We start from the raw sequence: 57671 nt of genomic DNA, 5'->3' as shown, positions 1-57671 counted from the left end.
GATTTGGTGTAAAGTAGCACGAGTGGTTTATTCAGCATTGATACTTATATTAATGGTCAGTATTTTACTGTGAACTTGAGAGTATCCCTCTTTAATCAAAATAAGGCCACTTTGCGGCCTTATTCTTTATGAATCAGTGTGTCAACAAATTAGTTAACGACAAGCTTAGTGATACTGGCAGCCTTTCTCGTAACATCCAGTCTGAGTATTCCAGCCACCACCTGCGATTTGGCGTGTCTCTTTAAGCAGCAGTTGCTCTTTTTTGTTCAGGTTTTTTAGGTTTTGCTTTTTTAGTGATAATTTCATTTTAACTTTCCTTTTAATTATTTAGTAAAACCGAGTTCAATAAAACACAAAAGATAAAAGTCTGTCAAATAAAAAATCAAAACAAAAAACAATTTAAAAAGCATATCCAATCAAAAAATGAATATCCTGCTTTTATTAATAGTAAAAGTAATCCATGAAAGCACATCACCGAGCCATTTTATATGTAACCACTCACATACTTAAAAAGCTTTTAACTATGATGAAGCAATGGCCTTTCAGAGCTCATTACCAATCATTTTAGATTGTCATAAATGAACCCAAATCAATCAAAAACAGCAATGAAAAAATTCATGAAAACAAAAAATAAACAAGCAGATACAACAAGGAAACAAAATAAACTTATAAAACACAAGTAATGGACACCTCCTCGCACTCCAATCCTTTCTTATTGCACACTAATTCATTTAACGCACCACCAAAACAAAAGTCCGCAACAATAAAGGCAAAAGCGTCAATCAACTTTATTTTGACATAAAGTTGAAAACATTATTTCACATCCTGTCTCTAAAATTGCGCCTTCCTCAACAGGATGAGGCTGCCCGTGCACCAAACTATGCTATCTGCAAAGAACATCTGGGTTGAATTAACAAAGGAAATACACACAGAACTTGCAAGCGCCACTTGTTTACTTCGCTTGCGTTAATACCAGGTAAAATAATGAAGACAATACGCTTACTGCTCAGCATCAGCACTGTATTTGGCAGTTTCCATGCACTGAGCGCTCCAGAAGTGCATTACGACCAGTGTCAGAACACATTTAGTTATTTGGGTGCCAGTTATCAGGGCACAACGGATAAAAATAACTCTGGTAGCCAGTGGTGCTATCTTAAACAGGCCACCGATGGTTCCAGCTGGGGTAATGTCCGGATTGAAACCATCCCTGCATTTACCACCGTTTCCGGAAAAAGCTGTAAAACGCCCTCCAGCTATCAGGGCGAACAGTTTTACGGCTGCTCGACACGTAATCACAGTGCCCCCTGGTGTTATGTTGATGAACAGGGAAGTTGGGAAGAATGTGCAACACAAACACCAGATCCCCTGATGAGCCACACACATCCGCAACCCGAGAAGCGCCTGGATCGTGTCGCGCTGGGCTCTTGCTTTAAAACAAAAGGCGACATGCCTGCTGCTCTGGCACGCCTGATAGGACATAAGCCTGACTTATTTTTCTGGCTAGGTGACAATATTTACGCAGACACCGAAGACATGAGTACTATGCGCCAAAAATATGATGATAAGAAGCGCAATTCAGACTACCAGAAGTTTCTGGCTGCTGAAATTCCGGTTATGGCAACCTGGGATGACCATGACTTTGGCCGTAACAACGACGGTAAACACTATCCTAAACGTGCCGAAAGCCAGCTGGAGTATTTACGTCACTTTGATGCCAAAGCGGACGACCCCAGACTAAACGGTCAGGCAGGTATCTATGAAGCGAAAATGCTGGGACAAAAAGGCGAACAAACCCATGTGATCACGCTAGATGCGCGTTATTTTCGCTCACCTACCTTTGCCAGCTATGGTGCCTGTGAAGGTGATGCGACTACGATTTTGGGTGAACAACAGTGGCAATGGCTGGAGAAAGAGCTCAGCAAGCCATCAGAAATTAAGTTAATTGCCAGTGGAATACAGGTCCTGCCCCCTTTATATCAGGGTCGTAATCGGAGTAACTATTGTGCCTATGGAGATGGTAAAAAGTTCGATCAGGCAATAAGTAACCTACAAGAATCCGACATGTCAGGTACCAGTTACGAATCCTGGGCTGAAGTTCCTCTGGAGCGTGAGCGCCTGCTCAGGTTGGTACAGAAGTCAATCAATGCAGGTAATGCAAAAGCAGTGATCTTCCTATCTGGTGACCAGCACTGGGGTGAGTTACTGCAAAAGGATATTCCTGCCAGTAATGAATATGGCGGCATGACCAGAGTTTATGAGGTGACGGCTTCCGGGTTTGGACAAAACTGGCCATATCACATCGAAAACCCGCTGCGTTTACCTGTCTATGCCGATACCAAAGGAGACGGTAACTACAACAAGCAGTGCAAATTCCCTGCTAAATATGCCGCGGTAACCTATCAGGGGTGTATTACCCGGGATCATGACAAACCCTGGTGTTACACCGAAGTCGATGAGAGTGGCAATGGTGTTAAAGGTGAATGGGGTAATTGTGCTGACAGTGGCGCGAAAATACCTACAGGTCAGGTTGGTGTTGTCAGTAAAGACATCGCAAACCTCACCACCAGTAACCGTCACTTAATCAATAAGTCTGGCAGTAACTATGGCATGCTGGATATAGACTGGCAAAAACGGACCATTAAGATGTCGATAGAAACAGCTGAAGAAGAAGCGGTATCGACTATCATTACATTTTAGGTCACACGAAAAAGTACGCTGATCTGCCACTGTAGGTCAGCTTCTTAACGCACTTACTTGACCACCTTCAGGCCCTGCCCTGTTGCTCTCGGCGCGTCAGGTATCGGTTGGTCCTTCGCCAGGGCCTTGAAAGCGCGTGCTCTATCATGAGCGCTTCGCACAGCATCACATTGTGCAATAATATCTTCTTCATCCAGCGCCTCACCCAAATCCATCACTATTCTGTATGCGGACTCATATAATTCTTGCCTGGTGTCTTCTTCAGCGCGAAAACGCGTAAAAAAATCCTGCACTTTTTGCTCTGCCCCATGTAATTGGGTGCCCTGAATACAGGCGCCTATAATAATACCGAGCATCAAAAAAATCGCCAAAGAGGTAAGAACGAGTAGCAACATGTTTAAGCCTCCTGCCGGATCCGGGTTTCCATAAATTTATAAAACGGATATTTGGCAACAATCAGCCACTCACACAGATTCGCAATCACAGTTGCGGGACCATATATAGAGTACAGCAGCTCATTCCCCAGATACCCTCTCAAGAGCAATTGGGCGGCATTTAATAACATCAGGAATAAAGTAATATACAGGCTATACCGTGCCACTCTGGTGAAATAACACCCTCTGATCACATGAAGCAGATACAAAGTGGCAGCATAAGCAGCGGTCGTGCACACGATCACAAAGTAATACAGCTTGATCACTAACTGATTATCCGCCTCTATGTCCAGCATGTATGTTGCTAGACTACCACTGATGGCATGAAAAACCAGTACAGCCAGCGCGGTTAAAAAACATGAATGCATTTTATGATCGGCAGGTGTTTTTAAACTCGACTTACCACCAAAAAATAAGCTAAAGCTATGTTTTCTGAAAGAAAAAATTACAAAAAGCACAACGATAAGTTCAAGAAAACGTATTCCCCACCCCGCCACGATGTAAAATTCATTCATGCTCAATCCTTTATATAAAAACTCTACTGACAACAATAAGGAGCAGAGTGGAGGGGCCGTGTAGGTTGGGCACCATCAGCTCCACCTCCACCGCCAAAGACTTCAGCTAGCTGTTCTTGTGATAAATTGATATCGGTTAACTGCTTAAGTTTTTTAGATTTCACACCTAAGCGATGACCATTTCGATTGATAGAAGCTTTCATGGGCTTTTCCTTACGTTTCTTTTTAAGATAGAACAGTCTTAGCCTCGTGCTGCTTTCATGTTAAACAAGCAAAACCAAACTTGCAAACCTAAATTAACACAAATGTAACCGAGAAACACTTTAGCCAGACCCTATTGACAAATACGTCAAAAAACTAAATTACCATGAAAATATTAATATTAAAGGTACTACTTTTAAATATCATGCGACAAAATGCAATTTAAAGCTGAAATGATCAATACTTAAGACGCTTACCTATGCAGTTCACCCACAGAGTGCTCTGCGAACCGGCTCAATCAGAACAGTGCCACTCGCAGTTCCTCTATTGTGGAATTAGCTCACACGCGCCATTGGCAAGAAAACCACCTTAAGCTTAAGGCCTTTTTGGATCGGCGCTACATTCGACTCTTCACCCGGTTGGTAGCCTGAGCGGTTGCGGGATCATCCGGCCAGAAGTGTTTTGGATAGCGCCCTTTCATTTCTTTTTGTACTTCACGATAGCTGGATTGCCAGAAATGGGCTAAGTCCTGAGTCAGTTGCAGCGGCCGCTGAGCGGGTGAGAGCAACTCCATCAGCACAGGTAAACGTCCTTCACATAACACCGGGCTGTGACTCATGCCGTATACTTCCTGCATCCTTACCGCCAGACGAGCGGGTCCATCAAGCTGATACTGAATACGTATATTTGATCCACTGGGCACCGTAATACGCTGAGGTAGCAACGCATTAAGACGCTGCTGCTGTGACCATTCCAGTGTACTTAACAAAGCAGCATAAAGATCGAGTTTTTTCAACTGAGGTAATTGCTTAATATTATCTAAATAGGGACCTAGCCAAGACTCAAGACGCATCAGCAAACTCTGTTCATCCTGAGCCCGAAACTCCTCAGGGTAGAGCCGCTGAGCCAGCGCCATTCGAGTTAGCAAGTCTTCACAATCTGCATAGGCATTAAAAATCAACAACCCTTGTTGACGCACCAGGGTTAACCAGGCTTGAGTGCGTAATGCCGTGTCGACCGGCCCCGCTGCGGGTTTTGCAAGATACACCCAATGACCGAGACAAATGCGGTGCTCGTGGACAAACTGCCCTGACTTTTGCTCAAACTCACACACATCCTGCTCAGTAAACAAATAGGGCAACGCAGCATATAACTGTTTAGGCTCAAATGCCGTTGCACTGAAGATTTGCAGCCCTTTGTGGCCGCCGAGATCGGCAATCGCCAGATAATTGGCATCCAGCCAGTATTCTTTGTGCGCATTCACCCCGGCACCATTGGCTAACACCCAGCCCTGCCCGCGACGTTTTGCCAGACGGTCGGGAAACGCAAGCGCAATTACGACTGGCAGATGTTCAATCGCCAGTTCCCCTTGTGCTTGCTGAAGTTGTGCCCGGCGCAACCAATATGACAGCTGCTGGCGAAAAGCCCCATGTGGTGTTGCCGCTTGTTGCTGCAATGCGATGCTCAACTCAGCCGATACTGACACCCGGCTCTCCAGCAGCGCGATAAAATAACAGCCCAGGCGGGTTATTCCCGGGTAATCGGCTTCAAGCATTTTTGACTTTAATAACATATGGCCGTATCTGGGGTCTGCGCCCAATGACTGAACTTGTTTACCCAGCACAGTGACGCGGTCACGGTCATCAATTAACTCCAAACTGCGTAACAGGGCTTGTGCTTTAGACAGCTGAGCCTCCGTTGGCGCATCCAGCAAAGCCAGTTCAGTAACCTCGCTGCCCCACACCTTGGCTTCCAACATCAGACCACTCAGATCACTACACAAAATATCCGCCCGGTCATGAGCATCGCGACGCTCAAACAAGGCCTTGCTACCCAAACGATATACCACCCCAGCCTCAATACGACCTGCACGCCCGGCACGCTGTACCGCTGAACTACGTGAAATGGACTGTGTCACCAGCTCACTGACACCCGTGCGCAAGTTGTAGTGAGCAGCCCGGCGCTTGCCGCTGTCCACAACAATGCGGATCCCCTCTATGGTCAGGGAAGTTTCGGCAACATTGGTCGTCAGCACCACTTTGCGCATGCCCGCCGGTGCAGGCTCAATGGCAGCCTGCTGAACTTGTTTGTCCTGATCACCTGATAGTGTGGCTAACATCAGCTCCGGCTGAGCACTGAAGGTATCTCGTAGTGCGTCTGAGACATAACGAATTTCTTTTTGTCCGGGTAAGAACACTAAGATGCTGCCGGTCTGCTCATTTAGGGCCTGGCGTACCATTGCCGGGATGTGTTCCAGCCAACGACTTTCATCTTTTAACGACACATATATTTCATCAATAGGAAAGCTGCGCCCATCAGAGCGTACCAGAGGACATGTCAGAAATTGTTGATACCGTTCACTATCCAGCGTCGCCGACATCACCAACACGTGCAGGTCATCGCGCAACGCCATCTGCGACTCCAGCGCAAACGCCAGCGCGGTATCTGCCGCTAAAGAACGCTCATGAAATTCATCAAAAATCAGCAGATCAACGCCATCCAGTTCAGGGTCAGCCTGCAGCAAACGCGTTAATGTACCTTCAGTGACAATTTCAAGCTGAGTGCGGGCAGAGACTTTGACCTCCTGACGGATCCGCAACCCCACACGCTCACCCACAGACTCGCCCAGCTGTGCGGCAAGAAAGCCCGCAATATTACGTGCTGCCAGACGCCTGGGCTCTAGCATAATGATACGCTTAAAATGCCCATCCAACATGAGCTGTAACGGCAGCCAGGTGGACTTACCAGCACCAGGAGGGGCCTGTAACAAAACACGGGGCTGCGTAGTTAATTGCGAGACAAGTTCATTGTAGACGGCCTGAATGGGTAGCGCTGAGCTCATTTTTACTGCTGTATTAAGTCCAATATAATGCTAGTTTATACTAATCCCACAAATTAAGTGACTCATTCTGACCTGCACATCACTCATACTCCAACTGCCCTACATCTTATCTGGCCTCATGTCTCTACATTGTTTTAGTTGCGTTTTCACAGTAAATGGGCGAGTTTACCCCATATAAGTAGATATCTAACGGAGTATGGTAAGATCATCCAAAAAGGGCGAACCGCTTCACTCAATGTGAACGGTCGCAAAATCAAAATCGGACAAGCATATTGCTCAAAGGACCTCATGACACCCAGTGCACACCTTATGATGAGCTGGCTATGCGGTGCCAGCACACAGACTACGAAACGTGAACGTATCCTCATTACTGTCGCTGGCTTAACCCCGGACCTGGACGGTGCAGGACTGCTTATTGACTGGCTCTCGGGGACAACCCGATACTATCAACAATGGCATCATATCTTTGGCCACAACCTGTTGTTTGCGATAGGTATTGCAACCTGTGCCGGATTGCTGGCACGTACCCGGCGAGGGTGCGTTTGGCTAATGTCGTTTATCGCCATCCATTTGCATTTATTCACCGACTTAATTGGTTCCAAAGGGCCTGATGGCTATCAATGGCCAATCCAGTACTTTTACCCATTCAACAACACCGGATTTACCTGGCAAGGACAGTGGGCACTGAATGCCTGGCAAAACCAGCTAATATGGTTGCTACTCTTACTGGTATGCATTGGCTATATAAAACGTAGCAACATCTCTTTCTTCGAGCTCTTCGGCGATAAATTGGATAGTGCAGCACGTGCACTGTGCACCAGATTATTGTCCAGATACACCAGACAGTGAGGCTCCGGCCCGGCGGAAATACGGGCAGAGACTTTGACCTCCTGACGGATCCGCAACCCCACACGCTCACCCACAGACTCGCCCAGCTGTGCGGCAAGAAAGCCCGCAATATTACGTGCTGCCAGACGCCTGGGCTCTAGCATAATGATACGCTTAAAATGCCCATCCAACATGAGCTGTAACGGCAGCCAGGTGGACTTACCAGCACCAGGAGGGGCCTGTAACAAAACACGGGGCTGCGTAGTTAATTGCGAGACAAGTTCATTGTAGACGGCCTGAATGGGTAGCGCTGAGCTCATTTTTACTGCTGTATTAAGTCCAATATAATGCTAGTTTATACTAATCCCACAAATTAAGTGACTCATTCTGACCTGCACATCACTCATACTCCAACTGCCCTACATCTTATCTGGCCTCATGTCTCTACATTGTTTTAGTTGCGTTTTCACAGTAAATGGGCGAGTTTACCCCATATAAGTAGATATCTAACGGAGTATGGTAAGATCATCCAAAAAGGGCGAACCGCTTCACTCAATGTGAACGGTCGCAAAATCAAAATCGGACAAGCATATTGCTCAAAGGACCTCATGACACCCAGTGCACACCTTATGATGAGCTGGCTATGCGGTGCCAGCACACAGACTACGAAACGTGAACGTATCCTCATTACTGTCGCTGGCTTAACCCCGGACCTGGACGGTGCAGGACTGCTTATTGACTGGCTCTCGGGGACAACCCGATACTATCAACAATGGCATCATATCTTTGGCCACAACCTGTTGTTTGCGATAGGTATTGCAACCTGTGCCGGATTGCTGGCACGTACCCGGCGAGGGTGCGTTTGGCTAATGTCGTTTATCGCCATCCATTTGCATTTATTCACCGACTTAATTGGTTCCAAAGGGCCTGATGGCTATCAATGGCCAATCCAGTACTTTTACCCATTCAACAACACCGGATTTACCTGGCAAGGACAGTGGGCACTGAATGCCTGGCAAAACCAGCTAATATGGTTGCTACTCTTACTGGTATGCATTGGCTATATAAAACGTAGCAACATCTCTTTCTTCGAGCTCTTCGGCGATAAATTGGATAGTGCAGCACGTGCACTGTGCACCAGATTATTGTCCAGATACACCAGACAGTGAGGCTCCGGCCCGGCGGAAATAATACCAATTTGCTTAATTAAGTGTTCTATTTTGAGGCGAGAAAATATAGTCGATAACAAGGCAAAAATTTTGCTATTTAGTTGTTCTAAATGAAAAATTTTTAACGCTGTTAGCGTCCTATTTACTCCTTCAAATAGACCAGGTATTAAGTGAAATTGGTATTAGTAAGAAAGAACAGCCATACTGGCTTGGTACTGATTTCGCCCAGATTCTTTGGCATTGTACAAAGCAGCATCAGCTTGCTCAATGAGCTTGGCCGGCGTAGTGGCCTTTGAACTGCCCGTGCAGGACAAGCCCACACTCACAGTGACAAAGTTATGGGGCGATGTTGGATGAGCAATGGCGAGCTTTGCCACACTTTGTACAACCTTAGAGGCAAATTCCTGCGCGCTATGTACTGATGTATCGGGCAACAACACCGCGATTTCTTCACCGCCATAACGACACACCAGATCGACCGGGCGCTGAGTGCACAACGACACTTGTCGGGTCACGTCTTTCAGCGCTTTATCTCCTTCAAGGTGCCCCTGACTGTCATTGAATTTTTTAAAGAAGTCGATATCAATAAGCAATAATGCCAGTGGCACTCGCCGACGCAGGCTATCCTTTAACAGGCGATCAATTTCAATATCGAAAAAACGGCGATTATATAGCTCTGTCAGACCATCGACGAAGGATTGGTTGGTGAGAATGTCCGCCTGTACTTTGTACTTCAGATGGGTGGAGATCCGTTTAACCAGCGTACTGGCAACTAATGGCTTCTCTATGAAATCGACGGCGCCTGCATCCCAGCACTTTTCCTGTACCTGGGGTTCCTGGCTTGCAGTAATAAAAATCACGGGGATATCAGCCAAGTCAGGGGTTGATTTGAGCTTTTTGCAAGCCTGTAGTCCGGACATGCCTTCCAGGTTGATGTCCATGATGATCAGGTCGGGTTTAATTTTGTGGCACACTTTTAAGGCAGTTTCAGCACTTTCAAAACTCACCGTGCGACAAACAGGCTTTAATATCGCACTCACCAACTTGCGGATCGCTTTCGCATCATCCACCACCAATACCGTACAACTCTCGATACTGTGCACAATTTCAAACATCGAATTCCATCCCGTTTACCCAGGGTTATGCCACTTAACACCCACACTAAGACAGGTCTGACAGCCTGAGTTAATTAACGAGGGTACTACTATCATAGCTCATTATAGGAATTTCAGCCGACCCGCCATCCTATTGGGTTGCGGTGCATGTGCTGAAATCACCTGCCAAAGCACTTTTTGTTCTATTGGTTTTGCGATATAGCCATCAAAACCTGCATGCTGATACTTTTGCCTGTCTTCGGTTAACACATTAGCAGTCAGGGCTATCACTGGCAATGCCGGGTGCTGCTGTTTTATAAGTTTACATGCCTCGACGCCATCCATCACTGGCATCTGGATATCCATTAACACAAACTCCGGGCACTGCTGCGCCACCTGCTCGACAGCCTCTTGACCGTTCCATACCATTGTGATGTCTGCATTACACTTATTCAGCAACGCGCGAACCACCAATTGGTTAATCTCATTGTCTTCTGCAACTAACACCCGTACGCCGGTTAGATCAGGAAGCGCGATCCCATCCTCGGACAACTCGGCCTGCGACTGTGCGCTTTTCTCAAGTGGCAGGTACACCGTAAAAACACTGCCCACGTTTTCCATACTTTGCACCTCAATGGTGCCCCCCATCAGTTCAACCAGAGAATGCGTAATGGATAGCCCCAGCCCGCTTCCCCCAAACTTGCGAGTCGTGGACTTGTCGGCCTGCTCAAAACGCTGAAACAGCCGGCCTAATGCTTCTTTACCGATACCCACGCCTGTATCGCGCACACTAAACACCACACCGGGTTCGCCCTGCACCTCCTCGATTTCAAGGTCCACTCCCCCTTTTTGAGTAAATTTAATCGCATTAGAGATTAAGTTGAGGAGTATTTGTCGAACCCTGACGGCATCCCCCTCCCAGCAGGCATGACCAGAATGCTCAACGACACTCAAATAAATCCCTTTCTGGGTGGCCACAGCCTGTAAGTCTGTCTGAATATGGCTGATCAATTCCGTCAAATTGAATGGCCGTACCTCTAATGAGAGTTTCCCTGCCTCAATCTTAGAAAAGTCCAGAATATCATTGATGATGGTGATTAATGCCTTGGCCGAATAAGTGGCTTTATCCAGATACTCCCTGGCTCTGCCAGACAGTGTCTCCTCACTCAACAGCTGTAAAGTACCGTACAAGCCATTCATGGGCGTGCGTATCTCATGGCTCATATTGGCCAAAAATTCTGATTTGGCCCGCGTTGCATGCTCGGCCACTTGCTTCGCTTCCGCCAGTGCCTGTTCATGCTCCAACTGTTCAGTCAGGTCGTAAGCAACCCCCAAAAAGCCAACCAACTTACCATGGTTGTCCTGAAGGCGCGATACACTCAGGCGCACCGGCGTCAATTGCATACTCTTTTTGACATAAGTCCAATTGTTTACATCGTTTTTGCCAAGACGTGCTTTTGCGACAAAAGCTTCAAAACCGGGCTCTACAGGGTAACCCAGCTCTGCCGTTAACTGTTCAGCGCGCTGTGCCACTTCCAGTTCCAGATGAAACACTGCGGGTGTACATTTACCTATCATCTCTTGCGCTTTATAACCCAAGAGCTTCTCCGCCGCAGGGTTAAAAACCGTGATCACTCCCTGAACATCGGTTGCTATCACTGAGTAGGTCGCACTGGCTAAAATGCTGCGCTGTAATACCCCCACTTGTTCTATTTCAGCTGTTCGTGCAAGCACTTTTTGTTCCAGCACCGCATTGGCCTCTGACAGGGCTTTTTCCCGTGTTTCAGATAAATCCAGCTGGTGTGCTTTAGACTGGTGCACGCGTAATATCAGCAGCTGTACGCAAAACACCACCAGCATTAATGCCAGTGTGACCATCACGGCTTCTCGCACCGCTCTGTATTGACTCGGTAACCCCAGTGCCTCAATGTAATTTGTGGTGGGGCTGAGCTCCAACCGCCAGGTTCTGCCATACAGCTGGCTGACACTGTGAACGCGATATTGACTCAGTTCTGCTTGCAGCTCTCCGTGACTAAAGAACAAAGTGCTATTCTGACGGTCGACATCCCTGACATTGAGGACCAGGTTACGCTTAATTCCTTTCAGCGAGTCCAGCACTTCATCAATGAGGATCGGGCTGTAACTCCAGCCTGCAAGGTGAGCCATACGCTCCGTGGAATTTTTAGGGATATCGTTTTGTGTATACACTGGCATAAGTATCAAAAAGCCATGCTGCGCTTTTTGATTTGCCTGTACTAAGGTGATTGGCGCAGTTAATGTAACTGCAGCGCGTCTGGCGGCTTCAGTCGCCGCAATCCGACGCATAGCTTCTGAGCCAATGTCCAGGCCTACTGCCTGCTTGTTACGCGATTCAGGCTCAATAAACTGGATCACATACAGGCTTTGTTCATGTGGTGTTATTTGTTTAATGCTAAACTGCTTATCAGGCCTTTGCTGTCGGGTGCTCTGAACAAACTCCGCTTTGCTTTCAGTGGGAACAAAGCGAATAAACCCAAACCCTCGCGCCCCCGGGAACTCTCGTTCGTGATAGCGACTGCTTGTGTATCGCTGCATACGATCGTAAGTAAAGTTCTGCGCCCCCACTGTCTGTATGGCACCGCGCATTCCCGCCAGTCCATAACGATACAAGGCCATTCGCTCTTCCATCGCCTGAGTAAGACGGGTCAGATCATCTGCCATAGCACCTTTTATTCGAGCATCAATACGTTGCAAATGAGATTGGTGACTATACCAACCACCCAGGGCGCCCAGCACAATGACAAGCAACAAAGGCCAAATAAGCTGCCAGAGAGGTCTGTTTTCTCTTAGTGCGCCATCTGGGGGTTTTATCACATCACTCATCTTAGTCTGGTCCGCCGTCTGGTTATTTGCATATGCAGATAACTCCCTGCTATCGCGTCATTGCGCATTAACTCTCGTTACTTCTCTTCGGCACGGCCGAGGCTTCAAATACCTCATTCTGGAGCGCCTGTTCAAGCGCCTGAAACTGATCAGATATGCGTTCCACCAAAGCAGGGTAATCCGTACCATCTTGCTGATCCGCCTTCTCTTCCAGCTTAGCCAGTAACTGGGTTAGCCTTTGAGCACCTATATCACCACTTTGTCCACGCAATGCATGGCTGATCTGTTTGACCTGAGCATGAGCAAGCGCATCGCAGTGTTCTTTCAGTGCTAATAGCTTCTCTGACGCAGCGTCATAAAACAGCCTGCAGATTTGCTGATACAACTCAATGTCACCCTGCAATCGTTCGATGGTGCCACTCACATCAAGTACTTGGCCCGATAAATCCGATACCATTTGTGCTTGATTTGATGCACTCTGACTCTCTGTTGCTTGTGAAATATCGCTGTCAGGCAAACTATGCGTTTGACGTTCATCCGATTTTTGATATGACATAAACTTAGACAATACATCAAACAGCAGCTTGGGCTGTATGGGCTTGGTCACGTAGTCATCCATACCAGCCGCCAGACAACGCTCCCGTTCCCCCGACATCGCATTGGCTGTCATTGCAATCACCGGAATATGGCGAAAAGATTCACCTCCCTTTCCTTCTCTGATCAAGCGCGTCGCCTGATACCCATCCATTGTTGGCATATTACAATCCATCAACACAGCAAATACCGGCTGGCTGTTTTTTTCAAAGTTAAGCAATGCACTCAAAGCTTCATGGCCTGATTGATATGTCACCACATCCGCATCGATGCCATGCAGGATCCCCCGGGCAACTTCTCGGTTAATTTGGTTATCATCCACAATCATCACTGTCGCACCGCTGAGGTCACTATGCGCATGATGTTGTATGTTAGGGACATGCACCTGGTGCTGATTTTTAAGCATCTTTTCAATCGCATTCTGATCAAATACCGACAGAAAATGACCCAAACGAATAGGCTTAACCAGTTTCGCCAAACACCCCGGAGCGATATTTTGTTGGGAAAATTCACTGTACAGCACGATAGTGCGAGCATATGCCGTGGTATCAGTCAGGTTTTCAATATGCGGATGATTATGATCCACAACCAGATACTCTCCGTTGCGCTCCACCAAAGTACCACCATATTTGGTAATGACATGTGAAAGGAAAGTACGCTCCCGCCCGTCATCCACATGCAGCTCAAACCGGTACCCATCCAACAGGTCATTGTGAGGTTTAGCCTTTGCTGTATCCAAAGCAAACGGTAAGGTAAATGAAAACTTGCTGCCAATGTTCTTTTGCGACTCAAAGCCAATTTGCCCACCCATCAACTCACAGAGGTTTTTACAAATTGACAAGCCAAGTCCTGTGCCACCAAACTCAGCGCTGATACCGCTGTCTTCCTGGGTAAAGGCAGAGAAAATCTTATGGTGGTTATTTTTATCAATCCCCACCCCGGTATCTTCCACGGCCACCGTCAAATATATCTTGCCTGCATCTTCTGTCGTCTCTGCCCGCACGCAAACACAGCCTTTGCTGGTAAATTTTATGGCATTGCTCACCAGGTTAAAGATGACCTGTTTGATCCGGCCTGCATCTCCTACCAGTTCAATAAAATCAATATCTGCAACATCAACCACCAAAGTAAGCTGCTTTTCATACGCTTTTAAAGAAATGGATGTCACAACATGCTCCACCACGGAAATGGGGTTAAGCGGCTCTTGCTCAAGCTCTAGTTTGCCCGCTTCGATTTTAGACAAATCTAGAATGTCGTTGATAAGAGAAGCCAGCGTTGAAGAACTGGTTTCTGTCATTTCCAGATACGATAATTGATTCTTGGTCAGCGGCTCTCGGCGGATCAGGTTGAGTGTACCCAGAATACCATTGAGCGGGGTGCGCATTTCATGGCTGATGGTAGAGATAAAGGCGCTTTTAACCGCAGACGCTTTGACCGCTTTGGCTTTTTCGGCCTCCAACTCCCCGGTGCGCTCTTTAACCTGCCGCTCCAAGCTTTCATTCGCACTTTTTACCTGCTGCTCACTGAGCTTTTCTTTTGTTGTATCACGACCAAACAAGGTAACCCCGACCAACTGGTTATCCGGACCTCGCACCGGCGAAACTTTGAAATTCACATGCCGAACTTCATCCTGTACGGTGTAGTGCTCGTACCAGTCAGTATCCTTGGGTGCTCCCTCGCTCTTAAAATAGCACACAGCGCCCTGCAAACGGTCCATAGGCAGCTCAATCAAATCGGTAATATTGTGCTGTCGCTCACTGGCCGCGAGACTGGGAAATATCAACAAAGACGCACTGTTATATGTCTGTACGTTAAGCTGTGTATCAAAGCTGATAATGGGCTCGTCCGCACCATCAATAATCGATTCATAGACGGCTTTATCTTCCTGATAGCGCTCACGATTACGATAGAAAACAACAATGCCGCCCATAAATAACAGTAATACTAAGGTCACCACGGCTAACAGCATATAACTCGACAAGCGTCGTTCATTTAGCAATGCCGAGGACTGTTGCGGGAGCGCAATTGCCGTGATAAACATCTCATGCCCCGGGCCCTGATAACCGCTATTCAGCTCTTGCTGTATCGCGACCTGAAGGGTATCTGTGCCGTGCTTATACACCCCATCAACACGACCCTTGGCAGTACTGTGTAATTTGAAATCATCGTCGAACATGCGCGGTCTGCCCAGATCCCGGGTGTAATGAAACACAGTATCAGGTCCGTAGATATAATGCCCCTGATGGTCAGTCAGGTAATACTCACCCGTGTCACTGTCCAGCAATTCGATTAACTGCTTCGCACTGGAGTTGAGCACCAACAAGCCAAACAGGTCGTTGTCGGCATCAAACAGAGGCATGGCAATACGCAAAACCGGGGTAAATGGTCGTTGCACTTTGTTATTTTCAAAATTCAGGGAAATACGCGATGCAAAGTGCATTTCTTCAGACAAGTCCAGAGTTTCCTGAACATAATCTTTATGCGATTTGTCCTGCAACTTGGCTTCGGGGATCCGCTCTACTTTGCCCCGGCGCCGATCAACCCGGACAAACTCACGACCGTCCGGCATGATGATACGCAACTGCAATAACTCAGCATTGTTATGGATCAGAGACCTAAAAATGGTCGCAATGCGAGATTTCCACAAATCAATGGGCTGGTTATCCTGTGGATCGACCCCATTATTTTTCAGTGCACGGGCAATGCCCGGAAAAGGTGGTGTATCTTTTAGAAAGTGCAAATAGCTTAAATCTGCCCGGTAACGCCGCTCAAATTGCTCTGCGATATGTGCTGCACTCTGCCTGAGCTGGTTTTCTACTTCAAACTGCACTTCTCCTTGCAACTTGCGTTCGAAGAAAATCAAAGCCAACACTATCATCAACAACAAACATACGCTGAAAGCGCCCGCAAACCAGCGCGTTTGCTTATTTTTTTTAACAGACAGAATCCCTATCATATATGACCTTTTAACCCAGCAGACGAGTTTTTGGCGGCTCTCAAAGTGTAAGACCGCAACCACCCCACCAAAATGGTATGCATATGCAAACTATAGCCTATGCAACCGGCATTACAGGGCCACAGTCATTTTTTTTCAAGAAAAGCTGAAAAGCCCTGACACTCCACGATATTTCCACTCACAGATAGGCCGCCAACATACACTCCACTCCCTAAGCTTGGTCTTTGCCGGGGGAGTGCGTCAGTGCATACTTAAATGCGCTCTGGCTGTCCATGGGCCTGGCATAAAAATAGCCCTGTGCTACGTCACATTTGAGTGATTTGAGCTCGCTGACCTGGGAGTCTGTCTCTACGCCTTCGGCCACCAGCTTGAGGCCAAGGGAGCGCGCTAGTAATACGATTGTCTGTACAATGCCAAAATGATGCTCGCCTGCTGCGATATCTTGTATGAATGATTTATCGATTTTAAGTACATCCAGAGGAAAAACTTTTAGATAGGACAAGCTGGAATAACCCGTTCCAAAATCGTCAATGGCGATCGTAACCCCCATGTCAGCCAGCTCAGCGAGTTTGCATTGCACTTGTTCAAAACTCTCAACCAGCGCACTTTCTGTCACTTCCAGTTCTAACTGCCGACTCGGTAACTTATGCTTCTCCAGGCACCTTGCAACCTGATCGACAAACAGAGCATGCTTCAGTTGCTGAGACGACACATTAACACTGACTTTAAGCGTCACCCCCTGATCCAACAAACGACGTCCGAATGCACAACTTTTTTGCAAAACTTGTTCACCCAATTCGTCGATTAAACCGAGCTCTTCGGCCAGCGAAATAAACTCCTGAGGCGCAACCAGTGTGCCTGATTTTTCTTTGAGCCGCGCAAGGGCTTCGAAACCACACACGCAACCGGAGTCAATGGCAATCTGAGGCTGAAAAAACACCGTTAACGCGTCTGCATCCAACGTTTCACGCAACAACAACTCCAGCTCATGCCGTTTCATTAACTCAGCTTCAAGCTCCTGAGAAAAAAAACACACCGTATTTCGACCCTGGTTTTTGGCCCGATACATAGCGACATCAGCATGGCGCATCAGCACCGCTTCTTCGTGGGCATCCAACAATGACATGCTCACACCTATGCTGACTGAAATCTGATACTCTTTTTGCTCAAGCAGAAATGGTTCTTTAAAACTGGCAATCAGGTTGTTTGCTACAACCGACACATAACTGGCAGAGCGAACCTCTTCTAACAGCAAAACGAACTCATCTCCTCCCACCCGCGCCAGTGACGCATTGGGATCAATCACCGACTCCAGTCGCTTCGCGACCTTCTTAATCAGTTCATCGCCTAAATGATGGCCCAGCGCATCATTGATATATTTAAAGTGATCTATATCTATCAATAAGACAGCTATGTGCATATTCGATATCCGGGCACTGGCTATTGCATGTTGCAACCTGTCGTGAAGGAGTACCCGGTTTGGCAGGCCAGTCAGCTGGTCATTGTTGGTTAAGAAGTTCATTTGCACTGCCATCGCAACCGACTCACTCACATCATGAAACACCATCACCGACCCTAATACCGTCCCGTCTTCACCACGAATAGGTGAAGCAGTATCTTCGACCCGATATATCTGACCATCTTTGCTGTGTAATTGACAGTTTAAGGCCATTGCCACGTTGCGCTTTTCGGTAAGTGCTCTTCTGGCAGGATTGATTGATTCGCTCTGCGTGGTGGCGTCACGTAAGTCCATCACAGCTTCAATCGGTGAGCCCAGGGCATAACTGGCCGCAATACCGGTCAAGCGTTCCGCCACCGGGTTCATATAACTTACGTAGCCTGCTTTATCTGTGGCGATAACGGCATCACCGATCGAGTTGAGCGTCACCTGAAAGAGCTCTTTCTCTCGCAATAATGACTCTGTGGTACTTTCCAGTGCATCCTGATAAGCCACGATCGCCAGCTGGTTATAAACCCGCATACGACAGGTTTTCAGGTCTATCGGTTTCGAAATATAGTCAGCACCGCCTTCAGTCAGAGATTTGAATTCTGTATTGGGGTCACGACTTGCAGTAATAAAAACAATTGTGTAGTGGGCTGTTTGCGGGTCACTTTTCAGTGTGCGGCAAATATCCACGCCATTGTATTCGCCCATGTCGATATCAAGCAAAATCACATGGGGTTGGATCTCTTTAATCAGCATCAAAGCATAGCTGGCTTCAGAGGTGGAGAACACCTCGCCTAAGTCACTTACGGCTTTTTTGATGATCAGTATGCTACTGGGGTCATCATCGACGATCAGTATTCTCGCATTGTCGGGCAAGTTCAGTCTCACGTGCAAACCTTCCACATTTCCTTAATCTAATCAGCATAGACCAAGCCGGGGTGTTTTAAACTGAGCCGCTTAATTATTTAAATACTTTATCATTAGAAACTATGCAAAATGCCACCACTAACCCGCAAGCTGAGTACTGGTGACGGTAAACGTTTCCATATTTTGCTGCAGTTGCTCAAAGGTCATAGCCAATGGCTGAGCGGGTAATTTCAGCCCTACCCAGGCATTGCGCCCGCCATTCTTTGCACGATACAAGCAATTATCAGCCAGTTCCAGTACCTGCTCCCAGCTCGCAAGCTGCGCATCAGCCAGGCGTAAGGGATACGCGGCAAAACCAATAGAGCAAGTACAGCTCAGCGGTTGTTCATCGTGACTAAACACACACTGCGCCACAGCATTGTGGAGCCTTTCAACAACCTGCTGTGCTGTTGTCATGTCTGTCTGAGGCATTACCAGCAAAAACTCTTCGCCGCCCCAACGTACCAACTCATCCTGTGCCCTGAGCTGACTCGTGACCACCTCTGCAAATTGCTGTAACACCACATCACCAGTGGCATGACCATAACTGTCATTGATCTGTTTAAAATGGTCGATATCTATCAGGCAAAAAATCGTGCTCTGCGACACATCCTGGGATTGCACGAGTAATTTGTCTGCCGCGCTAAAAAAGTAATGGCGGTTGTGCAAGCCTGTCAGGCTGTCTGAATAACTGAGCGCCTGCAATCGACGATTTCGCTCATCCAGCTCAGCGGTTCTCTGTTTTACTTGCTCTTCCAGTAATGACAAATAACGCTTGTTCTGCCAACGCCAATATAAGAATCCCAACAATGCCAACGCCAGAATAAGCAACAATGCACCACGTTGCTGCGCGAGGCGTGTATTTTCCAAAATTTGTTGGTGACGGAAAATCTCTTGTGCCTGTATCGCATTATCTTTTTCCAGCAAACTCAACTGCTGTTTTTGTGTGGCCAGCGCGTACTGCGACTCCAGTTGCAACAACTTATTGTTGCGTTTTTGAAAGTTGAGTGCATCTTTGCTCAGGGCATAGCGCTTCAGATATAAATGCGCCTGCTGGTAGTCACCCAGCTGGACATAAGCATTGGACAACACAAACTGCAAATCAGCCTGCTCTTCTAAGAACCGGGTTGTAAAAGTTTCCATTAACGCAGGCATTGCCGTACCAAGTGTTTTTTGAAACTCTCCGGCCTGCAACCAGGCCATGGATTGCAGCAAGTTAAACCGGATCCGCATGCGCTGATTACGAATGAGAATGTTACTTTGAGCAACCTGATTGAGGATAGGCTGTGCCCGCTGATAACGGCCCAGTTTTAGCAATGCCCAGGCCCTGACCAGCAGCAGTTTATCAAGGAGTTCTGGCGTGCCGGTTACCACCAGGTCTTCCGTATGCAGGGCCGCAACGGCTTGATGATAACTCCCCAGCAAAACATACAGGTAGCCTTGCCATAACCTGTGTGCCAATAATAATCGGTGAGCCACATAGGGCGTTGCCTGAGCCTTGTTATGCAGCTGATCAATCAGCTGATCTACATCATCCAGTGAGCGTTGTGCATAGTTATAGCGCTCAAGGTCCATTTCTAATCTGGCAATGGCTAATCGGCTTTGCGCCATCAGCGCCAGATCCTCACGCTCGACAGCCAGCTGTAATGCATCGTTATGCAACACCAGGCTTTGCTGATAGTCGCCATATTGCTGGCGGATCTGCCCCTCCAGTAATAAGGTTTGTGCGACAATTTCCAGCGCATCAATCGCCTGAGCGTCGCGCCGCAACGCTCTGAGTTCAGGGAGCATCGACAGGTCAAAATCACTTTTCAGTGTTTCGTTCAACCCGGCCAGCGACTTTTCCAGCTGCTCAGGAGAAGCAAGCTCAGTGGCCATAACAGATACGCTGAGAAACAGGCCTAACAACCAAAATATAGGCGCACCGAACCGGATCATGGTCTGGACTCCTGCGGCAGCATGGCACGATTAATGACAGCCCAATCTTGTACCTTACGATTAATAAAGCCAGACTCCGTCAACGCTTTGTGGATCACTCCCCGACGCCTGAGCTCTTTCAGGCCCCGGTTCAGCGCGGCAAAAATCTGGGCCCCTTCGGGGTGACGTTTGCTGACGATAAAGTGACGTGAATCAGGCAACACCATTTTTACCCCTTCAATGGGCACGTAATCCCGGCCTTCAAACACCAACTGCAAAGATTCGCTGACACTGAAATTGACCAACATGCCATCGACGATGTCAGTTTCCACCATGTTCAGCATACTTTCCCAGGGACCGATGAAGCTCACCAGATTCATGTTGCTATTTGTCAGGGCGTGCCAGTCTACCCGCCAGCGAGGGTTGGCCACCAGCGTGAGCTGCTCCAGCCCATCTTGTGTGGTCTGATGCAATGCCTGATTACGCTTTGCCACATATATACCGGCTTCATACTCACCAAATTTTACGACTGGATCACTGACATACACAGAGCCACGATAATTAATGACATCTTCATGCCAAACAGTGCGTGCCAGGATCAGACTTTCTCCGGCAACCATGTCTGTGAATTCAAGAATATTGACTGAGGGCTTAGGATTGAAAACCACCTCACGGGTTTCCCCGCCAAGAAACAACGCTTGTTGCAATAACACCATCTCAATGATCTCGATATGAGACCCCTGCGTGGTTGGGCGAAAGTCAGTGACATCAAGCACCGAGCGCCCTTGTAGAAATGCTTGATAACGCTGAGAAAAGTTCTCACTGCTAATGATATCAACAACCAAAGGGTTGTGGGCTTTGGCACATTGCGACACTACAAGCAATAACAACACCAAAAACTTCATTTGCCTCCCCAGCACACAAATCACGCACAGTGTGCCTTAGTATACAGGAAGGCACGAACATAAGTTAACCTGACAATAACAAAAAACCAGTACAATGCAGTAAAAACTGCGTACAAATCGCAATTATTGAAACAATAATAAAGAGTTACAGGAGATAAAAAAACGTCACTTAAAAGTCTGGGGTTGTGGTGTAACAAGAAACTCAGGTCAATTCCGGGCCAGGAAAATAAAAGGCCTCATTGAGGCCTTTAGAGATATAGTGACAAATACACGTTTTACCGGGTAGGTAAATATCACTCAGTCCCCTTTGCCAGCGGCCCAAATCTAACCAGGCTATCAGGGTGTGGTGTGGCTTCTGGCATGTTCAATACGTTCTTGCAGGCTTGGGTGAGTAGACAGGTACTTTAACCAGCTTTGCGATTGCTCTTCATCAAGCGGTACCAGTGACTCCAGAGCCTGTGCAAAGTCTTCGCCGCTGTAGCCCAGACGCTCAAGCTGCATCAAGGCATAGTTGTCAGCCTCCCACTCCATATTTTGTGAGAACTGCAGATCCATCAAAGCACTGCCCGACCCAAGCACCACCTCAGCAACTATGTCCATATCCCCCACCAACATCGCAATCGCAATACTGGCAACGGCGGCCTGAGATGCCAGACGTACACTGTGCATACGCTCTACATGACCGATTTCGTGCAATAAAATCGCCCTGAGCGCCTCAGGGTGATCGGCCAGGCGTCGTGCCAGTTCATCGGTTACCACCACCTGACCATGAGGCAAAGCAAAAGCATTGGCGCCAAAATGATCTGAGCGATACACATCAATGCGGTACTTCTCTGCCGACAGACCAAGCTGAGAAACGGTGTCGTGCCACAAAGTAAAAACGGCTTGCTGCTCTTGCGCTGAAAGTTCACTGGGCGACAACACAGTGCGCTCGATAAGCACCATAGATTGCTGGCCCATTTGCTCAACAACCGTATCAGGCATGGCCTGCACGGCAGTCACAGCAATGCCTGGGACCAGTTTAAATAGCAAGGCGTAAAGTAGTACAGGCGTAGCAACAAGCGCACATAGGATAAGCGCCAGGTTACTTTCCAGGCGCGCCAGCAACGCACTTTTACGTTGCTGAAATGGCCAGCGGTAGGCAACATCATGGGGGACGAAGCGTGCGCCATCTGCAAAAGTCAGCTCGCTGGCCTGCCCTGGCAGATGAGCGGCTACATTAAGCGCCGTTTGTGTACTTTCAAACACACACTCATCCTTTGCATAAATAGCAATGTGCTCATCACTCAGCCGGGCATAGGCTTCCTGAACCCGACTGCTGTTAGGCAGATAAAAATATCCTTTAATCATCAGGTCAGCGAAATATCAACGTCAAATACATTCGCAGCTTCCTCGGCGAAAGAAGAGTCAGCTTGCTGCGCATTATCCAGCACCTGATCAGCACCTGGCAGTAACACAACCTGAGTGGCCCCGGCCAGTGCCTTGACTTTACGTACTTTAGCCCAGGGGAAAGCCAGACCCGCGGTCAGTACAATTGCAGCAGCGTTGGTTGCCAGAATAAGTGCATAGCGCTGCGGCTGCAAATTCGATTTAAACTCAGCCACATCTTCAATCTGTGCGTTATTCAAAATATGATTACGGATCTGCGCCTGATAAATACCTTGCAATGCGGAAATCACGAACAAATACAAAGGAACAATCAACACCAGGACAAACTGGCTCGATCCAATGTCATCTGGATTCATGCCAACACCCGTTACCAGGCTCAATACAATACCCAATGCCACCAGCATAAGTATGCCCAGCAGTACGACCAACAATGCTGCTTTATAGTATGCTTTGCCCTGCAACTGCACATGGACCGGCTTGTCACCGTAGCGAATATTGCTGTGAATATACGCGTCTATGCGCTTTAACACCCAGGGCATCAACAAATATAGCGTGAAAATACTGAAAAATGGCAGCACCACAAAATTCACCATTGCTTCGCCAAAGTTGCCTTTGAACGCAAAGCGAATATTACGATAACGGGTCATGCGCATACTAAACTTCAGACCCTGATTGATCATCCAGGGTACCAACAGTGCCAAAGCCAGCGCTAATAGCGCGCCCACAAGTGGAAAATAGCCAGATACCACACTGTAGATAACAAACAAGCCGACGGCGAGCAAACGGCCTTTTAGGATCTGAATCGGCGTGGCCAGATAATCAAAGCGATGTCCGTCCAGTACAGTATGACCGTAGAAATATTGCTTGGTACGCACCGTTGCCCAGGCAGAGTAAATACCCAAGGTCAGCAACGTCAGTAAGATATTGACAATCCAGATCCCAAAATACTCTTTGGCATTGCCAGTGAATTGCAGTTGAGATGGCGCAATTTGACTGCCCGGTTCGGCAGCAGAAGGAGTAGAAGTCGAGTCCATTGTTGGCTTCCTTTTTTTCATTATTATATGTTTTCACACAATTGATGTATTCACGGGAGTGTCCCCATGGAAACTACGGGAAAATACACCACCACACGCGTCAGTGCAATGCATAAAAAGCAAAACGCCGACGTAACTTATCAGTCACCTCGGCGTTCAGTATTGATTGGTGCTGCTGTATTACTTAGCAGACACGAGTCAACCAATTGATAAAGTGACGCGCTTCGCTGCCACTCGAAAATTGCGTTTGTTTGCGGCCTGAGCCATCTGCAAAAACGACTTTTGATTTGTTGACCGAAATTGAGCGAATTGGTTGCTCAACACGGATCTCTGTTCCGTTGTATGTATAAGACATAATAAAACTCACTTTTATAATGCGCAGCCTGTCGGCTATCGCTTTAAACAATAAACGAGCTTTATGACAGTTTGATACCACACCTGAAAAATCTGCGATCAATTTTTCGACACTTTGGAGCCAACAAACTGACGCGCGCTTCAAAGGAAATGGTACTGGCGATCTTAATAGCTGCATTCACAACGACCCCGGTGGGGTAACTGCAGTGGTATATCGCCTGACTATAATAAGCTCTACTTCTTAATTTTTAATGCGGGCTTACTGGATCAAGGCAAGAGGGCATTACTTCTATGACGCTTTAAATAAGAGGTTATTTAAAGCAAGAGAGCAATAATAACGAAATAATAAACAAATGCAAGAAAAATGGTTGTTTTTTTGGCTAGAAGTAAGGGCCTATCGGCCCTTACTTTCTATTGTCCACTATTGTGGCTCATATCCTAAGTTAGGTGACAGCCAGCGTTCGGCTTCAGCTAACGTCATATTACTGCGTTTGGCATAGTCTTCAACCTGATCTTTCTGGATAGCCGCCACCGCAAAATACTTAGAATCTGGGTGAGAGAAATACCAGCCAGATACCGCAGCACCAGGCCACATGGCATATGAGCTGGTCAGTTTCATACCAATGCGGTTTTCCACATCCAGTAGTTGCCAGATCTTGTCTTTCTCAGTGTGCTCAGGGCAAGCAGGATAGCCAGGTGCAGGTCGGATCCCCTGATAATTCTCACGGATCAGCTGCTCATTACTGAGATTTTCATCACTGGCAAAACCCCAATGCTGTTTACGAACCTGTTCATGCAGGTATTCCGCAAAGGCCTCAGCCAGACGATCTGCAACCGCTTTTACCATGATCTTATTATAATCATCCTGCTGCTGCTCGAATACATCCGCCAAATCATCCTCTTCCAGACCCCCCGTAACGGCAAACGCCCCAAAATAGTCCGGCGTGCCTTTTGGCGCAATATAATCTGCCAGACAGTAGTTAGGAAAATCGGTTTTCTCGGTCTGCTGGCGCAGCTGACATGAGCGCAGCAGTACTTCCTTACGACTTTCATCACGATAGATTTCTATGTCGTCCCCTACCCGGTTGGCCGGAAACAGACCTATCACACCGAGCGGTTGCAAGCTGCCTTTGGCTGTTAACTCATCCAGCATAGCGTTCGCATCAGCAAAGAGCTTTTTCGCTTCTTCGCCCACGACTTCATCTTCCAGAATACGCGGATATTTACCCGCCAGGGTCCAGGTCATGAAAAACGGCGTCCAGTCTATGTATTCACGTAAAGTGGCAATACTGACATCTTTAAACTCAGTAATACCGAGCTTTTTAGGCACAGGCGGGGTGTAATTGTCCCAGTCCAGCTTAACGGCGTTGTCTCGTGCACGCGCCAGCGTTACCGGCTTAGAACGAGGCTTTTTACGCGCCTGTTGTTCACGTACCTTGACGTATTCACTGGCAGTTTTTTCCAAAAATACCGGTTTTTGTGTGGCACTAAGCAGGCTGGAAACCACACCCACCGCACGACTGGCGTTGTTGACATAAACGACGCCCTTATCATACTGCGGCTCAATCTTAACTGCGGTATGTGCCTTCGACGTAGTCGCACCGCCAATCAGCAATGGGATCTCAAAGCCACGACGCGTCATCTCTTTTGCCACGTGCACCATTTCGTCCAGCGAAGGCGTGATCAAGCCCGACAAACCAATAGCATCGGCATTTTCATCAATGGCCGTTTGCAGGATTTTCTCTGCCGGCACCATCACGCCTAAATCTATAACTTCGTAGTTATTACACTGCAGCACCACACCGACAATGTTTTTACCGATATCATGAACATCACCCTTTACCGTGGCCATGATGATCTTACCGTTGCTCTCCCCAGCCTGCTTCTCAGCTTCAATATAAGGGTCCAGATAGGCCACCGCACGCTTCATCACACGTGCAGACTTCACCACCTGGGGCAGGAACATTTTACCGGCACCAAATAAATCACCGACCACATTCATGCCGTCCATCAAAGGACCTTCAATCACTTCAATCGGTTTGTCGAACGTCTGGCGACACGCCTCGGTGTCCTCTTCGATATACTCAGTGATACCTTTTACCAGTGCATGTTCAAGACGCTTAGCCACCGGCCAGCTGCGCCACTCCAGGTCTTCGGCTTTTTCAGCCTGTGCCATTCCCGAGTAGTTAGGCGCTATCTCTACCAAACGCTCACCCGCGCCGGGGTCAGTGTTGAGGACCACATCCTCTACTGCTTTGCGCAGTTCATCCGGAATATCATCGTATACCGTCAGCTGACCTGCATTCACTATCCCCATATCCATACCGGCCTGAATGGCGTGGTACAAAAATACTGAGTGAATGGCCTCACGCACCGGGTTATTACCCCGAAATGAGAAAGACACGTTCGACACCCCGCCCGACACTTTACAGTGCGGCAGGTTCTGCTTGATACGGCGCGTGCCCTCAATAAACTCGACGGCATAGTTGTCGTGTTCTTCAATACCGGTCGCAACAGCAAAAATATTGGGGTCAAAAATGATGTCTTCAGGCGGGAAACCCAGCTCATCCACCAAAATGCGATAAGAGCGCTCACAGATCTCAAACTTGCGGTCCGCTGTTTCGGCCTGGCCCGTTTCGTCGAACGCCATGACTACCACGGCCGCGCCAAAACGCTTAATGATTTTCGCCTGGTGTTCAAACGGCTCACGGCCCTCTTTCAAAGAGATGGAGTTAACAATGGCCTTACCCTGAATACACTTCAGGCCCGCTTCAATCACTTCCCATTTGGATGAGTCAACCATGATTGGTACACGAGAAATATCCGGCTCTGAGGCAATCAGGTTCAAAAACTTAACCATGGCGGCCTTAGAGTCCAGCATCGCTTCATCCATATTGATGTCGATCACCTGGGCTCCGTTTTCGACCTGGCTGCGCGCCACATCCAGTGCTGTTTCGTAATCTTCTTCCAAGATCAAACGCTTAAAACGCGCCGAGCCGGTAACATTGGTTCTTTCACCGACGTTGGTAAAAATGGCTGTAGATTGCGTCATATCAGTACTTCCTAATTTAGATTACAGGCTTCAAGGCCCGCCAAGCGCATTCTGACTTCAAGCTCAGGTAAGGTGCGCGGCGCGACCTGTTTGAGTCCATTTACAAAGGCGCTAATATGTTCAGGCGTGGTACCACAGCAGCCACCGACGATATTAATAAAGCCTTCTTTACCCCAGTCGATGATTTCCTTTGCCATGTCATCGGCTTCGAGATCATACTCACCAAATTCATTCGGCAAGCCCGCGTTAGGGTGCACGGACGTATAGGTTTCGCATACCCGTGACAATTCTTCGACATAAGCACGTAACAGGTCAGGACCCAGCGCACAGTTCAAACCAATAGAGATAGGTTTAATATGACGAATAGAGTTGTAAAACGCTTCGGTTGTCTGGCCCGACAAGGTGCGTCCTGACGCATCCGTGATAGTCCCGGAGATCATCACCGGTAAAGTGATACCGGTTCGCTCAAACGCTTCTTCCACCCCGTACGCTGCCGCTTTGGCGTTAAGCGTATCAAAGATGGTTTCTATCAGGATCAGATCTGCGCCGCCCTCAATCAGGGCTTCGGTAGATTCAATATACGCTTCCACCAGCTGATCAAACGACACATTCCGATAACCCGGATCGTTCACGTCCGGTGAAATAGAACAGGTTTTTGAAGTCGGCCCTAAAACACCTGCAACATAACGCGGCTTGCCTGGGTCTTTGGCTGTGAACTCATCACATACCGCGCGCGCAAGCCGGGCTGATTCGACGTTGATCTCCCGGCTCAGGCTAGCCATGTCATAGTCTTCCATCGAAATAGTGGTGGCATTGAAAGTATTCGTTTCAATAATGTCCGCACCCGCTTCGAGATATTCGCGATGGATCTGACGGATCACTTCAGGTTGAGTCAGGCTGAGCAGGTCATTATTGCCTTTGATCAATACATGCCAGTCTTTAAAGCGCTCGCCCCGATAGTCCTCTTCCTCAAACTTATGTTTTTGGATCATGGTGCCCATGGCCCCATCGAGGATCAAAATACGCTGTTGCATGGCCGTTTTTAGCGCCTCAGCAATGGCTGCGCCGTCGGCCGCAGTGGTGATATGTTTATTCGGCATAATTGTTAGTCCTAACATCCTGGCTAACCAGATTAATATCGTACGGAGTGGTCTGGTAAACATAGTAGTTTAACCAGTTGGAGAATAACAAAAAAGCATGGCTTTGCCATGTCTTGGATGGCTTTGCAGACGCATCATCTTTTGGAAAGTAATTCTCCGGCTTAGGTGCATCCGGACCTTTTTCGCAATCGCGGAAATACTCTTTGCTGAGGGTATCTGCGTCATATTCCGGGTGTCCGGTAATATACACCTGGCTACCCGACACATTTTTAATTAAATAGGCCCCGACTCGTTCGGACCCGGCAAGCGTCACCAAATCCTCACAGGCATCAATCTTACTGGCTTCGATATGACCATAGCGAGAGTGAGGCACCAAAAACTCATCGTCAAACCCACGTGTCAAAGCACCATGTTCAAAGTAACACTGATGACGAAACACGCCACATAGTTTGTCTTTTTTCAACTCACGCTTCAGGCCGTGATGATGGAATAGACCAGCATGCGCAGCCCAGCAAGAAAACAGCGTCGATGTGACATGATGCTCGGCCCAGTCGAAGAACGCCTTTAACTCTTCCCAGTAGGTCACATCTTCATATTCAAGATGCGCAAGTGGCGCACCTGTGACAATCAGCGCATCATAGTTTTCTGCTCTTACATCAGAAAAGTAGCGGTAAAACATATTTAGGTGTTGCTCTGAGTTTTCAGAACTACGGTGGGTATCCAGACGCAACAGATCAACATTCACCTGAAGCGGTGAATTCGCCAGCAGACGAATAAACTGTACTTCAGTTTCTACTTTATTCGGCATCAGGTTGAGTATGGCCAACCGCATTGGCCGGATCTCCTGCGTACTGGCACGGCTTTGCGGCATCACAAAGACATTCTCGTGACGTAAATGGCTGATGGCAGGTAAATCGTCGGTGACTGTGATTGGCATGGTATTCCCCTCAGTGACTGGATCTCTGTAACGCGATCCACTTTCCAGCGACATTATGAAGCAATGGGAATAAATTTCAACTTCTAGATGTTTAGCCGTCTAAAATTAAAATTCACCCTCCAGACTCTGCCAATGCAGCTTTTAGCGCCTGACAAGAACGCGCCAAAACCGCCGCCAGCGCCTGAAGCAAACTCGCCTGCTCTGGTGCTTGCTGGACAATCGCCTGCTCCAGCTGGGTCGCCAGCTCAGCACAGCGCAACAATCCAAGGTACCCAGCTTGTCCCTTTAGTGTATGCGCCATTCTGGCGGCCGCTTCAAAATCCTTCTCCTGCAAACTTTGCTCAAGGCGCTCGCAAAACCCACTCTGTGCCACCATAAACTTATCGGACATTTTGCGATAAAAGTCTGTATTGCCATTCACATGCTTAAGGCCCTGCGCCATATCGAGCAAATCACTGCCTGCGTTTTCATACGATGGAACTGACTCAGGTAGTGTTGAATAAGGCTGCACAGGCTCCATCACACCCGTCACGTCAGGCTTGCTCAGCTGGGATTGACGACAAAGCCATTGGTAAATCTTTTGATAAGCCAGCTCAACATTAATGGGTTTGGCGATGTGATCGTCCATGCCACACGCTTTTATCTCTTGCAGATCATGGTGCATCACATTCGCCGTCAGGGCAATAATGGGCACCTGGCGATAAGCCGGTATTTTTCTGATCTCCCGGGTCGCGGTATATCCATCCATCACGGGCATCTGACAGTCCATTAAGATCAAATCAACTGCCGTTTCCCGTATCCGCTCCAGCGCCTCCTCTCCGTGTTCTGCTGTGGATACCCGCATCCCCGCGTCAGTCAGTATTTCCTGTGCGATTTCCCGATTAATATCATTGTCTTCCACCAATAACACGGTTGCCCCTTCAAGTACTGCCGATACGGCCCCTTGCTCGATTTTCGCGCCTATCTGTGCGCCGGGCTCTGTTGCAACCTCACCAAGTGGAAAAGTAATTTCAACAAAAAAATGTGCTCCTTCTCCTTCGTTACTCTCACACCACACCCTGCCCCCCATGAGTTTCACCAGGTTTTTACTGATCGCCAGACCCAGACCGGTCCCCCCATATTGCCGGGTGGTCGATGCATCAGCCTGAGTAAAAGGGGCAAACAAAGTTTGCAACTGACTCGATGAAATACCAATACCGGTATCTGATACAGTAAACAGTATCTGTGCATTGGATTCTGTACACGCTTTTGCAGTCACTTGCAGAGTGATACTGCCAGAATGGGGGGTGAACTTAATCGCATTACTGAGTAAATTCAGCAACACCTGGCTGAGCCTGAGCGCATCCCCTATCAGGACTTCTGGTAACTTTTGATCTTGCCTTACCGCAAAGCTCAGTTGTTTCTCGTCAGTCCGGGCCGCAATCAAACCACAAACATGCTCAATCAGCGTCTGTAATCCAAATGGCACAGACTCCACACTGAGTTTTCCTGCCTCTATCTTAGAAATGTCCAGAATGTCATTCAGGAGTACCAACAGGTTATCTGCTGCATAACGTATTTTTTTCAGATAGTTATGCATTTTTGGTGGCGCATCCATTTTGAGCGCAAGATGCGTTAACCCGGTTATTGCATGCATGGGTGTGCGAATTTCATGAGACATATTGGCGAGAAACTCTGACTTAGCTCGGGTCGCACTCTGTGCGGCCTGCATCGCTTCCAGGAGCTTTTGCTCTGCCTCTTTGCGCTCCGTAATATCACGAATAATGGCAGTGAAATAATTGGCCTCTCCCACCTTAGTTTCGGCAACAGCCAGGTCGATGGGAAAGCACCGGCCACTTTTATTACGTGCTGTCACTTCACGCTTATTGTCGATGACTTTTTTTACACCGGTATCAAAATAATTTTGCATATACTGATCATGGCTACTGCGATAGGGCTCAGGCATCAACATGCGCAGATTTTTACCCAGCACTTCATCAGGCGCATACCCAAACATCTCCACCGCCGCCGGACTAAACTCCTGAACTTCTCCCTGAGTGTTAATCACTATAATGGCATCCGCAGCCGTATCTATGATGGCCCGAGTCATCGCCTGATTTTCTATCAGTGACAGTTCTTTGTGCATCTGCTCAGATATATCCTGAACAATACCGACCATTTTATAGTGCCCGGTGTTACTGTCTTCACATCGTTCAGCGACGAGGCGAATAAAACGGCATGTATCGCCACTTTGCAACTCATAATTAAAGTCATGATGCTGTTGCTGCTTGTCAAAAATAGCCTGTAATGCTGGCTCGGATACGACATCAGCATGGCCGAACAAAGTGCTTAACGTCACAGGCTGAGCGGGAGATGCACCAATGATGTCGTAGGCCTCCTGGGATAAATGTACCAAACCACTTTCCAGTTCGAGTTCCCAGCGACCCAGGCGGGCCATTTTTTGTGCCTGCTCATAATTCAGGTTGGCACTTTGCAGCTCAGCGGTACGTAACTTCACCCTGGATTCAAGCTCGCACTTATTTTTATCCAATTGCGCAATGTGTTCACGAATGGCACTGGAAGCCCAATTAAATGTCTTTGTCAGCGTTGCAATTTCTTTAAACCCATAACGCACACTCTGGTGTGTGTAAGTGCCATCTGCGAGTAAAGTCGCCTGCCTTGCCAGCTCCCCCAATGGCGCGATAACTCCTTTCCTTAACAGTACCATCACCATCAGGATCAACCCCCCACAGCCGACCCACATCAAAACCAGGTTCAGACGAATATTGCGCCATAACATCTGCTCGCTCAATGCCAGGTTATAATTTAAGTAAATCAGCCCCAGTCGGCTAGAGCGCAACTCAGTGCCAGACGGCAAAGCAAAGCTTTGCAGCGCTTCGAGTGTGTTATGGTCCGCCGAGAGTAGCATCGACGGCATGTGACTACTCAGTGCGGCTTTAAGCGTCTGTTCGGTATGGTGACTGGCAACATCCTGTAGTGATTTACCTATATCAGCAAAGTGATTACTGAACAGTATTTGCCCCGTTTCATCGGTCACCGCAATGTTTGCAACTTCCGGAGCCGTGCCGATAACAGATAAATCATGCCGAATTTCCTCGGGTTTATCGGCACTCAGGTTCACTTCGACATGACGTTTCAACGTCAGCAGCAGATAATTGGCATGTGACTTATGACTTGATTGAGCTGCATCACGACTCCCGGTATAAATGACCATAGTGCTCAGGCTCAGTACTGCAAAGCAAAGCACTAATATCCCCACCGGCACCCAAAATGCCAGGGAAGTTGGCACACCCGGGCGTCTCATTGCGTCACAAACCTCGCGTCAACTAAATCATCGACATCAGTAATTTCTGCAATCATATTATGCTCAAGTAGCACAGCTAACAGTTGGTCAGCAGTGACTTGCAAGGGAGGAAGCGTGCCTGTCCCCACCAACAGGTCACGATTGGTGGGCATATCGGCCAATGCTATCCCATCAAGTGCTGCCAATAGTTCATTGGGCTGTAATCCAAGTCTGGGAGACATCAATTGCGCAGCGGTTTCTGGATTGCTTTTTATGAAGGCGAGCGCTGCAAACTGAGCGGAAATAAGTGTTTGCAGGGCATCAAAATGATGAGAGAGCTGTGCGGTCCGAACCACCAACACATCAACAATTTTGCCGGGAATTTGGGCGCTATCAAAGATAACCTTATGGTGCTGGTTGACAAGCTGGGTGGTCACCGGTTCAAACGTCACGACCGCATCAACCTCACGTGACTGAAAAGCTCGGAAATGCTGATTCACAGGCATATGGACAGCATCAACGTCCGCCATACTCAATTGCGCGGCATCCAGTGTTTTGTGTAACATCAGTGCGCCAACAGCCGTTTGCTCATAGGCAATGCGCTTTCCTTTGAGTTGCGCCAATTCAACAATCGGTGCTCTGGCAACGACCGCATCAGCCCCATTAGAGACATCCATGATCAATACGATTTTGAGCGCAATACCTTCAGATACCAACAGCAGTGCTTCATCCAGCGTCAGTGCAGCCACTTCAATACGCCCGTGCCGAAATGCATCCATGGTGTCAGTGGCAGACAGTAACTCTACCAACTCAATGTTATCTGCCAGCAGACCCTTTTGCTGGGCCAGATAGAGAGTCTCATAGCCCGGCCACAAATTGAATCCTACTCTGAGCTGAGTGCGCGATGCATCAGAACACCCGACAATCAGTGCAAATACGAGTACTAACAACAAAAGTTTCACTTCGTGCCCCGTCCATTAGGTCATTGGTAAAGTTTCTTTTTGTATTCTAGTCTTGATTTGAGAAGTTGGGGGCTGAAGGTGAAAATACCGCGTTATTGGACCTCAAATAACTACAATATTTACTAAACAGGTGAACTGAATGGAGACCATCCTGATCGTTGATGATGACGAGTTTGTTGTGGAATACCATACGCATATGCTGTCATCACACTATCATACAGAGGTTGCAAAGGACGGCGAAACAGCACTTAAACAGGTCGCCTCATGTCCGCCTGACTTGATTTTAATGGACATTCAGATGCCCCGCATGAACGGCTATGAGGCTGCCTATAAAATCAGGCTTGCTGGTCACACCATGCCCATTTTGTTTTTTTCAAATCTGACTTCGTTAGAGGAGCGCTTGAAGGCCTATGATGCGGGCGGCAACGACTTTATTGCTAAACCGGTCGATGAGCAAGAGCTACTCAAGAAAGTGTCTGTGCTGCTAAAAGCACACAAAGCCCGCCCGGGCAATGCGGAGGAAGTCGCAGTCAAAGCGCTGTCGGACTTATCGTCGCTCGGTTACGTGATGGGATTTTATCGGGACAGTTTTCAATGTGAGGATTTATCGCATCTCGCAGGTGCTGTCTTCAAACTCACCCAAGGGTTTGGCCTGAAGTGCTCGTTGATTATTCGCGATCAAAAAACCAACCCCTGCTTTTTTGACGACGGGATAACCAAAAATATCGATGCCGCGTTATTGGAATCATTGCAAGGCGCTGGCAGGATTATGGCGTTTGGCAAGCACAGGGCGGCATTTAACTGGCGTCACGCCTCTTTACTGGTTAAAAACATGCCAGTTCATGCCGACAGAGTAGGTACTATGCGGGACTATCTCGCTTATGTAATGGATGGTGTGGAGCAATGCGTCAACAAGGTGTTATTGGAGCAGCAGTTGCGCCAGACCATAGTACAATTTAAAGCACAAAATACAGACATTAAAGCTGGCATAGTCACGCTGATTGACGACCTTGAGGTGCAGCTAGACAGCTTATTTTCCAGCATGGGTATCGACAACGAGCTGTCAGAAGAAGCCGAGCAACAACTCATCACCCTGATCCAGGCGGCAAGGGCCTCTGCCGACACTAAACTTGAGTCTGGCAAAGAGATTGAGCAACAGCTCGCCAGCCTCATAGATATCCTAAATGAGCAGCCACTCAGTGCAAACAGCAACGACATAGAGCTGTTTTAACGCTCCTCGCTCCCAACTCTACACCGCAAACGCGTTAACATAACATTCAAAAACAAAAGCTTGGTTTCATTTACCTTTTATATATACACTATTAAGGATATCAATAATAAACATAAGGAAACAAAGTGAAAAAACTCATATTAGGTTGCGCACTTTTAATGGCAAGTCAGGCTCAGGCAGCCTGGATCACTGTCAGCGGTAAGTTGAAAGATGTGGTTGTCTATTCCGGAAAAGATACTATTTTGGTAACGCTCGAGTCTGTCACCAGCGACATTAATACCACCTGCTCGAATAAAAGAACACTGGCCGTGAGCCACGGCATGCCCACTGAAAGACGTAACCGCATGTACTCAATGCTATTGGCTCGTCAGGCAGCGGGGAAAAATGTCAGCCTGACTTATGAAACGACGAGTTGTGAATCATGGGATGCAAATAGCTCTGTATACAGCCGTATCGTACGCATGTATTAATGCGTTCAATTTGTTCTGGCAGATCTGAATTGTGATTCTGGTCTGTGTTGACGTGGCACCATGTACGGCCTGAAAGACTGCACATGGTGCTGAGTTGAAAGGCGATGAGAAAGGACATAATCACATCAAGTGATGCGACGGAGGGGTTAGCTTGGTTGCTCAGCTGTAACTTGGGTCATAAAGCCCTGTGACGTCAGCTGATGCGTGACTTCTTTGATAAACCAATCACCTTCAAGATGATCGACCGTTTTATCAACCTTAATTAATGCCCCGGCAACTATGTCTGGGTTACCAGGAACCGTCAGTTGTACGGCGCCATGAGCACGCTGCAGGCGTGTTAGCTGACTGTTTGCAGCCGCCTGGGCACTGGCTTCATCCGGATACAGATAAGGTAAAGTGATCATCGGTGCCCCACCCCCTGCCTGGACTGCAATCCGCAATGCCTGCTCGGTATCATGGTAATAGCTCTGAACAGCTCCCACTAAGTGACAATGATTGCTGACCCGGGACCAGTGTATGATGTGGTTTTTCCCCAAAGTCGCTGAAGTCACGGTTTGTCCGGACAAAGACCGTCCAGTCCCTTTGGCCACAAAAAGCAGCTTATCTGCTGCCACTTTCATTACTGCGTCATAACGCTGGGCAAGGCGAGTAAGCAACTGCATGTCACTTTCACTTTGCTCCAAATGAGGCAGGCTAATGCTCTGCAACGTGTCACTCACACCACTTTGCAAGCCATACTCAGACGCTATTTGCTCCACCAGCTCGCCCAGAGTGACCGGTGTTTCACTACCCTGCTCAGGCCAGGAGCGATACCTTGGCGACTTAAAGTCAGCATCCCACATGATGCTGTTACCATATAAAGTAAGTGCCCGGGCAGGACCGCTGAGCTCGTATGCGCCCACATCAAACTTGCCGACCGGCGTTAATGCTGCGTGGTTGTCAGGCGTGCCATCTTTGTAGCCCAATGCGATTTCAAGTATGTTACCGGGCTCGGGCAGTTGAATTGGCAACTCCTCCAGGTTGTCGAAGCGCACAACACATACATCACTGAGCAACCCGGTTCGCTGCGTCACACTGACTTCAACAATCCGATCTTTAAGGCTTTGAGTGACTTCATTACCGTTTGCTTTGATGGAAAAATAGGGTTGTTGCTTCATGGTTAATCCCAGATATTGATCACGTGTTTGGTCTTAGGCTTGGGCAGCTCCGGCAGGAAGATTTCAATGCCAGCCGGGTAGATAGCACCTAGCCCGGCTAGCCCGGTGTTTGCACCGAGCACCTTTTCCACGGTCCCTGAGCTCTGCCCGTAATGCCGGTAACAGATCAAATCTAGGCAATCGCCGTCGCGTGTTACATAATTTACCCCTTTCATAACGCCTCCTTATTCGGGTTCCTTCAATGCCGCCTGATAACGACTTAATCGCATTGAAAACTGGATCTCTCTGGGAATACCATCGTTAAAAAACAAAGTTCGAGTCTCACTGATACTGCTGATCACCCATTTGCCCAGCACCCGACCAACACTGGGGTTGGTCTTGCCGCTCTCCTCCACATAGCCCAGGGTCAGAGGCTGCCCTTTGGCCGCTTCCTCGCGCATATAGTCGAGCTGTTTGAGTCCATTTTCGACAATTTGCGGAAAGATGGTGCCTTCCAGATCCAGGGTTTGTTCGCCAACCCCGATAAATTGCATCAAAGGGCTGTTTTTATTGGTTGGAGCATCAAGAGACTTCCAGCGATATTGGGTGTCGTATTTCAATTTATTGAATGCCGCAGTACTGACTGAAAACTTGTAGTCGCCCAGCTGCATCATGTGTCTGGCATGATTGGTATTGCTCATGGTTCACCTGAATTATGAAATGTGGGCTCAAGCCACCTGATTAAAATAACGCGCATTCAAGTCCCGAATGGTCTGTTGTTGTTGCTGTTCAAGGATCTGCTTAACCTGAATTGCAATGTCCTGAGCCTGATCGCTACTGCGTGCGTTGACTGTAATATTGGCGTTGACTGTTACCTGCGCAGCCTGGTGGGCCGTGGCATCACTTTCAGACCCAGGCGTTGGCTGCGGTGTTGCAGTGCCTTGTGAGCCAGACAGCGCCTCTGGCGTGTTTACCAGATTAGCCTTATCGGCTGCCCCTTCACCGGACTCAGCCACTTTTTCTTCGCTAAACCAACTGCCGATTTGCGAACCAACAGCTGCATTGGTGATAAACCCAGCCAGTGGCGCTGCCATCTTCAACCAGGGATTACGGCTTTTCTCCATCAAACCACTCACCGCTTTTGCGGAGAACATGCCTCCGAGCGTACCGCCAATCACTTGCGCTTTTTGCGAGCCACTCAAAGTATCATCATTGGCAGCCTGCCAGACGGTGTGATAATTCAACGCATCACCAACAAAGTTGCCAACTTTGGCCACTGTATGTGCACGACTTTTGTTATTCCCGCTAAGCTCAGCAAACGCAGACGCAGTGCCTGCGGCCAGATTAAACGGATTGATAAACTGGTTTTTGATAAAGCCTTCGGCAACATTCAGCAGACTGTTCCCATCGCTACCTGATGGCGCGGCGCTCGACACTCCAGCCCCCTTTGCAGCCAGATGGGTTGTCCCGACAGTGCTTTTGATTTCTGGTGTTGCCTGGGGTTTGGCAGGTTCATCATCAGCAAACCAGCCTCCCAGCTTTTCGCCTAGCCAGCCACCAACGGACTCACCGCCCATCGCACCCAGTGCGCCGCCGACCAGGCCGCCTATGGCAGTGCCAATACCCGGGATCACGGAGCCAATTGCAGCCCCAGCCGCAGCCCCTGCCCAAGCACCACCTGCGCCACCGACTGCGCTGCCAACCTGTTGCGTTTTTTGCTCTGCGCTCAGGCTGTCATCCGACAGCGTAGTCGCAACGTCCACGGCGCCCATCATTGCACTCAAAGGAGCAGCCAGTTTACCGAGCATTTTGGCTCCGGGCAGACGACTGAATAAGCCGCCTTTTTTCCCTGCGAACTGCCCCAGTTTGCCGGCCTTTGCGTCATTTGCCGCAGCCTGTACCGGTATCGATTTAGATGTTGCGTTAGGGAGCTGCCTGCCAGCATCGAGCGAGCGAATAGCGTTGCCCTGTGCTGCGGGCTTGCGTTTATGCTGACTGGCTGTATTTTTCTCTGGTGCAGAATCAGCCTGGTTGTTGCGTTGTCCTTTGTTACGCCCTCGCTTACCACCAGGTTTGCCCTTTGACTTGCCCTTGTTTTTACGCTTACGTGGCTGCTTTTTCTCTTCTTCAGGCTCATCCTCTAAGTGCCCGTCAAGTTCATCGAAGACACTGACTCCCTCTGCGTCGCCATCGGTATCGCCAAATAAACCCGAGCCACTTAAGAACTCAGACGCGGCATCACCCAAAGAGGATAAATCGCCGCTCATCAGCCCTTTAAAGTCCAGCTTGCTGAGTGCTCCTTGATGTTGTGCCAACAAAGATGCCGCACCGTCCATACCAAACGCATTCAGCAGATCGGGGGCCGCAGAGACCAGCGAAGACAAGTCGCCATCCAGCACGCCTTTCACATCCAGCTTCTGGAACACCCCGGCATGCTGTTGCAGCAATGAAGCCGCATCATCCATACCAAAAGCACTCAGCAGCTGAGGGCCCGCTTCGGTCAGAGACGACAAATCGCCACTCAAAAGCCCGTCCACATCGAATTTCTGTAGTGCTGGTAAAGCCGACTCTAGTAAAGCGCCTGCGTCTCCCAGGTCCAGTGCTTTAAGCAGATCCGGCGCGGCATTCATCAAGCTGGAGACATCCCCCTGCACAATGCTTTTTAAATCCAGCTGAGCCAAACCCGGAATTGCAGTTTGCAGCTTGTCTGCGGCATCACCCAACTCAAAGGCGCGTAATACCTCAGGCGCCGCGTCCAGCAAACTGCTCAGGTCACCTTCCATAATCGCCGGCGCATTGAGTTTGTTAAGCACCGGCATGGCCTTTTGCATCGCAGCCGACGCCCCTGGCATATCCAGCGCTTCAAACACAGCCGGAGCAACCTCACCCAGTGAAGCCAGATCGCCACGCATGACTCCCTGAATATCCAGTTTTTGCACAATGCCAGCATGTTGTTGCAACACCGCCGCAGCATCTTCCATGCCCAGTGCATTTAGCAACTCAGGTCCGGCTTCGGCCAGTGAAGTCAGATCACCACTAAGCAACCCATCAACATCAAACTTTTGCAAAGCTGGCAGCGCCGCGGCCATAGCTGTGCCAGCGTCACCCAGCTCCAGCGCACTTAATAACTGGGGGGCAACCTTCATCAAACTGGAAACATCGCCCTGAGCAATGCCTTTAAGGTCAAGTTGAGTCAGGCTTGGGATGGCTGCCTGCAATTTGTCAGCGGCCCCCTCCAGTTCAAAGGCGCGCAGTACCTCGGGGGCGGCATCCAGTAAACTGCTGAGATCGCCTTCGATGATTGCAGGCGCATTGAGTTTGCTGAGCACAGGCAGGGCTTTTTCCATCGCCAGAGAAGCCCCGGGCATATTCAGTGCCTGAAATAACTGCGGAGCAGCCTTGATAAGAGAGTCCAGCTCTCCCGAAGCCAGCGCTGGCATATCCAGTTGCTGAAGTGCCGGTAACGCTTGTGCGACACCGGCCGACAGGCCGTCCAGACCCAATGCACTGAGCATCTGAGGGGCCTGCGATGCTAACGCCTGTACGTCACCACGCATCACACCTGACAAGTCTAACTGTGCCAATGCCGGCAACTCAGCTGCCAAAGCCTGCTGCAGCTGAGGCAAATCCACAGCCTCAATCAGCGCTGGCAATGCCGTCTTCAGACCATTCAGGTCGCCTTCTAGCAACGCCTTGAGGTCCTGGCTTTGAAGTGCAGGTAATGCGGATTGAAACGCAGCGACTGCCTGACTCAGGTCTAAAGAGCGGCTCACCTGGGGCATCAAATTAGTCAGACTGCTCAAATCAGCATTCACTGACTGAGACAATGCGGTCACACTGGACACATCCAGTGCCTGCTCAGGAGCAGCTACCTCACCATCCGCGCTTTGCGACGCACTCAATTCAACCGGGTTCTGACGCTGTTCAGACCCATTCGCCGCAACAAAGTCTGGTGCCGTTGCTGTCGAAATCTGACTAACTCCGCCAGGCTGAGCGTGATGTTCATTCTGAGTTGCGAGACGAGCAATCACAGCACCAAGGTTATCAATAGACGCCAGCAAAGCGTCTGACACCTCAAAAGAAGCCGGGTTGTCAGCACTCAGGTTAACCGTCCCTTCGGCTGGCGCCGACTGACCCGACGGCCCCTGTTGTGCCAGCACAGATTGCAGGCGTTTTTGCAAATCGCTGCTTTGTGGCACGAGTAGTGCCAGCGCCTGAAGCTGCGCCAGTAATTGTCCCACAGAGGCTGCACTGGCATCACTTTGTACTTGCAAAGCATGCAGCGTCCGGCCTAATTTCGCCAGTCGCTGGTCCACGCCATTGCTCTGCGCCAGGCGATGTTTAACTTTATTTTTGGCTCCGCCAGGAGCACGAAGATGTTCGACAGTTCCTTGTTTCATAGATTTACCTGAAAGCGTTAAGAGGTGATACCGGAGAGTGAAGGGAGATGTTATGTGGCATTGCTGAGCAGCCTGAAAAAAGCCACTGAGCAATGCCCGAATATTCAGTCACAAACATGCGCAAAGGCGCATGCCTGATGATGTTGACCCGCTACGGATCAGGACACAGAGGTTGCCTCTTTATAGTCAACCGCAGCATTGAACCAGTCGATTAATTCATCTTCGGTCAATGCATTGAGCTCGGTCAGGCCCCAGCCAGTGTATTTGGCTAAGGCAATAACCATAGCTCTTAAGCGCCTGGGCGGGATACGAGAAAAGCCTGTAAGGTCTCTCTGAGCTTCACAAAGTCGCTCCAGTCAAGCTCTTCGATGATATCCGGCGAGACTTCGCACAAATTGGAGAAGTAACGAATTTCACTTTCCGATTCGCTGATATCTGCCTTATCCACCATTAACCGGTCACGTACTTTTGGTCGTCTCATTGTCAGTTCGGCATACTCATGCCCATCAACCGTAATTGGAAATGCCAGGGTAATGATTTCTTTCATGCTTTTGCTCCTATAATTATTTACTCAGCGCATAGGCGGGTCCCCCTTACCGGTCGCTAAACCAGCAAGGGATATCCGCTCACATCAAGGCAAGAACGCGAATTAAGCGCCAATCGCTGCGCGTAACAACGCCATCTGATCTGTGCCATTGATTTTGCGTACATCGTTGTACAAATCAATTTCGTAGATCACTTCGTTGTTGATCTCCAGCTTGTATTTCTGCACGGTGTATTGCAGCGTTAACTTCGCTTCTTCACCGTCTTTCCAGTTACCCATATCCACTTCTTTAAAGAAGCCTTCCAGCGTCACAACCACAGGCTGTGGTGGCTGACCTTGCGCCTGAATCGCACCACGTGCTGTTAACGGCGTGGTTGCGCCACTCCAGTCACCCAGCAGCTTCATCATGTCAGCGTTGTATTCAAGTAACGTGATGTTACCTTCCAGTTTCTCAAGCTGACCTACGTCCAGCTCAATCGGTGCCTGAAAGCCTGACGTGACTTCACGAGTTTTGACTGTGACTTTTGGCAGCTGAATTTCGTCCGCAATGCCCAGGTAGCCTTTGCCGTCTACGAACAGTTTGAATTTTTTAAGGATTTTAGGAGACATTGCCATTATACGATTTCCTCTAGGTAGTTGTTTGTCAGAATGCTCTTGAAGGTGATGTGCTCAGCCGGTGTTGGCGGCGTAAAGTCAAAGCTGAAGTAAACCTTGCCAGCCTGGAGGTTTTCCGGCGAGTTCAGCTCTTCGTCTGCCCAAATCTCACCGCCCAAAATCGCACCTTGTGCTTTCAGACTGTCCAGATAAGACTGCACACTTTGTTTAACGTCTTCGATGTAAGTTTTGGTGATGTTACGGTCAACCGCCCACATGTGTGCACGCAGCAGTGAATCGTTGATCATATCCGCAGTACGTACGACTGACAGGAAGGCCCATTTCGGGTCACCAGAACAAGTACGGTTACCCCACAGCTTGAAACCATTCTGACGAATAATCGTCGCTACATCATTGGTATTCAGATGGTTTGCACGAGCTTGTCGGTCACCCAGCTGGAAGTCCACCGGACGAGCTGTGCCTACAATGCCATTCATTGCCGTGTTGCTCGGGCTCCACCAGAAACCACGGTCGTTATCCGACTTGGCAATCATACCCGCAACACGGGCACTGGCTGGCTCAACTTTTTCAACACCGTCTTTGAATACTCGGACGTGCGGGTCGACCAGGAAGACACGACGTGAGCTCTGATCACCTCGGTACTCAATGGCTTTGGCATCTGTGGTATTCGGACCGTCTGCGATGATCACTGCACGCAGTCGCTCTGCCACACCTACCAACTTGCTGACAACAGGGTTCGCACCACCATCGCGCTGATGCGTATAACCCGGTGCAACCAGAATACGTGGAGCCACACCCAGTACAGACTCAGCACCCAGGAATGCAAACACCCCTTTGTACTTACCATCATCCGTTGAACTGTCTGTCATCGCTGCCATGACAGCGGCTTCATCTGCACCTTCAACACGAATCACAACCACAGCGGCACCCGCCTGGTCAAAAATCCCGTTCAGTGCATCAGGCAGCGTCCCCTGAGTGCCTAGCTTTTCAGCCTCACTGCGCTTACCCGCAATCAATACCGGTGTATTGGCAGGAAATGCGTCTGTATCAGCATCAGGTGCAGTACCGATAACACCAATTACCGAGCTTTTTACAGTTTTAATAGGGCGCGTACCAGATTGCGCCTCGATGACTTCTACACCGTGTAGAAATTCAGACATAGATATCTCCTTTAAAGGTATGTCAATTAGCTAATAAAAAAGCCACAGACGCGAGGCGATAAATTGGCCCCACCGTGCTGTGGCTTAAGTTGAAATAAATTAAAAAACAGAAGTTAGATTTGGATCCCTTCGATGGTTACCGGTTCACCATTGATCAGGTATAACCCCTCAATGGCGATTGATAATTTGCCGTCTCCGACCGGGTGCACCGCCACCCCTTCAAGTGCGAACCTGGGCTCCCATTGCTCAAGTGCGTCAGAAATAGCAATCGTAATATCGCCCACCAGAGAGTGTGAAAATGGCCGGTCAATCAATTCAAATAAACCGCAGCCATAATCACGACGCATCACCCTGCTTCCTCTGGGGGTGGTTACTATGTCTTGAATACTTTGCTTCAAATGTTCCACGCCACCGAGTGGCTTACCCGTCTGGGCATTCATCCCTATCATGCGGCACCTCCTTTATTGCCCACAATGAATTGCGCACACCCATCTTCTAGCTTTGCGTTACAACTGCTGACATCACCCACACGGGCCACGGCATTGCCACCAATGGTAAAGCCCGGCGCCCCTTGTGCTACGGTCTGCCCCGCATGCGGCGGCAGCTTGCTGTCTTTGCTGTGTAAGTGCACTGACAATGCGTCACCCACACACAACACCGCTTCTCCACCGACCTTAAAGGTGCTTTGTGCTGCGGCCACCGTGGCCGGGTTGTAATCATCATGCAAATTGGTCTGGGCTTTGTTTAATGAAATGGCTGGCATGATTACTCCTGCGCTTTGATCATTGCACCATTGAGCAACAGGTTGCCCGTCGCCGCGATGGCAATATCCTGCTCCGATGAACTGATATTGACCTGCTTGCCCGCTAAATTCAGTGTTTCTTCTGCCGTAACATGAATGTTCTTTACTGCACTGACAAAAGCGTCATTGCCCACCGTGAGGTTGACATCATTAACGACATTGATTGAAGCGTTGTTACCTACTTCTACCGTGGCATTAAAGCCACACTCGATATGAAGGTCTCTTTCACTGTGTACCGTAATTTTTGCGGTTTCTTCACCGTCAGTATCCGGTACATAAAGATGATAAGTGTGATTTTGCGTGTCATATTCAACCAGCGCCCCATCCTGATAGCGGGTGCGGTGTACATGTTCACGGCTGCTTGCCGCGGCATAACTTTCCCCTTCACCCGCACCTAACACATGGTCTGGCTTATGGTGATCTGCGGCCGCACTGTAAACGCTGCCTAAAATCACCCCCTGAGCAGTGTCGCCACAAGGCGCAAGCACGATAACCTGCTCACCAACCTCGGGCGCTCGCCAGGTCATATTATGCGCTGCCATATCGGTCAGCCAGGGCAGCTTAGCCGTGATCCAGTCACCAATTTTGACTTTCACACGAGCCGTTTCATAATCCACTTCATGCACCGTACCCAGCGAGATGAGCTTGCTTAAACGGTGCTGCAAGTCAGATAAAGCTAACTCTGATTGAGCGGGGTCTGAGATCATATTATCTCCCCTGCACTCGTCTGAGTGCTATAGATTAACTTATGCTCATGGCCATGCTGCCCCAAATACACATCGGTGATGGGCACGCCGGGCGATTCGCTCTGCTCAACCTGATAGTAAAATGACCAGTTCAACTGTAACTGAGCTTTCACGCCCTCACTGTGCTGACTAAAGGTAAAGGTCGTTTGCTCGGCAATAAAGTGTTGCCACTGGGTGGGCACGTCGTCCGCCATCATCGCGGCCTCGCCTGTGCTGAGTACCTCATCCAGCCGTTCCAGCAGCCTGGCTTTATCGCCATCCATCAACTCAATATCAAGCTGCACACTCAGCACCCGCCTGTCCAGCGGGTTTGGGCTGAGGTTTTTGTTGTATGCCGGTCCATAGCTGACACCGGTTTCTGTGCCTTTACTTTGCAGCTCGCTGGCCTGTCGTTCCAATTTAGGCGTTAACGTCAGTTGGGCTTGCTGGGTCAGGTCCGGGACAACCTGGCTCGGGATTAAATAATCCACCTGAGCCAGAGCCGCCAGGGACGTCGTCAGACGCTCAAGCACCTGGGTGATTAAGGTAGTTCGTTGCATAGACTTGCTCTTAGATTAAAAAGACTCGAAGACAATCAGTGAGTCAGGGCGGGCGACGTGCCCGAAGTCGAATGATATTACAGCTCAGGCTTGACCGGCCAAGCGACGTCGTTTGGCGAGTCAAATGTTTGCGGTAAATTCCTCAATGCCTGACGGTAGTGCTTCAGCTCATCAGGTACCGCACCTTCCGTTTCCTGATATTTAAGTACCAGCCAGTCTGTTGAACGCAGATAGGCATCGCGCATTGCTCTGATTGAGTGCCACTCACTCTCATCTGCAAGTTGCTGAACAGGCATTTGCGCTTCGTTTTCTGTTATGTCCATGTTTATTGCTCCCATGTTGGTTGGTTTTGACTGATGCGCACTGCACTAGGGCGACCACGTTCCGACGTATATTCAGTACTGACGCCAATAGCTCGGGATGCGCCGCAGTGGAACCTTGGGTCAACTTTAAGGGTTAACCTCGCGATTCCCGAGTCATATCCCTGACCAATTGCCCTGAAATTCACAGGGATCGATGACCCAGCCAGATCTGAACCCAAAGGAATTTCTTTCGCCGGGTTGTCCGGCTCTGAAATAAACAGGCTCAGATGGTTATTGTGTACAATATTTTTTGCTTCCATCACGGCAGAAACACAGTCCGAAAATGAAGTGCCGGTAAACACCAAGCGGTCGGTGTATGAGGATGCAAACATCCCTCGATGGGTCATAATAACTTCACATTTAAAGTAGTCCCCGGGGGCGCCGAAACCACCGCCATCTTGTGCATCGAATTCAAGTAAGTTGATATAATAAGGTTCTTGTGGTGCGGCGCAACGCGGAAAAGCAGCATCCGGTCCATTCTCTGTTGTATACCCACCATTACCAACCGTAGTCGCAAAAAAGTAACGCTTTATTTTGCCTTGCTTATGAACTTCTAAACCATTAACCAGTTCAGTATGGCCACTTTTCCAGCTATTAAACTCTGACTGGGCCTGAGCCATTTCCGCATTAAGCGACGCTTCAGCGTTTGTTACACGCGTATCAACCTGCGCTAGCTTGGCATTCAGTGTCGTTGTGATTTCACCTGCTTTATCGGCCACAGTCTGACACAATGCGTTAGCACGCCCTGCGACCTCTGTTAGCTGCTGCGAGATTGGTTTAGTTTCAGTTGTCATATAGTCTCCTTTGAACTTTGTAAGTCTCTTTCATCAGGCATATTCCAGGGCCGTCAGGCGCCATTCTTGTTTAATCTGACGATGCATAGTATCGATCTGGGCTAGGGTCAGTTCAGCCAGCTCGTTATCGAGGATCAGGTTGAGGTTATCAACGCCGAGTTTTACCTCAACACTGTTTGAGGGTAATTGCGTCAGGCTCAGGGTCAGCCACTGCAATACCTTGACGTCAGGCGTACGATATCCCAGCGTGGTATTCGGCTTAGAGTAAACACCCAATAAGATCAGGTCAGGCTCACCATTGGCCAGCTTGTCACCAGAGTCCAAAAACACGCCAATTTCGCCAATCTGGTACTCCAGCGGTGCTTCGAATTTGGCGGCCACTTTCAGGCTGCTACTTTCACCGTCGGTGTAATCCGAGTCGGCAATTTCCACCAGCTCTTTTTGAGAGCGCAGCGTAGTTTGATTTTTTGACGGGGTATAGCTTGCGTCCCCAAAGGCCATATGACTGATCTGCCCTTTAAAGCCTTTGGCGCGTGCGGACAACAGTGCATCCAGCCCCACTTGAGTAAATTGCAAGGTTAATGCTGACATTAAGTCACTCCTTGGAAATGAAAAGATTGAATATTCAGAGCATGACCCCCTGAAAACAGCGCCAACTCGCAGGCTGTCGGGTCAGGTGTTATACCCGAGCTTTCTGCCACAATATCAGCGCTGTTCAATGAGTGAAGCAGTGCACAGGTTGTGATCCCGCCCTCAGTTCGGTCTGGCGTAAGGCCTTCACCTTGTGCACGCCAGTGCTGGCAATTGAGCAAGTGTCCTGCCCCAGCAGTTGCTACTGAGCCCTGTGTCGGATCCGGCGTAATACCCAGGCCTGTTGCTTCATGATCAATCAGGTTGAGCGGTGCTTGCACAGCCCCAACAGGTGCCACAGACTCGCTCAGTGCAATGCCCAGCTGTAAATCGACATGTATGGCCCCACGCTTGACCGCGTTGATCACCCGGTGGATTTTCTTCAACATCTGGGGTGTCAGCAGTCCTTGCTGATGGTCATCCAAATTCTGATTCACTAATGCCCACACTTTAATCGTACCGGGCGGCATGGCCTCTTCTGAGGGGATGTCCGCTCCTTCGGACTGCCACCATTCCTTGATCTCAGTAGCAATGTTTAAACTGTCGAGTGCTTTTTGTAGCGCGTAGGGCGTACCTTTATATTGATGGACTGTAAACGCATCGCGGATCACCTGGCGCTTGAGTGCTTCTGACCAGGCTTCGTCCCACTCATCCACAGACATAGACCAAGCCAGCCAGGGCAATAACGGCGTGGGGCAGAGCATCGGATCCCATAGCGCGCGTAGCAGCAAACGGATATCCTGCAAAATACAAGCATCCTGCACACTGCGACGCAGCGCCTGTTCATCCGAAATATCATCCAGATTGGGGATGTTAAGTGCCCGGGCAAGTTCAGTGAGCTTTGCCACCGGGCAAAGGGTGCTGTCCCAAACCACAGTGAGCAGCTGATTGATATCCGCAGCAAAAAAAGCACTGTTAGTCATCGCATCGAGCTGCCACTGCGTTGCAAGTCGCTGGCGCTCAGTCTGGGTCCTGTTACTGATATCCAGTGTATCCAGCAGTAATGACCTGACTTTGCCTGGTTTTGTCATCTGTTGGGCAACGGCCCGGCTCAGTGCTGATGCGCTACCTGGTAATAATTCATTCATCTTTCACCACCACAGTCACCTGTGCGTGTTCACACCAAGCCGACTGCACATCCGTGACGGATACATTGCTTGCAGGAGACAACAAATTAACCTCCTCTACCCCTTCACGATGTAGCGCGGCAAACAGCCCGGCCCGGGTCACTTTTTTCCCAAGCGCCTGACGGCTCACCAGATAATCTTGTAATGCGGCCTCGGCAGCCTGACGGATGGCATTAGCAGACGGCCCCGGTAATACCACCAGCTCTGCCTTCACGGTAAAAGGCACAACTTCTGCAGCATGAACGGTGACCCGATCGCCCAGAGGCCTCACTTGTGACCCCCCCTGGTGCTCCCATCCCTGGGCAGCAAAGTGTTTACCTACGTTCTCAAGCAATGCCTGAGATGGCGTGCCATCTCCTTCAGTGCTGAGAATGGTCAGGGCAATGTCACAGGGGGCCGGACTGGACACGGTGACATCACGAATGCGCGTATCAAGTGACAAAGCATGAAAGATATAAGCCGAGGCACTGCCTGCGGTATTCAAACCGTCAAAGGCCAGCTGAATACGCTGGCGAAACCGGCTATCACTCTCAGCGTCGCCGCGCAAAAGGTTATAACGTGAGGCGATGGCATCCAGGTCTGCACCACTGGCCGTTGCCAGCATCACACCCCGAACCGCATCGTTTGCCTGTTGAGTATGCAAGACTTGCTGATAAGCCAGCGTTTGTAACAAGGCGGTCAACGGGTCACTTTCAAGCGCCAACGCATCGCCATAGTGAGGATGCGTGGTTAAAAAGCGCTGTTTGATTTTCTTAAACTCTTGCTCGAAGTCCACATCCTGTAACAGCTCAGGTAAAGGCACCCGGGACAGGTCTGGTGTCGCAAATTGGCTCATCTCATCCTCTGTCTTACAAAATTAAGTTATAAAAAAACCCGACTTGGCACTGCATGAGGCAGAATCGCATCGGGTTTATCACGGGAAGTACGTATTAATCTTTCGTTAGCTTTCTCAAGCTTAGGTGTATCTTACTGATTTCCTGGGAGTAAAAACGGTCAACTTTGACCGGTTTAAACTCGACACAGTAAACCCGCCAGGTTCAGGCATAAAAAAACCACCGCTCATCATTGTGAGCCGGTGGTTTTTCGCTTGCGGGATCTTGCTGTTCTCTGACAGCGCACTGTATCTCTTGACTTAGCTTTCTCAAGCTTAGGTATATCTTACTGATTTTTAGTGATTAAAAACGGTCAACTTTGACCGGTTTAAAATCGACACAGTAAACCCGCCAGGTTCAGACATAAAAAAACCACCGTGCATCATTCTGAGCCGGTGGTTTTTAACTTGCGGGATCTTGCTGTTCTCTAACAGCTTACAGTATCTCTTGACTTAGCTTTCTCAAGCTTAGGTGTATCTTACTGATTTCCTGAGATTAAAAACGGTCAACTTTGACCGGTTTAAACTCGACACAGCAAACCCTCCGGATTCGGACATAAAAAAACCACCGCTCATTATTGTGAGCCGGTGGTTTTTAACTTGCGGAATCTTGCTGTTCTCTGACAGCTTACTGTATCTCTTGACTTAACTTTCTCAAGCTTAGGTGTATCTTACTGATTTAAAGGGAAGAAAACCGGTCAATTCTGACCGGATTGAACTTTTTCCTACCTTTTTATGCAAATAGCCTGGTATCACAGTTCAGCTTTGAAAGAAAATGCGTCCAGCGCGTCGATGGATGTCAGATCCGCGACCTGTAACTCCGCCTCATCACTTCTTTGACGCAGCGCTTCACGCTTTTCCAACTCTGCCTTATAAGCATCGTTTGCCTCTGTTCTTTCTACCTCTGAGCCACCCAGGTGTGCGAGCTGCACTCGCTCATGCGCTTTGGTGACACGCCACAGCTGCGCTTCCAGACAATCATACACAGCACGTTTGATCTCGCCGATCATCACGGCCTTGCGTGAAGCAATAGCATCTTCACTAAGGTGCGGCGGCACATAACCAGCAATAAAGGCGGCTGCAGACTCATCATTCCAGGCTTCGCCCGTCTGCGGATGCACCAGCCAGTAGTTCCCTTCAATCTTCATGCCTTTATCGGCAAAATATTCGCAACTCATGATCTCTCCTTAAAATGCGCGACAAGTACGGCCGAGGCCGTGATAATTGTGGGTGAAGTGCTCATTAATCACCCCTGTGTGACTATATGGATTGATACACATAATGGCATTGGCCATTATGCCACCATGATACCCCGCCGTATCTGGTTCTGAGCGATAAGAGTACATACCCAATAACTCACCTGACATACTCTCAAGTGCCACGGTAGCCTCTCCGGTGCCAGTTGCATTCCCTGAAGTTGTAGCCGCCCGAGAGCTATTCATAAAGAAATAGTTTACGGGTTCTAATTTTAGTTCAGGTGTAAAGCGATAATGCGCGCAGTAGCGACTCCCTCCCATTTTCACTGTATTGTTAAATACACCGAAATACCCATAATAATCCCAAGATTGACTCAGCTGTGCTTCCTGGCCTGTTAAGCGTCTGATACCATATGGGTAATTCAGGTAATGATGTATCATTTTAACCGTAGTAAAATCACCGTTGTCCACATATGCCTGTAGTTCTGACTCGTTCGCAATAGCTGTCGTAGTGATAACGTTTCCATCACGATATTTTTCAATCAGTAAAGACGTGTTTTCGTCGACCATAAGCAGGCAATGCTTCTGATTGTCGTACAATACTGCTACATCAGCGTAGCTATGACTGGTGATGGAAGGAACACCATATTGATCCGTCGCATTCAGGTTTTTTTTAGGCTTACTCATTGACGTAAAGCCTTGCGAACGAACGTAGACCCCCCCATAGTTTACCACTCCAGTAGCCTGAGAGTCCTGAGTACTATAGACAATGTCATACTCAATATCCGCCGGATTGTCTTTACTGCCCAGTGGTAAATAAGCGCTGGCACCATAAAGATAAGTCGTACTCGTCGGGTTTTGTGCAAACGAATTTGCGTGTACAAAGCTGCTATGTGTAATGCTTCTGCCACTTCCATCAGCGAATAGCTTTAAGTACTCCAGCCGGCTTTGCTCATAGCTGTTGTTATAAGTGAAGCAGGGTCTGACTAGAAACGTTTCGCCACTGTGGTCATAGACTGCAAATACCGAAGTGGTACGCGCATAGTTGGCTGAAGTGTGATTTGTTTCTATCGAATTAATCCCAAACAACGGTCGTATTTGATTGGTAAAAGCCCGTCCCTGCAATGCCTCAACTCGTGCCAGGCTCGGCGCCATAGCATCCAGCTGATCCAGTTTTGTCGCTTTGCCTTCAAGCGTGGTGCCATTGTCATTGAGTGTCTGTGCTGCCTGTTGCAGGCTGGTTTGGCCCACCTGAGCTGCCTGCTGTAGTGCTGTGGTGGCCTCATCAATATGCGATTCTGCCACGGCCACAACAGCCTGTTCCAGTTTTTCGTTATCGGCCAGTTTGGTGATTGCATTACTGACCAGCGCCTGTTCTTCGGCACTAAGCGGTTGTTCGCCTTGCATGTCGGCGACCAGTTTGTCGACCATGACCTGCACGGCAGTTTGTATACTTGCCATAAATTCCTCGTTGAATGATTTAGAAAGTAAATGAAGGGGCCTGCACTACAGCGCAAGCAGGGGTTCACCTAATAGCTGGTTCAGGCGGCTGCGACGCAGCTTTTCCTGCACCGCAAGATACTGTTGCTGTTGAATGTGCTGTTGCTGAAATAACTGCGTGTCTACTGCCGTCAGGGCATTAGCCAGCCGCACTACATCTTGTTGCAGCAAATTGTCCGGATGCGGCAGAGGCAGTGAAAAATGCGGGGTAAGTGGATTATGCATACCGCCTCCTTAGATAGAAAATGACCGTAAAGCGCGCACTCTGGGACGCTCCGTATGGCTGCCAGAAAGCAATAATTTTACCCGGGCACTGCGCTCAGTCAGGTTATCCAGCTGGTAATGACACAGCTGCCAGCCTTCATCCGCGGCCTGTGTCGATTTCAGCGGCACTTCAAGCCAGCTGTCGCCCTGCTCAATCAGTACCGTGACTTTCGCAACCCCTGGTAGCTGGGCTTCAAAACTCACTTTAAGACTGCCATCCTCTTCACAGGGGATCGCCCGGGTCACGTAATCGGCCTGCTCCGCCACGGTGCCCAGTGCAGCCTGGACGCTTTCAAACAATACCGGAGACTGGGTCTCGGTGCCGGTCAGCCTGGCACTGACATTAATTATTTCTGTGGCTTTGTTAGCTAGCCGGACGGACTGCAATTCCTGTAAGCTGAACGTGCCCGTGCTTTCGCCTGAAAACTCAAGTTGTAGTTGGGTGTCACTCCCGGGGCGCTCTGCAACAGCCAGAGCAAGCAAGTCTGTGTGGCCATCCAGCGCCACCTCGCCCAAAGCCACCTGACTTTCTGTTTGCGTAAAGCGCGCCGCTTTAAGGCGAAACGCCAGATCGCGATTCTGGTGCGGCGTCCAGGTTGACGCATTACTTGAAGACAGCAACACGCCGACCTGATAAGGCTGGCTGGTTACCCATCCACTGTCGCTGTCAAACTTACCCAGTTCAGCAATCGCCACTTCATGCTCGTCACCATCCGTGAGCACCACTATCGCGTATTCTTCACCAGCATTAAGCGACACCGGAGTAAACTCAAACAAGGTCGGTTCACCCCCAAGTTTAATGTCGCCTTGCTCTAATGTGGCCTCAGCCAGCACTGTCTGGTTGGGGATCCCCAGTTCGGTTTCGCGGATCTGCACGCGGACTGCTTCCTCACCGGTCTTTTTAAACCACAACTCAACGGCGGCTATAAAGCGGCGCTCTGGCAAGGTGAAGGTTTGCGCTAGTGGGTCATAACGCACCGTCACAATTGAATTGATACGGCGTACCGTTTCGCTACGAATAGTGGCATTGCCGGTATAACGCGCCTGTCCCATCGAGTCTTTCGCACCGATGAAACGCACATCTTTACTGCCTACCGGCACATTGCCTGGGATCAAAAAACGACCACGTATCTGGCCGTTGCTGTCTGCCTTGATCATTAAACCTCCTGAGCCTGGACACTGATCCCATCAAAGGTCACCCGCTCCAGGGTTTCCTGCGGACCAAATCCGGAAATAGTAAAGTTCACCCAACGTGAACGCATGAATTGAGCCTGGCGCGTGGTGCGGCTCAGTACCTGAGTGCTGGTGCGTGTGCGCGTTAACCTGCGCAGTCCCCGGCCGATATCAAAACGTCGGGTGATTGGGCTGGTCCAGCTGCGGCTTGTCTGGGTCCAATGGTCGACACTGGGTGTCAAACGCACCGTGGCAGGAATAGGTTCTACTGCCTGATAAGGGTTGACCTTCATGCTGCCAGTTTGTTTGGTTTGCGCCAGCACGTCTTCAAGTTCATAAGGCAAGGTCAGTACATTACCGCTCGGCAAAGGCAGTTCAACGATATCGGCGCTCAGGGGTAAAATGAGCTCACCATCGACAATCGCTGCCGTTTGTTCAATGCCGGCATCACGCATATCATCATCAATGAAAGGATCGACAAATACGCCGAACTTACTGGCAGATTCCTCACTGTTAGCATCATTACGCAAACGTTCAATTGCCAGCAACTGATATAAATCACTGATCTGAGACTGCATTTGTTCCAGCTCAGACATAGACACGGCCCTGACCGCAAGGTTTTCGATCTCCGGTGCCTGATCGGTAAACCAGCTCTGACTCACCTGCGCCAGCGGCAGATGATTGGCCGGTACTTTTGGCGCGACGGGCAGCTGATGTGCCGGTTGTCCTTTAATGCGCTTGAGCTGACCAAAGCGGTCCAGCACCACAAGATCAATGCGTGGCCGATACCATTGATAATCCACTGTGATCAGAGCATTCTCAACCAGCTCTCCCTGTGGCTGCTGCTTTTGCAGGGTAAAACCAAACTCATCATGTTCAATTGCCACCTGAGTACGGAAGCGGTATTGCACCTCAAACTGACTGCCAGGAGCAGGTTCCGCACCACTGAGCTGCCAGCTGATGTGATTCCGTAAGAAAAGAAAATCAACGCCGGCAACAAAGGTCGTCTCTCCCTGCGTCACACTCAGGATCTCCAGTACTGATTCATCCGGAAGCAGATCCTCACCACCTGCCAGTTGAGCTCGAGTCAATATCGCGCTTTTTTCGATGCTGACATTCACTTCTTCTACGGCTTTCACCGGAAAGAAGTCCAGGTCAACCCGCATACTGCGTGCGCCATCGTCCGATGCCGGTACACTGATAAAGGCCTTAGGCTCCTCCCGAACTGTGCCAATATCCGGATCCCAGTCAAAGGCAGTGCTGCGGGCAGTATCAAAGGCCACTTCATAACCCTGAATATGCGCCTTACCCTCTTGCAGGCTGAAGACCTGCTGATCCGCTTCGCGGTCACGATAACTCAGCGCCATGCCTTCAACAACATAGCTACCGCCATTGGCTTCGCGGTCGTAACGGGCCAGTGCCTGAGTCACCGCATCCAGCTGAGGCGGTGCTTGCTTGATGATCAGCACCCCATCTTCAATGCGGTGTACAGGATAAAACGCATCCTCCCCTGCTAGAGCATCCTCTCGCAGTCCCCACTGACAATGCTGCTGCAATCGGGCAGCGCCAGGTTCATCATAGTTGAGGGCATTGACGGCCGGATCTCTGAGCGATGGATCTTCAACTTCCGTCACAACACGGTGAGTTAGCCAGACACCTATATCCACACCACCTTGCAGCGCAATCGTGAAAGTGGCTGAGGGTATGTCTCTGATGTGACCGTCCAGATATACCTGGGCCGCGCTCAGCTGAACCTCACCGGATACGGCGTCTATCACGACATCTCCGCCGGACACTAAATCGCCATCCTTGAGCAACACATCGGCAACGCCTTTGACCTGATGCTGTACCTGAGATTGTAAATCATTCAGCTCTCGGCTTTGCAAACCACGCCCGGAACGAAACAGCAGCCGCTCATAGCCATTGGCTTTATCATAATTGTGATAATAATCCTGTAGCATGGGCTCTCCTAAAAACTCATCACAAATTCAAAACTTTCCCGAACGCCTGGCTCTCTGACCAAAGGCGCCCGGTGATCCAGCAGCAACAAAGTCCCCGTTGATGCAACTTGCTCCGGCGGTACATAGACCTGTCCCGCTGCCACATCGGCTGTGAAGGTTGTGCCTGAAAAAATCCCCAGTTCACGAATGGTTTCGCCCTGCGCATCTTCAAAATCGAAAACAAACTGGCAATAAACATGGCGCGTGGGCTCGGCGCTGTGGCGATAACGCGCGCCCTGCACATCGATGTCGCCTTGCTCATCCGGCTCACAAAAGCCTTGAAATTTAACTTTGCGATACCCTAAGGGATCAGCCAGCTGCGCAGCACTGATGGGTTCGGATGGTGGCGTCTGCCAGTTGCCATCACCGCGGCCCCAGGCCAGATAAAGTGAGGTTTGGGCGATACTGCGCGCAAGCAGGGTCCGCCCGTTAAAGGTGAAAATAGACAATATAACTCCTTGTTTAACGATTAGGTAAGTGAGTAGTGGCACTGCACAAGCTGAGGTGCCTGGCTGTGTGACCAGCTCACCGCTGACCAGCTTGCCTGCCAGAGTCCGGGTTGGGTATGAATATGGCTGACAATGGCACGTTGATGCGAAATGCCCGCCTGAAGGTGAGACACAGGTGGTTCACTGAGTACCAATGCGCCCAAACGAGAACCATGAGCATGGCCCCACAGTTGTCCTCGCTTGCGTAATACACTGCTCCCGCCCTGCAGGGACATATCCGTCCGCTCGCTATGAGTACGCTGGCGAGACAATCTCACTTGCTTGCCATCTTGCAAGGTATAATGAAAACCAGACTGATCACTGAGCAGATCGCCAAATTGACCTGACGAAAGCGCCAGCTCGCGAATATCAAGCTGATAAGTGATCCGGACCAGCTCGCTACGGGCCGGCGCACTTAGCTCACTCAGTTGTGCCAGCCGGTTGAGTTGCCACTCACCGGGTACACTATCAAGATGCAACTGATAACGGTAAAAGTGCCGAAGTGATCCCGACTCTTCAATGTCCAACAGGGGGACCCCGAGCCAGCCAACCGCCATGGCCAGACTCGCTCGCGTACCTCGGATCCGCTGCCAGCTCAGCCCCTGCAATAACACCTGATCCAGATTGTCCAGATAAGGCTCCAGCGGATCCAAGCCATATTCCCATACCAGCCAAGGTAACAAATTGGGATTAGGGTGAGACTTAAAGCCTCTGAGCAACGAAATACCGGTTTCCAGTGTCTGAGTGAGCTGTCCATGCTGATCCAATGCCCGTTGCAATGGGGTATGATTAGGTGGCACCAAAGGGGTATTCGGGGTTAGGTTTTCAGACATAAACTTACCTGCTTAAGCTGAACATATTGATTTGCCGCCACCTCAACTAAAGCATCAGGGGTATGGATTTCAACATGCTTGACGCCCGCAACATGCAACTGGGCACTGAGCCAGCTGGGTGTCATTACCGTGCCCAGCGCCAGCTCTGTCTGCCACGCGGCACGTAACTTAGCTTCCAGCTGCTCATACACTCGTAAAGGTGTATTTGAGTTGAGATAAATATCAGCATGGACATCCACCTCAATGGCCTCTGCCAGTTCGACGTCCACGGTATCGGTCAGTACTTTGACTTCATCACTGAGTACATAGCTGCGTACTTGCTGCAATGCCGCTGTCGGATCCTGGTCCGCATGAAATAGCACCGCCACGCGAACCTTACCGGACTCGGGACTGTCTACTTCCACATCACGGATCGCACTAGGCGCAGCGGTCAATGCTGCGTTGCGATAATGATCTTTACTGCCCGCCGTACTGGATGCCAGGGTCTTTTGCCGGATCCGTTGACGGAACCCGCTGTCTGCTTCATTGGCAGCCCGCAAGACACCGTAAAACAGCCCAAGTTGGTCCAGATCAGCATCCTGCGCTGTTGCCAGCAAGTTGGACTGCACAGCTTCATTAATACGCTGTCGTAATAACAGTTCGCGGTAACTTTCGACCTGCAAGCATACCGATAACGGATCGCTCTGCAGGGCCAATGCGTCGGCATACTGCGGCGCAAGGGCTTTAAACCGCGCCACCCGCGCCTGATAAATGTCTTCAAATTCAATAGATTCTAAAATATCGGGCGCAGGGAGCGCCGTAAAATCGAAAAGGTCGGTCATGGAAGGCCTCAAGGAGAGTGTACTGGCAGCGCCAGAGGCTGCCTTTGAAGTAATTCAAAGCGGCAATGATTAGGGTGCCAAAATCTCAGACACACCTTTAGCACGGCTTTGAATGTCAGATAAAACAACCTCAGTACCTTTTTGCTGATACGGGAAATACAGAACACCAGAATCAACCTGTTCACTGATTGTACCAATAAGATCGGTGCAATCTTGCGCCGAGGCTTTAATATCATCCAGAGAGTTTGCACTGGCAATCGAAGATACTAGCTTGGAAAACTCCACCAGTAACAGGTGCGCCGTATCTGAGGTAGTGCCCAACAGTGATTCACTGTCGCCAACTTGTTGCGTAATTTGACCACGCTTCACCTGTTTTTCCAGGTTTGCCAATATAGCCTGATGTGCTTCTGGGGTTGGAAATTGATCCATTTCGATACTCCTATGCTTTGATATGCGGATAGTTAACAACGCGGTCAACGACGAATGTGGCA

Annotated in this window: 51 protein-coding genes and 1 pseudogene (1 of these 52 only partly in view); 5 read left to right on the top strand and 47 right to left on the bottom strand. The window is 49.3% G+C overall.

The genetic code is table 11. The features are described 5' to 3' along the window. Positions 1-165 precede the first annotated feature (165 nt). The gene (locus PRUB_RS20935) at positions 166-306 is read right to left on the bottom strand and encodes a hypothetical protein (protein ID WP_155946376.1); all 141 of its coding nucleotides are present in this window, start codon (positions 304-306) and stop codon (positions 166-168) included. A 678-nt stretch (positions 307-984) separates the two neighbouring features. On the opposite strand from PRUB_RS20935, the gene PRUB_RS20930 reads away from it, so the two are divergent. Beyond that, a complete protein-coding gene (locus PRUB_RS20930) occupies positions 985-2697 on the top strand; it encodes an alkaline phosphatase D family protein (protein WP_010385113.1) in 1713 nt (570 codons plus the stop codon). A 53-nt stretch (positions 2698-2750) separates the two neighbouring features. On the opposite strand, the gene PRUB_RS20925 is transcribed toward PRUB_RS20930, so the two are convergent. From PRUB_RS20925 to hrpB, 4 genes are all read right to left on the bottom strand, one after another. Beyond that, positions 2751-3092 (bottom strand): hypothetical protein, encoded by a 342-nt coding sequence (locus PRUB_RS20925; protein WP_010385114.1) that lies wholly within the window; start codon positions 3090-3092, stop codon positions 2751-2753. Between the two features lie 2 nt (positions 3093-3094). Beyond that, positions 3095-3646: a hypothetical protein gene (locus tag PRUB_RS20920; RefSeq protein WP_010385115.1), complete on the bottom strand. Its 552-nt coding sequence runs from the start codon at positions 3644-3646 to the stop codon at positions 3095-3097. A gap of 23 nt (positions 3647-3669) precedes the next feature. Continuing rightward, positions 3670-3849, bottom strand: coding sequence for a hypothetical protein (locus PRUB_RS20915; protein ID WP_040645389.1), 180 nt, complete (start codon positions 3847-3849; stop codon positions 3670-3672). 395 nt (positions 3850-4244) lie between these two features. Then, positions 4245-6689, bottom strand: a complete 2445-nt coding sequence (gene hrpB, locus PRUB_RS20910) for an ATP-dependent helicase HrpB (protein ID WP_010385116.1) — start codon at positions 6687-6689, stop codon at positions 4245-4247. A gap of 288 nt (positions 6690-6977) precedes the next feature. Between hrpB and PRUB_RS20905 the strand changes: the two genes are divergently transcribed. Continuing rightward, positions 6978-7538 carry a metal-dependent hydrolase gene (locus PRUB_RS20905; protein ID WP_010385117.1) on the top strand — a complete coding sequence of 187 codons (561 nt, stop codon included), beginning with the start codon at positions 6978-6980 and terminating at the stop codon, positions 7536-7538. 26 nt (positions 7539-7564) lie between these two features. Here PRUB_RS20905 and PRUB_RS20900 read toward each other — a convergent pair. Next, a pseudogene (locus PRUB_RS20900) lies at positions 7565-7837 on the bottom strand (ATP-dependent helicase HrpB); the annotation flags it as partial. Positions 7838-8125: 288 nt separating this feature from the next. On the opposite strand from PRUB_RS20900, the gene PRUB_RS20895 reads away from it, so the two are divergent. Beyond that, positions 8126-8686 (top strand): metal-dependent hydrolase, encoded by a 561-nt coding sequence (locus tag PRUB_RS20895; RefSeq protein ID WP_010385117.1) that lies wholly within the window; start codon positions 8126-8128, stop codon positions 8684-8686. A gap of 182 nt (positions 8687-8868) precedes the next feature. On the opposite strand, the gene PRUB_RS20890 is transcribed toward PRUB_RS20895, so the two are convergent. The 14 genes from PRUB_RS20890 to PRUB_RS20825 form a co-directional block, all read right to left on the bottom strand. After that, complete coding sequence (locus tag PRUB_RS20890; RefSeq protein WP_010385118.1) at positions 8869-9801, bottom strand: diguanylate cyclase; 933 nt, start codon at positions 9799-9801, stop codon at positions 8869-8871. 102 nt (positions 9802-9903) lie between these two features. Then, positions 9904-12642: a CHASE domain-containing protein gene (locus PRUB_RS20885; protein ID WP_010385120.1), complete on the bottom strand. Its 2739-nt coding sequence runs from the start codon at positions 12640-12642 to the stop codon at positions 9904-9906. A gap of 67 nt (positions 12643-12709) precedes the next feature. After that, complete coding sequence (locus PRUB_RS20880; RefSeq protein ID WP_010385121.1) at positions 12710-16192, bottom strand: ATP-binding protein; 3483 nt, start codon at positions 16190-16192, stop codon at positions 12710-12712. Between the two features lie 211 nt (positions 16193-16403). Beyond that, a complete protein-coding gene (locus PRUB_RS20875) occupies positions 16404-18527 on the bottom strand; it encodes a two-component system response regulator (protein ID WP_242065270.1) in 2124 nt (707 codons plus the stop codon). 117 nt (positions 18528-18644) lie between these two features. Next, positions 18645-20483: a GGDEF domain-containing protein gene (locus PRUB_RS20870; RefSeq protein WP_010385123.1), complete on the bottom strand. Its 1839-nt coding sequence runs from the start codon at positions 20481-20483 to the stop codon at positions 18645-18647. Further along, positions 20480-21367: a hypothetical protein gene (locus PRUB_RS20865; protein ID WP_010385124.1), complete on the bottom strand. Its 888-nt coding sequence runs from the start codon at positions 21365-21367 to the stop codon at positions 20480-20482. The genes PRUB_RS20870 and PRUB_RS20865 overlap by 4 nt, the downstream gene beginning before the upstream one ends. Positions 21368-21703: 336 nt before the next feature. Next, the gene (locus tag PRUB_RS20860; RefSeq protein WP_010385125.1) at positions 21704-22717 is read right to left on the bottom strand and encodes a M48 family metallopeptidase; all 1014 of its coding nucleotides are present in this window, start codon (positions 22715-22717) and stop codon (positions 21704-21706) included. Continuing rightward, a complete protein-coding gene (locus PRUB_RS20855; protein ID WP_010385126.1) occupies positions 22717-23790 on the bottom strand; it encodes a YjgN family protein in 1074 nt (357 codons plus the stop codon). The genes PRUB_RS20860 and PRUB_RS20855 overlap by 1 nt, the downstream gene beginning before the upstream one ends. A 184-nt stretch (positions 23791-23974) precedes the next feature. Next, the gene (locus tag PRUB_RS20850) at positions 23975-24145 is read right to left on the bottom strand and encodes a hypothetical protein (protein WP_164487836.1); all 171 of its coding nucleotides are present in this window, start codon (positions 24143-24145) and stop codon (positions 23975-23977) included. Positions 24146-24565: 420 nt separating this feature from the next. Then, the gene (gene metH / locus PRUB_RS20845; protein WP_010385130.1) at positions 24566-27196 is read right to left on the bottom strand and encodes a methionine synthase; all 2631 of its coding nucleotides are present in this window, start codon (positions 27194-27196) and stop codon (positions 24566-24568) included. 11 nt (positions 27197-27207) lie between these two features. Beyond that, positions 27208-28230: a homocysteine S-methyltransferase family protein gene (locus tag PRUB_RS20840; RefSeq protein ID WP_230090649.1), complete on the bottom strand. Its 1023-nt coding sequence runs from the start codon at positions 28228-28230 to the stop codon at positions 27208-27210. A 55-nt stretch (positions 28231-28285) separates the two neighbouring features. Further along, positions 28286-29233: a homoserine O-succinyltransferase gene (locus PRUB_RS20835; protein ID WP_010385132.1), complete on the bottom strand. Its 948-nt coding sequence runs from the start codon at positions 29231-29233 to the stop codon at positions 28286-28288. Between the two features lie 112 nt (positions 29234-29345). Next, positions 29346-32537, bottom strand: coding sequence for a PAS domain S-box protein (locus PRUB_RS20830; RefSeq protein WP_010385133.1), 3192 nt, complete (start codon positions 32535-32537; stop codon positions 29346-29348). Then, a complete protein-coding gene (locus PRUB_RS20825) occupies positions 32534-33478 on the bottom strand; it encodes an ABC transporter substrate-binding protein (protein ID WP_010385134.1) in 945 nt (314 codons plus the stop codon). The genes PRUB_RS20830 and PRUB_RS20825 overlap by 4 nt, the downstream gene beginning before the upstream one ends. Positions 33479-33617: 139 nt before the next feature. Between PRUB_RS20825 and PRUB_RS20820 the strand changes: the two genes are divergently transcribed. After that, entirely contained in the window at positions 33618-34709 is a 1092-nt protein-coding gene (locus PRUB_RS20820) for a response regulator (protein ID WP_010385135.1), read from the top strand. A 125-nt stretch (positions 34710-34834) separates the two neighbouring features. Then, positions 34835-35179: a hypothetical protein gene (locus PRUB_RS20815; RefSeq protein WP_010385137.1), complete on the top strand. Its 345-nt coding sequence runs from the start codon at positions 34835-34837 to the stop codon at positions 35177-35179. A gap of 146 nt (positions 35180-35325) precedes the next feature. Here PRUB_RS20815 and PRUB_RS20810 read toward each other — a convergent pair whose 3' ends face one another. The 27 genes from PRUB_RS20810 to PRUB_RS20685 all read right to left on the bottom strand — a co-directional run. Further along, on the bottom strand, positions 35326-36336 hold the full coding sequence (locus PRUB_RS20810) for a phage late control D family protein (RefSeq protein WP_010385139.1): 1011 nt from the start codon (positions 36334-36336) through the stop codon (positions 35326-35328). Between the two features lie 2 nt (positions 36337-36338). Next, on the bottom strand, positions 36339-36551 hold the full coding sequence (locus PRUB_RS20805) for a tail protein X (RefSeq protein WP_010385140.1): 213 nt from the start codon (positions 36549-36551) through the stop codon (positions 36339-36341). A gap of 9 nt (positions 36552-36560) precedes the next feature. Beyond that, entirely contained in the window at positions 36561-37016 is a 456-nt protein-coding gene (locus PRUB_RS20800) for a phage tail protein (RefSeq protein WP_010385141.1), read from the bottom strand. Between the two features lie 27 nt (positions 37017-37043). After that, entirely contained in the window at positions 37044-40715 is a 3672-nt protein-coding gene (locus tag PRUB_RS20795; RefSeq protein ID WP_010385142.1) for a hypothetical protein, read from the bottom strand. Between the two features lie 158 nt (positions 40716-40873). Continuing rightward, positions 40874-40999 carry a hypothetical protein gene (locus PRUB_RS26650; RefSeq protein WP_257721227.1) on the bottom strand — a complete coding sequence of 42 codons (126 nt, stop codon included), beginning with the start codon at positions 40997-40999 and terminating at the stop codon, positions 40874-40876. A gap of 5 nt (positions 41000-41004) precedes the next feature. Next, entirely contained in the window at positions 41005-41262 is a 258-nt protein-coding gene (locus PRUB_RS20790; RefSeq protein WP_010385143.1) for a phage tail assembly protein, read from the bottom strand. Positions 41263-41364: 102 nt separating this feature from the next. Further along, complete coding sequence (locus PRUB_RS20785; protein ID WP_010385144.1) at positions 41365-41874, bottom strand: phage major tail tube protein; 510 nt, start codon at positions 41872-41874, stop codon at positions 41365-41367. Beyond that, positions 41874-43034 carry a phage tail sheath C-terminal domain-containing protein gene (locus PRUB_RS20780; protein ID WP_010385145.1) on the bottom strand — a complete coding sequence of 387 codons (1161 nt, stop codon included), beginning with the start codon at positions 43032-43034 and terminating at the stop codon, positions 41874-41876. The genes PRUB_RS20785 and PRUB_RS20780 overlap by 1 nt, the downstream gene beginning before the upstream one ends. Positions 43035-43147: 113 nt before the next feature. Beyond that, positions 43148-43483, bottom strand: a complete 336-nt coding sequence (locus PRUB_RS20775; protein WP_010385146.1) for a GPW/gp25 family protein — start codon at positions 43481-43483, stop codon at positions 43148-43150. Beyond that, entirely contained in the window at positions 43480-43797 is a 318-nt protein-coding gene (locus PRUB_RS20770; protein WP_010385148.1) for a PAAR domain-containing protein, read from the bottom strand. Before PRUB_RS20770 ends, PRUB_RS20775 begins: the two co-directional genes overlap by 4 nt. Before the next feature lie 2 nt (positions 43798-43799). Then, positions 43800-44543 (bottom strand): phage baseplate assembly protein V, encoded by a 744-nt coding sequence (locus PRUB_RS20765; protein WP_010385149.1) that lies wholly within the window; start codon positions 44541-44543, stop codon positions 43800-43802. Beyond that, entirely contained in the window at positions 44540-45121 is a 582-nt protein-coding gene (locus tag PRUB_RS20760) for a hypothetical protein (protein WP_010385150.1), read from the bottom strand. Before PRUB_RS20760 ends, PRUB_RS20765 begins: the two co-directional genes overlap by 4 nt. Before the next feature lie 77 nt (positions 45122-45198). Continuing rightward, complete coding sequence (locus PRUB_RS20755) at positions 45199-45444, bottom strand: phage tail assembly chaperone (protein WP_010385151.1); 246 nt, start codon at positions 45442-45444, stop codon at positions 45199-45201. Positions 45445-45446: 2 nt separating this feature from the next. Continuing rightward, on the bottom strand, positions 45447-46277 hold the full coding sequence (locus PRUB_RS20750; RefSeq protein WP_010385152.1) for a hypothetical protein: 831 nt from the start codon (positions 46275-46277) through the stop codon (positions 45447-45449). 33 nt (positions 46278-46310) lie between these two features. Further along, a complete protein-coding gene (locus PRUB_RS20745; protein WP_010385153.1) occupies positions 46311-46868 on the bottom strand; it encodes a phage tail protein in 558 nt (185 codons plus the stop codon). Continuing rightward, entirely contained in the window at positions 46868-47995 is a 1128-nt protein-coding gene (locus PRUB_RS20740; RefSeq protein ID WP_010385154.1) for a phage tail protein I, read from the bottom strand. The genes PRUB_RS20745 and PRUB_RS20740 overlap by 1 nt, the downstream gene beginning before the upstream one ends. Beyond that, on the bottom strand, positions 47988-48869 hold the full coding sequence (locus PRUB_RS20735; RefSeq protein ID WP_010385155.1) for a baseplate assembly protein: 882 nt from the start codon (positions 48867-48869) through the stop codon (positions 47988-47990). The genes PRUB_RS20740 and PRUB_RS20735 overlap by 8 nt, the downstream gene beginning before the upstream one ends. Positions 48870-49657: 788 nt before the next feature. After that, positions 49658-50083: a hypothetical protein gene (locus PRUB_RS20730; protein ID WP_010385157.1), complete on the bottom strand. Its 426-nt coding sequence runs from the start codon at positions 50081-50083 to the stop codon at positions 49658-49660. A 9-nt stretch (positions 50084-50092) separates the two neighbouring features. After that, positions 50093-51562: a hypothetical protein gene (locus PRUB_RS20725; protein WP_010385158.1), complete on the bottom strand. Its 1470-nt coding sequence runs from the start codon at positions 51560-51562 to the stop codon at positions 50093-50095. A 45-nt stretch (positions 51563-51607) separates the two neighbouring features. Beyond that, complete coding sequence (locus PRUB_RS20720) at positions 51608-51826, bottom strand: hypothetical protein (RefSeq protein WP_010385159.1); 219 nt, start codon at positions 51824-51826, stop codon at positions 51608-51610. A 9-nt stretch (positions 51827-51835) separates the two neighbouring features. Then, on the bottom strand, positions 51836-53023 hold the full coding sequence (locus PRUB_RS20715; protein ID WP_010385160.1) for a hypothetical protein: 1188 nt from the start codon (positions 53021-53023) through the stop codon (positions 51836-51838). Next, entirely contained in the window at positions 53023-54999 is a 1977-nt protein-coding gene (locus PRUB_RS20710) for a DUF4815 domain-containing protein (RefSeq protein WP_010385161.1), read from the bottom strand. The genes PRUB_RS20715 and PRUB_RS20710 overlap by 1 nt, the downstream gene beginning before the upstream one ends. An 8-nt stretch (positions 55000-55007) precedes the next feature. Beyond that, positions 55008-55487 (bottom strand): hypothetical protein, encoded by a 480-nt coding sequence (locus PRUB_RS20705; RefSeq protein ID WP_010385162.1) that lies wholly within the window; start codon positions 55485-55487, stop codon positions 55008-55010. Positions 55488-55507: 20 nt separating this feature from the next. Next, the gene (locus PRUB_RS20700; protein ID WP_010385164.1) at positions 55508-56359 is read right to left on the bottom strand and encodes a phage tail protein; all 852 of its coding nucleotides are present in this window, start codon (positions 56357-56359) and stop codon (positions 55508-55510) included. Next, positions 56344-57180, bottom strand: a complete 837-nt coding sequence (locus PRUB_RS20695) for a baseplate J/gp47 family protein (RefSeq protein WP_010385165.1) — start codon at positions 57178-57180, stop codon at positions 56344-56346. The genes PRUB_RS20700 and PRUB_RS20695 overlap by 16 nt, the downstream gene beginning before the upstream one ends. Before the next feature lie 69 nt (positions 57181-57249). Continuing rightward, positions 57250-57609 carry a hypothetical protein gene (locus PRUB_RS20690; protein WP_010385166.1) on the bottom strand — a complete coding sequence of 120 codons (360 nt, stop codon included), beginning with the start codon at positions 57607-57609 and terminating at the stop codon, positions 57250-57252. A gap of 10 nt (positions 57610-57619) precedes the next feature. Then, positions 57620-57671, bottom strand: partial view of a hypothetical protein gene (locus PRUB_RS20685; protein WP_010385167.1) — the final stretch only. The gene runs 677 nt beyond the window's last position; only the last 52 of its 729 coding nucleotides appear in the window; its start codon lies off the right edge, out of view; it ends in the stop codon at positions 57620-57622.

Origin of the sequence: Pseudoalteromonas rubra (assembly GCF_000238295.3) — a bacterium.
GTDB classification, from domain to species: domain Bacteria; phylum Pseudomonadota; class Gammaproteobacteria; order Enterobacterales; family Alteromonadaceae; genus Pseudoalteromonas; species Pseudoalteromonas rubra.
Note: the sequence above shows the minus strand (reverse complement) of the source record. Positions and strands in the feature narration are given on the sequence as shown.

What these genes read in the sequence shown, in the direction of transcription:
- PRUB_RS20935 (WP_155946376.1), bottom strand. Translation starts at nt 306, where the DNA reads ATGAAATTATCACTAAAAAAGCAAAACCTAAAAAACCTGAACAAAAAA.
- PRUB_RS20930 (WP_010385113.1), top strand. Translation starts at nt 985, where the DNA reads ATGAAGACAATACGCTTACTGCTCAGCATCAGCACTGTATTTGGCAGT.
- PRUB_RS20925 (WP_010385114.1), bottom strand. Translation starts at nt 3,092, where the DNA reads ATGTTGCTACTCGTTCTTACCTCTTTGGCGATTTTTTTGATGCTCGGT.
- PRUB_RS20920 (WP_010385115.1), bottom strand. Translation starts at nt 3,646, where the DNA reads ATGAATGAATTTTACATCGTGGCGGGGTGGGGAATACGTTTTCTTGAA.
- PRUB_RS20915 (WP_040645389.1), bottom strand. Translation starts at nt 3,849, where the DNA reads ATGAAAGCTTCTATCAATCGAAATGGTCATCGCTTAGGTGTGAAATCT.
- hrpB (WP_010385116.1), bottom strand. Translation starts at nt 6,689, where the DNA reads ATGAGCTCAGCGCTACCCATTCAGGCCGTCTACAATGAACTTGTCTCG.
- PRUB_RS20905 (WP_010385117.1), top strand. Translation starts at nt 6,978, where the DNA reads ATGACACCCAGTGCACACCTTATGATGAGCTGGCTATGCGGTGCCAGC.
- PRUB_RS20895 (WP_010385117.1), top strand. Translation starts at nt 8,126, where the DNA reads ATGACACCCAGTGCACACCTTATGATGAGCTGGCTATGCGGTGCCAGC.
- PRUB_RS20890 (WP_010385118.1), bottom strand. Translation starts at nt 9,801, where the DNA reads ATGTTTGAAATTGTGCACAGTATCGAGAGTTGTACGGTATTGGTGGTG.
- PRUB_RS20885 (WP_010385120.1), bottom strand. Translation starts at nt 12,642, where the DNA reads ATGAGTGATGTGATAAAACCCCCAGATGGCGCACTAAGAGAAAACAGA.
- PRUB_RS20880 (WP_010385121.1), bottom strand. Translation starts at nt 16,192, where the DNA reads ATGATAGGGATTCTGTCTGTTAAAAAAAATAAGCAAACGCGCTGGTTT.
- PRUB_RS20870 (WP_010385123.1), bottom strand. Translation starts at nt 20,483, where the DNA reads ATGATCCGGTTCGGTGCGCCTATATTTTGGTTGTTAGGCCTGTTTCTC.
- PRUB_RS20865 (WP_010385124.1), bottom strand. Translation starts at nt 21,367, where the DNA reads ATGAAGTTTTTGGTGTTGTTATTGCTTGTAGTGTCGCAATGTGCCAAA.
- PRUB_RS20860 (WP_010385125.1), bottom strand. Translation starts at nt 22,717, where the DNA reads ATGATTAAAGGATATTTTTATCTGCCTAACAGCAGTCGGGTTCAGGAA.
- PRUB_RS20855 (WP_010385126.1), bottom strand. Translation starts at nt 23,790, where the DNA reads ATGGACTCGACTTCTACTCCTTCTGCTGCCGAACCGGGCAGTCAAATT.
- PRUB_RS20850 (WP_164487836.1), bottom strand. Translation starts at nt 24,145, where the DNA reads ATGTCTTATACATACAACGGAACAGAGATCCGTGTTGAGCAACCAATT.
- metH (WP_010385130.1), bottom strand. Translation starts at nt 27,196, where the DNA reads ATGACGCAATCTACAGCCATTTTTACCAACGTCGGTGAAAGAACCAAT.
- PRUB_RS20840 (WP_230090649.1), bottom strand. Translation starts at nt 28,230, where the DNA reads ATGCAACAGCGTATTTTGATCCTCGATGGGGCCATGGGCACCATGATC.
- PRUB_RS20835 (WP_010385132.1), bottom strand. Translation starts at nt 29,233, where the DNA reads ATGCCAATCACAGTCACCGACGATTTACCTGCCATCAGCCATTTACGT.
- PRUB_RS20830 (WP_010385133.1), bottom strand. Translation starts at nt 32,537, where the DNA reads ATGAGACGCCCGGGTGTGCCAACTTCCCTGGCATTTTGGGTGCCGGTG.
- PRUB_RS20820 (WP_010385135.1), top strand. Translation starts at nt 33,618, where the DNA reads ATGGAGACCATCCTGATCGTTGATGATGACGAGTTTGTTGTGGAATAC.
- PRUB_RS20810 (WP_010385139.1), bottom strand. Translation starts at nt 36,336, where the DNA reads ATGAAGCAACAACCCTATTTTTCCATCAAAGCAAACGGTAATGAAGTC.
- PRUB_RS20805 (WP_010385140.1), bottom strand. Translation starts at nt 36,551, where the DNA reads ATGAAAGGGGTAAATTATGTAACACGCGACGGCGATTGCCTAGATTTG.
- PRUB_RS20800 (WP_010385141.1), bottom strand. Translation starts at nt 37,016, where the DNA reads ATGAGCAATACCAATCATGCCAGACACATGATGCAGCTGGGCGACTAC.
- PRUB_RS20795 (WP_010385142.1), bottom strand. Translation starts at nt 40,715, where the DNA reads ATGAAACAAGGAACTGTCGAACATCTTCGTGCTCCTGGCGGAGCCAAA.
- PRUB_RS26650 (WP_257721227.1), bottom strand. Translation starts at nt 40,999, where the DNA reads ATGGTTATTGCCTTAGCCAAATACACTGGCTGGGGCCTGACCGAGCTC.
- PRUB_RS20790 (WP_010385143.1), bottom strand. Translation starts at nt 41,262, where the DNA reads ATGAAAGAAATCATTACCCTGGCATTTCCAATTACGGTTGATGGGCAT.
- PRUB_RS20785 (WP_010385144.1), bottom strand. Translation starts at nt 41,874, where the DNA reads ATGGCAATGTCTCCTAAAATCCTTAAAAAATTCAAACTGTTCGTAGAC.
- PRUB_RS20780 (WP_010385145.1), bottom strand. Translation starts at nt 43,034, where the DNA reads ATGTCTGAATTTCTACACGGTGTAGAAGTCATCGAGGCGCAATCTGGT.
- PRUB_RS20775 (WP_010385146.1), bottom strand. Translation starts at nt 43,483, where the DNA reads ATGATAGGGATGAATGCCCAGACGGGTAAGCCACTCGGTGGCGTGGAA.
- PRUB_RS20770 (WP_010385148.1), bottom strand. Translation starts at nt 43,797, where the DNA reads ATGCCAGCCATTTCATTAAACAAAGCCCAGACCAATTTGCATGATGAT.
- PRUB_RS20765 (WP_010385149.1), bottom strand. Translation starts at nt 44,543, where the DNA reads ATGATCTCAGACCCCGCTCAATCAGAGTTAGCTTTATCTGACTTGCAG.
- PRUB_RS20760 (WP_010385150.1), bottom strand. Translation starts at nt 45,121, where the DNA reads ATGCAACGAACTACCTTAATCACCCAGGTGCTTGAGCGTCTGACGACG.
- PRUB_RS20755 (WP_010385151.1), bottom strand. Translation starts at nt 45,444, where the DNA reads ATGGACATAACAGAAAACGAAGCGCAAATGCCTGTTCAGCAACTTGCA.
- PRUB_RS20750 (WP_010385152.1), bottom strand. Translation starts at nt 46,277, where the DNA reads ATGACAACTGAAACTAAACCAATCTCGCAGCAGCTAACAGAGGTCGCA.
- PRUB_RS20745 (WP_010385153.1), bottom strand. Translation starts at nt 46,868, where the DNA reads ATGTCAGCATTAACCTTGCAATTTACTCAAGTGGGGCTGGATGCACTG.
- PRUB_RS20740 (WP_010385154.1), bottom strand. Translation starts at nt 47,995, where the DNA reads ATGAATGAATTATTACCAGGTAGCGCATCAGCACTGAGCCGGGCCGTT.
- PRUB_RS20735 (WP_010385155.1), bottom strand. Translation starts at nt 48,869, where the DNA reads ATGAGCCAATTTGCGACACCAGACCTGTCCCGGGTGCCTTTACCTGAG.
- PRUB_RS20730 (WP_010385157.1), bottom strand. Translation starts at nt 50,083, where the DNA reads ATGAGTTGCGAATATTTTGCCGATAAAGGCATGAAGATTGAAGGGAAC.
- PRUB_RS20725 (WP_010385158.1), bottom strand. Translation starts at nt 51,562, where the DNA reads ATGGCAAGTATACAAACTGCCGTGCAGGTCATGGTCGACAAACTGGTC.
- PRUB_RS20720 (WP_010385159.1), bottom strand. Translation starts at nt 51,826, where the DNA reads ATGCATAATCCACTTACCCCGCATTTTTCACTGCCTCTGCCGCATCCG.
- PRUB_RS20715 (WP_010385160.1), bottom strand. Translation starts at nt 53,023, where the DNA reads ATGATCAAGGCAGACAGCAACGGCCAGATACGTGGTCGTTTTTTGATC.
- PRUB_RS20710 (WP_010385161.1), bottom strand. Translation starts at nt 54,999, where the DNA reads ATGCTACAGGATTATTATCACAATTATGATAAAGCCAATGGCTATGAG.
- PRUB_RS20700 (WP_010385164.1), bottom strand. Translation starts at nt 56,359, where the DNA reads ATGTCTGAAAACCTAACCCCGAATACCCCTTTGGTGCCACCTAATCAT.
- PRUB_RS20695 (WP_010385165.1), bottom strand. Translation starts at nt 57,180, where the DNA reads ATGACCGACCTTTTCGATTTTACGGCGCTCCCTGCGCCCGATATTTTA.
- PRUB_RS20690 (WP_010385166.1), bottom strand. Translation starts at nt 57,609, where the DNA reads ATGGATCAATTTCCAACCCCAGAAGCACATCAGGCTATATTGGCAAAC.